Source organism: Streptomyces chiangmaiensis (genome assembly GCF_036281785.1).
GTDB classification, from domain to species: Bacteria; Actinomycetota; Actinomycetes; order Streptomycetales; family Streptomycetaceae; genus Streptomyces; species Streptomyces chiangmaiensis.
This window is the reverse complement of sequence record NZ_JAYWVC010000042.1, coordinates 1-47,224: the sequence shown is the minus strand read 5'-3', so window position 1 is coordinate 47,224 and position 47,224 is coordinate 1. Positions and strand designations below refer to the sequence as shown.

Genomic DNA, 47,224 nt, shown 5'->3' with positions numbered 1-47,224 from the left:
GGTGGCGATCCGGCTGGTCAAGGCCGGGCGCTGGCCGGTCACGGTCGTACCCTAGAGCCGCCACCCGCATCCGCCGTGCCCAGCGATCGCGCCCGTCGGACGGTCCGAGGACGGCCGTGCCGACCGGAGGCGCCCTGCACGCGGTCTTCCGTCCCCGTCGCCCCTGCGCCATCATGATCCGCCGTCAGCCCATTGCCGTCTGCGAAGGGGTGAGGCTCATGGCCAGGCTCAGGATGGGTGAGGGGATTCTCCGCCGCAAACCCATCGAGCACATCGAAGAGACGGAAGCCCACGAGGGCACGCAACTCGACCGCTCGCTCGGCCTGTGGCAGCTGACCGCGATCGGTGTGGGCGGGATCATCGGCGCGGGCATCTTCACTCTGGCCGGAACCGTGGCCAACGGCACGGCGGGCCCCGCGGTCCTCGTCTCGTTCCTCGTCGCGGGGGTGGCGAGCGCGTGCGCCGCGCTGTCGTACGCGGAGTTCGCGGGGCTCATCCCGAAGGCGGGCTCGGCGTACACATACGGGTATGCGGTGCTCGGCGAGTACGCCGGCTGGTTCATCGGCTGGGATCTGCTGCTGGAGTACACGGCGATCGTCGCCGTCGTCGCGATCGGCATCTCCGGCTACTTCGGCTTCCTCGTCGGGGAGACGGGCGCGCATCTACCGGCGTGGATGCTGGGCGCGCCGGGCACAGGCGCGGGCCACCGGGTCGATCTGTTCGCGGTCGTCCTGTGCCTGCTGATCGCCTGGCTGCTGAACCTCGGCATCCGCAACGCGGCCCGTTTCGAGACGACCGTGGTGGCCCTGAAGATCCTCGTCGTCCTGCTCGTGATCGGCGTGGGCGTCTTCCACATCGACACCGCCCACTACCACCCCTTCTTCCCCTACGGCATCGGCGGCGCGTTCACCGGGGCGGCGACGGTCTTCTTCGCCGTCTTCGGGTACGACGCCATGTCGACCGCCGCCGAGGAGTCCAAGGACGCGCAGCGCCACATGCCGAAGGCGATCCTGTACTCGCTGGGGATCTCCATGGTCCTTTACGTGGCGGCGTGTCTGGTGTTGACGGGCATGCAGGACTACAAGGACATCGACAAGGAGAGCGGGTTCTCCAGCGCGTTCAAGGCCGTGGGGCTCAGCGGGCTGGCGGACGTGATCGCGGTCGGGGCCGTCATCGGCATCCTCACGGTGATGTTCACGTTCATGCTGGGCGTCACCCGGGTGTGGTTCTCGATGTCCCGGGACGGACTGCTGCCGGGATGGTTCGCGAAGACGCATCCAACGCGTCATGTCCCCACGCGCGTCACTTGGATCGTCGGGGTCGCCTCCGCCGTCATCGCCGGGTTCCTGCCCATCGCCGAGGCGGCCGAACTGACCAACATCGGCATTCTGTTGGCGTTCGTGGTGGTGTGCGCCGCGGTGATCGTCCTGCGCCACCGTCAGCCGGACCTGCCGCGCTCCTTCCGCACGCCGTGGATGCCGTTCGTACCGGCGCTCGGCGTGGTCTTCTCGATCTGGCTGATCACGTTTCTGCAGTGGCAGACGTGGGTGCGGTTCGCGGTGTGGTTCGCGATCGGCCAGATCGTCTACTTCGGGTACTCGTACAGGCGCTCCGAGCTGGCCAGGACCGTCGGCTCGCCCTGACGGCCACCGGGGCCCGCCGACCGTCGGCCCAGTTGCGGGAAGACCGGGCCGCAGTCGGCGCGCGGGGCGGTCGACCGCTCGCCGAACCGTTCACCGACGAACAGCGACCGCCCACCGCACGGCCCGGTCCCGGCTCTGTCCGGGCGGCGCCACCCGCGTTGCCATACGCCCATGACGGCCGGAACCACCACCCCATCCGGGACGACCGCCGAGCACGAGCTGACCGAGCTGCAGCGCGAGCACGGCCGCCCCCTGTTCGCCCTGCTGCTCAGGCTCTCGGACGGCGACCGCCAGCGCGCCGAGGATCTGCTGCAGGAGACGTTCGTACGCGCCTGGCAACACCCCGAAGCGCTCCGCGCGCATGATTTCGACTCCGTGCGCCCCTGGCTGCTGACGGTCGGACGGCGGCTCGCGATCGACGCGCGGCGGGCCCGCCAGGCACGACCCGCCGAGGTCGGGGACGCCGTGCTGGAGAACGCGAGAGTGATCGCCGACCACGCGGAACGGTCCGCCGCGATGCTCGATGTACGCGAGGCTGTGAAGACACTCACTCCCGAGCACCGGGAAGTTCTGGTGCAGGTGTATTTCCGAGGTGCCAGTGTGGCGGAGGCCGCCGAGGCCCTGGGAATTCCACCCGGTACGGTGAAGTCTCGCGCGTACTACGCACTGCGCGCCCTGCGCCGAGTCCTGCCGGGATACGCGGCCGAGCTGCGGTGAAACCGAAGGCCGAGTCAAACCTCCGTAAAGCGCCTTGCTGCCGACCATGGTTGAGCAATCAGCTTGCCTCATCCGTGTTCCGGACTGGGGGCCCGGGTTCGGGCGACGCGCACGCACCGGAGGAAGGCAGGAAGGGATGCTGCACAGAGGCCAAGAGAGCACGGACGGCACCGGCGGCGGTGAACTGGCCGTCCCGATGGCGTGGCTGTACGCCGAGTACATCGCGGACGAACTGCTCCGCACGGGCGATCTCATGCCGCCGACGTCCTTCGAGTTCCGCGCCGGGCGCGACGCCCTGGCACTGACCATCTTCTTGTCCGACACCGGCGGCGAACTGTCCGGAATCCGGGTGGTCTCGCAGCTGGAGACCTGGCTCTCGCTGACGGCGTACGACCAGCCATGGCAGGACTGGGTGCGCGAGCGCATGGCCCAGCTGGCCACCGAGGCGATCGAGTGCGACGGACCGGCGCCGGACCTGGAGCTCGCCTCGGCGGCCTGGCGCTGGCTGGAGGAGACCGAGCTGCTCGCCCCCGACCTGGACGCGGTGCCCGGCGGGGCCCCCGTGGGCGAGGAGGACGGACCCCAGGTATGGACTCCGGCCTGGCAGCTGGGGCTCCCCCTCGGACATCTCGCCATCCATCTTTTTTGAAGAAGGACCAATCCGGCGGCCCGACGGCTCCGAATGTCTCGGCCGCGATTCGGTAACGGCCTTGAGTGATTCGGCCGTCTGGTCCGTACCGGTGGGCAACAGCAGCACCACCCCCACCCCGCTCACCGGCATGAGGATTTGGTATGAGGTCCCTGGAACGCCATCGCGACGTCGGCGCCTACGCGCTCGGCGTGCTGGATGAGGCGGAAGCCTTCCGCTTCGAGGACCACCTCATGGAATGCGCGAGTTGTAAGACGCACGTGAACGAGTTCCGCCCCGCCGCACGGCAGCTGATGCTCTACCGCAACGCGACCCCGCGGCCCGTGCATCCCTTCGCGGCCCCCGGGCCCCACCTGCTGGAGCGCCTGCTCGACGACGTGACGGCCAAACGGCGCAGCGGGCGAAGCCGCCTGCTGTACGCGGTGGCGGCCGCCGTCGTGTTCGCGGTGGGCGGGCCGGCGCTGGCGATCGCCTCCGGGCACGGCGGGTCCTCGGTCGCGACGGCCATGAGCGCGACCGACCCGGACACGGGAGTCTGGGCGGAGATCAGCACGCAGGACCGGATCTGGGGCAGCCAGATCGATGTGACGGTCAAGGACACGTCAGGGCCCCACCCTTGTCGGCTTGTCGCGGTCGGCAAGGACGGCTCGGAGCAGACGGTGACGAGCTGGATGGTGCCCGCGGACGGCGGGGAGGCGACCACCGTGAGCGGGGGCGCCGCGCTCCAGGCCCGGCAGATCGACCACTTCGAGGTACGCACCAGGGACGGACAGCACCTGGTCACGCTGAAGTCCCGCTGAGGCCCGGGGAGGCCGGGCGGATTCGCCACGTGGTCCGCCGCTGCGGCCGGCCTACTTGAGCAACCGTGACAACCTGCGGTCCGCCAGTGGTTTGCCGCCCGTCTGACACGTCGGGCAGTACTGCAGCGAGGAGTCGCTGAAGGACACCTCGCGGATCGTGTCCCCGCACACCGGGCAGGGTTCGCCGGTACGGCCGTGGACCCTGAGGCCGCTCTTCTTCTCGGCCTTCAGGCGCCCGGCCGCCTGACCCCGCGAGCGCTCGACCGCCTCCGTGAGCGTCGTCCGCAGCGCCTCGTACAGACGTTCCATCTCCTCCGGGGAGAGTGACGAGGCCAGCTTGAACGGGGACATCTTCGCCGCGTGCAGGATCTCGTCGCTGTACGCGTTGCCGACGCCGGCGATCAGGCTCTGGTCGCGCAGCGCGCCCTTGATCTGGCGGCGCTCACCCGCGAGGAGCTTCGAGAGCCGCCGCTCGTCGAAGTCGGCGGCCAGCGGGTCGGGGCCCAGACGGGCGACGCCGGGCACTTCCTGGGGATCGCGTACGACGTAGACGGCGAGCCGCTTCTGGGTGCCCGCTTCCGTCAGGTCGAAGCCCTCGCCCGTCTCCAGCGCGACCCGCAGGGCGAGCGGGCCCTTGCCCGGGCGGGGCACACCGTCGGGCAGGCGGTCCTTCCACTGGAGCCAGCCCGCACGGGCCAGATGGGTGACGAAGTGCAGTCCGTCGGCGTCCACGTCGAGGAACTTGCCGTACCGGTGCACCGCGGTGACCACCCGGCCCTCGAAGGCGGTGACCGGTGGGTCGTACGTCTTCAGGACACTGATCGCGACGGGCAGTACCCGCACCAGCTCGTGGCCGACGAGATGGTCGGCCAGGAAATCCTTGAGCGCTTCGACCTCGGGCAGTTCCGGCATGTGTACCAGAGTGCCACCCGCGACCGGCTTCGCGAGGGTCGCCCGTATCAGCCACGTCGCGGAACCATGAATTCGCACCACACGACCTTGCCGCCGCCCCGCGCCTCCACCCCCCACACGTCCGTGAGCCGGTCGACGAGCAGCAGTCCGCGGCCCGAGACACCGAACTCGCCCGCCTCGCGGCGGCGGGGCAGCGCGCTGGAGGAATCCTCGACCTCCACCCGCAGCCTGCGGTCGTGGCCGGCGATGACCCGAAGGGTGACGATCGCGGAGCCCTCGGTGTGCAGGAGCACGTTGGTGATCAGCTCGCCGGCGACCAGTTCGATGTCGTAGGAGCGCTCGCCCACGCCCCAGGCGCGTACGGCGGCGCGGATCATGCGGCGGGCCTCGCCGAGCGCCCGCGGGTCAGCGGGCCCGACGTGCTGCTGGAGGCGGCCGCCGGACCGCTGGGCAAGGCCCCGGCGTCGGAGGAGCAGCAGCGCCACGTCGTCGTGACCACCCCGCTCCTCGGCCGCCTCGATGAGCCCATCGGCGAGGTCGCTCACGTCGCCCGGGCCCCTGCAGACAAGGTCCCGCAAGGTCTGCATGCCGTCGTCGAGATCGATGCCGGGTTGTTCGATCAGCCCGTCGGTGCACAGCAGAAGGGTCTGGCCGGGGTCCAGCTCCACGGTGGTCACCGGGTACTCGAGGCGGCCGAACTCTGCGGACAGCCCGAGCGGCAGCCCGCCCTCGACGGGAAGCCGCCGGCAGCAGTCGTCGGTCAGCCGCAGCAGTGGGTCCACGTGGCCGGCACGGACCAGCTGCACCACTCCGGTGGACAGGTCGGCCTCGGCGTACAGGCAGGTCGCGAAGCGCTCGGTGTCGAGCTCTCTGAGGAAGTCCGAGGCGCGGGCCATCACGGTGGCAGGCGTGTGACCCTCGGCGGCGTAGGCGCGCAGGACATCCGCAGCTGGCCCATGACGGCGGCGGCGTGCGTGTCGTGTCCCTGTACGTCACCGATGACGGCGCCGCCCCGGCCGCCGGGCAGCGGGATCAGGTCGTACCAGTCGCCGCCGATGTCCCGCCCGAGCGCGGCCGAGCGGTAGCGGACGGCGATGTCGGCGCCGGGCACGCTGGGGATGGAACGCGGCAGCATCGCCTGCTGCAGGCCTTGGGCAAGGTCCTTCTCCTGCTCGTAGAACATGGCGCGCTGCAGGGTCTCGGGGCGGCCGTCGTATTCGTCGGGACACAGGTCGAGGATGTCGTGGGCCTGGGCGTCCAGGTGGAACAGCCCGGTGTCCAGGTCCCAGTCGAAGCTGCCCATGCGGTTGAGCGCCAGGATCGGATCCGGGTGGGCGGGCCAGTCCTTCGGGAGTGACAGGGCGTTCGCTCCCCGATCAACCATGGGGCCACGATGCCAGGGTTTGCCGGAATCTTCGACTTCTGTCCCGAAGGTCCCCGGGGCCGCGGTCACCCGCCGGACGGCTCAGTGGCCGAGGGCGTCGGCCGGACTGTCGAACAGCGGACTCTCCATGCTCGTGTCGCCCGAGATCGGACGACCGCCGTCGGGTGCGACGGGCGCCGACGGGCCCGAGGACACGGTCGGCCGCGCGAACGGCGTGGCCGCCCCGGACAAGGCCGGCGGGGATGTGACGGCGGCGGCGATGGAAGCGGTGGGACAGTCGGCGCGTCGGTCCCCACCCTCGGCCGGGGCGTCCCCGGGCGCTGGTGTCTCGTCCCTCGCCATCGGCGCGGCGGTGACGGTCACGCTGGGCATCGCGCAGTCGACCGGGGGCCGCTCCACCGAAAGATTCTGCTCGTGGGCTCGGGCGCCGCTCTCGCTCGGGTCCGCTCTCTCGAGGGGAGGGAGACTGCTCGCCACCGGCCCGGGCTCCTGCGAGGAGGTCCCGAACCGCTCCGGTGCGCCGCTCTCCGCATCGGCCCCCGGCGGCCGTACGTCGACCTGCGGAGGCTGCACACGGGCCTGCGGCGGCCGGACGTCGATGTCCTGACGCCCGTCGTCCCCGATCCTGCGTTCGATCCACATGTTCTTGTTCTCGATGTCGATGAGCGTGCGGTCGGCCATGATCAACCGCCAGGTCGTGTCGGATTCGTACGCCGTCGGCTGCGCCGGTCGGGTGACGGGCGCGGACTGCGCGGTGGACCAGACCGTCGAGTCGGTGAACGGGTCGGCACCTCGGACCTCGGCCGGCTGGATGAACACCTCACCCCGGGCAGCGGCGCCGGGTATGAGGCTCTTCCCGACGCAACCGGCACACAGGACGGTCGCCGCCGACAGCGTGCAGACCGCTGCCAGCGCTCTGGCGGGCGCCTTCATCGTTCCGGTTGACGTGTTGGGTGTCCTGGTGGATGTGTTGGGTGTCCTGAGGGGCGCCTTCGGCGACCTGGTGGGCGTCTTCACCGCGTTCTCCCCGCTTCGTCCGGGACGAGTCGTCACTTCATGTCTGCGTCACCCGCCCGAGTTACGCAAGCGGAGCAGAGTTGCACGGACAGTCACGAACCCTCGGTCCGAACCGGGGTACCGGGTCACACTGGAGGGAGAGGAGCGGTCACCGTGGACTGGTTCGTGGCACCCGAGTACTGGCTCAGCCGGCTGATCTTCCAGCGGGCCCTGGCCGCCGTGTATCTCTTCGCCTTTCTCACCGCGGCGCTGCAGTTCCGCGCGCTGATCGGGGAGCGCGGAATCCTGCCCGTGCCACGCCATCTCGCCCGGATGCCCTTCAAGCACGCGCCCAGCGTCTTCCACCTCCACTACTCGGACCGCTTCTTCGCCGCCTGGTCGTGGGCGGGGTGCGCGGTGTCGGTGGCGCTGCTGGCCGGGCTCGACTCCGAACTGCCGCTGTGGGCAGGGATGGTGCTCTGGCTGGTTCCGTGGGCGATGTATCTGTCGATCGTCAATGTCGGCCAGACCTGGTACTCGTTCGGCTGGGAGTCACTGCTCCTCGAGGTGGGCTTCCTGGCCGTGTTCCTGGGCACCGACGAGGTGGCCCCGCCGGTCGTCGTGCTGTTCCTGCTCCGCTGGATCCTCTTCCGCGTCGAGTTCGGCGCCGGGCTGATCAAGATCCGCGGGGACGCCTGCTGGCGGAAGCTGACCTGCCTGGACTACCACCACGAGACGCAGCCGATGCCGGGCCCGCTGAGCTGGTTCTTCCACCATCTGCCGAGGCCGCTGCACCGAGCCGAGGTGGCGGCCAACCACGTCACTCAGCTGGTCGTCCCCCTCCTGTTGTTCACCCCGCAGCCGATCGCGACGGTGGCCGCGTCCGTGATGATCGTGACCCAGCTGTGGCTGGTCCTGTCGGGCAACTTCGCCTGGCTGAACTGGATCACCATCGTGCTGGCCCTGTCGGCGGTCCGGTTCCCCACCACCGCCCACCCGGTGGCCGGGCCGCCCCTGTGGTACGAGATCGTCGTGCTGGCGATCGCGGCGGGCCTGGTCGCCCTCAGCTACCACCCCGTGCGCAACATGATCTCCCGCGGCCAGGTCATGAACCGCTCCTTCGACCCGCTGCACCTCGTCAACACCTACGGCGCGTTCGGCAGCGTCAGCCGGATCCGGTACGAGGTGGTGATCGAGGGCACGGCGGACGATCTGCCGCGTGAGGACTCCGACTGGCGGGAGTACGAGTTCAAGGGCAAACCGGGCGATCCACGGCGCTGGCCGCGCCAGTTCGCGCCGTACCATCTGCGGCTGGACTGGCTGATGTGGTTCGCGGCACTCTCCCCCGCCTACGCGGGCTCCTGGTTCGGTGGCCTGGTCGAACGCCTGCTGGAGAACGACCACGACACGCTACGGCTCCTGCATCGCTCCCCGTTCCCGCCGGACGCACCACCGCGTTTCGTTCGGGCCCGGCTCTTCCGCTATCGCTACACGACCTGGCAGGAGTTGCGGAAGACGGGGGCATGCTGGGAGCGCACCTATGTGCGCGAGTTCATGCCGCCCACGCGGCTGGCCGTCCCCGTGGCTCAGAGCCGGTAGACGCGTGCGGCGGTTGCCTCGAAGATCAGCGCCCGCTCGTCGTCGCCGAGATCCACGGTCAGCGCGCCCGCCGCGCGCGACACCTCGCCATACGTGGCGGCCAGCGTGCACACCGGCCAGTCCGAGCCGTACATCAGCCGCTCGGGGCCGAAGGCCTCCAGCACGGTGTCGGCGTACGGTCGCAGGTCCGCCTGGCTCCAGTCCCTCCAGCCGGCCTCGGTCACCATTCCCGACAGCTTGCACACCGTGTTCGGCAGGGCGCCGAGCGACCGTACGTGCGAGGCCCAGGGTTCGAGGACCCCGGAGGCGATGGGCGGCTTGCCCAAGTGGTCCAGGACGAAGGTCAGATGCGGAAGAGCGGCTGCCGTCCGGACACACGCCGGGAGCTGGTGGGGCAGGACCACCAGGTCGTACACCAGACCTGCCTCAGCGACCGCGGCCAGGCCGCGCCGTACATCGGCGCGCAGCAGCCACTCGGGGTCCGGCTCCCCCTGGACCTGGTGACGGATCCCGCGCAGGTACGGACCGCCGGGCAGCTCGCGCAGCCGGGCCAGTGCGTCCGCCACGCCGGGTGCGGTCAGGTCGGTCCAGCCGACGACCCCGGCGACGAGGTCCGTCTCGTCCGCCAGGGCCAGGAACTCCGGTGTCTCCTCCGCCACCGTGACCGTCTGCACCAGCACGGTGCGGTCGACGCCGACCTCGCGTGCCTCCGGTTCGAGGTCCGCCATGGTGAAGTTCCGCCGCAGCGGCTGAAGTTCGGGCCCCGTGATCCAGTCCTGGTCGCGGACGGACAGGTCCCAGACGTGGTGGTGGGCGTCGACGGTCACGGCAGCTCCCATACGACGGGCAGGCCGGCATCCGCGCCCTCGCTCGAGTAGTCGTGCACGATGTCGAGCAAATCCGCCATCCGCGCCTGCCAGGCGACGTTGACCGGGAGTTTCTCCAGCTCGGCCAGCAGCCGCGGGTAGTTCTCGCACTCCAGGACGTGAAAGAGGTCCGTTCCGCTGCGCCAGATGGTCCACGAGGTGACTCCGGCCGCCCTGATCGCCTGAGAGAGCTCCGTCGGCACCTTTCGGTGGGCGGCCTCGTACTCCTCGATGCGATCGGCGCGGACCCTGGTGTGCAGGGCGACTCTCATGACGCCTCCTCGGCGGGGACGGGGGCCTGGGCCGGGAGCAGGTCCGCGTCCCTCAGCTGCTGCCAGAACGCGGCCGGAACGGTCGCCGCGAACTGCTCGGCGCAGTCGCGGACCTCGGCCGCCGAGCGCGCGCCGACGAGCACGCTCGCCACGGCCGGGTGGGCGGAGCAGAACGCCAGCGCCGCGGCGCGCAGGGTGGTGCCGTGCCGTTCCGCGAGCGCCTTCATCCGGAGCGCGCGGTCGAGCAGCTCGCTCGGTGCCGCCGCGTAGTCGTAGCTGGCGCCGGGCCTCGGATCGGCCAGCAGACCGGAGTTGAACGCGCCGCCGACGACCACGGACACGCCGCGGTCGACGGCCACGGGGAGCAGTTCGTCCAGCGCCCGCTGGTCGAGCAGGGTGTACCGGCCCGCGCACAGCACCACGTCCACGTCCGTCTCGCGGATGAACCGGGTCAGCATCTCGGCCTGGTTCATGCCCGCGCCGATCGCGCCCACCACGCCCGCCGAGCGCAGTTTCTCCAGCGCCGGGTAGCCCTCCCGGAGTGCCTGCTCGGCGTGGTCGTCCGGGTCGTGCAGATAGACCACGTCGACGTGGTCCAGGCCGAGCCGCTCGAGGCTGTCCTCCAGGCTGCGCCGTACGCCCTCCGCGCTGAAGTCCCAGACGCGACGGTGGGTGGCCCGTACCGCGAATCCGTTCGCGAGGTCGTCGCCGCCCGCGTCGGCGGGCTCCAGCAGGCGGCCCACCTTGGTCGAGACCGTGTACCCGGTGCGGGGGTGCTCGCGCAGGGCCGCGCCGAGGCGGCGTTCGGACAGGCCGAGTCCGTAGTGCGGGGCCGTGTCGAAGTAGCGGATCCCGCTGTCCCAGGCGGCCCGGACCGCCTCGTACGCCCCCTCCTCACTCACCTCGGTGTAGAGGTTGCCGATGCCGGCGGCGCCGAAGGCCAGTGGGCCGACCTCGACCCGGCTGCCGCCGAGGGTGCTCACTGGCCCACCGGCCGCAGCCGGAGGCCCTGCATGCCGCCGTCGACAGCGAGGGCGGTGCCGGTGGTCGCGCCGGACTGGGGGCTCGCCAAGTAGGCGATGGCACCGGCCACCTCGGCTGCGGTGACCAGGCGGCCGGTGGGCTGGCGGGCCTGGAGCGCGGCGCGTTCGGCGGCCGGGTCGGGGGCCGCGTCGAGGAGGCGGCCGACCCAAGGGGTGTCGACCGTACCGGGGTTGACGCAGTTCACGCGGATGCCCTCGCGGACGTGATCGGCCGCCATCGCGAGGGTCAGCGAGAGGACGGCACCCTTGCTCGCGCTGTACAGCGCCCGCTGCGGCAGCCCTGCCGTCGCGGCGATCGAGCACGTGTTCACGATCGCCGCGTGCGCGGACTCCCGCAGGTGGGGCAGTGCGGCGCGGGCCGTGCGCACCATTCCCAGGACGTTGACGTCGAGCACCCGCCGCCACTGCTCGTCGTCGTTGTCCTCGACGGTGCCCTGAGCACCGATGCCCGCGTTGTTGATCAGTACGTCCAGACCGCCGAGCTCCGTCGCGGCGGCGGCCACGGCCGCGCGGACGGACGCGTCGTCGGTCACGTCGGCCTGGTACGCGAGCAGCGGCTTGTCCACCGACGAGGGGTCGAGGTCGAGTACGGCCACCTGGGCGCCGCGCGCCGCCAGCAGGTCCGCGGTGGCCCGGCCGATACCGGAGGCCCCGCCGGTCACCAGGGCCTTGAGGCCCTCGAAGTCGCTCATGCCGCATGCCCCTTCTTGCGTGCGAGGTCGGCGGCCCAGAAGGTACCGCCGGGGAAGGTGTACTGCGCGACGGACTCGGGGCGCATCGCGGCCGAGAAGCCCGGCGCGGTGGGCGCCGTGTAGCGGCCCTCCCTGACCACCACCGGTTCGAGGAAGTGCTCGTGCAGATGATCCACGTACTCGATGACCCGGTCGTCGGTCGTGCCCGAGAGCGCGACCAGGTCGAACATCGACAAGTGCTGGACCAGCTCGCACAGCCCGACTCCGCCCGCGTGCGGGCAGACCGGCACTCCGAACTTCGCGGCCAGCAGCAGGATCGCCAGGTTCTCGTTGACGCCGCCGACGCGGGCCGCATCGATCTGCAGGACGTCGATGGCGCCGGCCTGAAGAAGCTGTTTGAAGACGATGCGGTTCTGCACGTGTTCGCCGGTCGCGACCTTCACGGGGGTCACGGCCTTGCGGATCGCCGCGTGCCCGAGGACGTCGTCGGGGCTCGTCGGCTCCTCGATCCAGTACGGGTCGAACTCGGCGAGGGCCCGGGTCCAGGCGATCGCCTCGTCCACGTTCCAGCGCTGGTTGGCGTCGATGGCGATGCGGATGTCCGGTCCGACGACGGAACGGGCCACCCGGCACCGGCGCACGTCGTCGGCGAGGTCCGCGCCCACCTTCAGTTTGATCTGCCGGAAGCCATCGGTGACCGCCTGCGCGGCCAGCAGGGTGAGCTTCTCGTCGCTGTAGCCCAGCCAGCCTGCGGAGGTCGTGTAGGCCGGGTAACCCTGCTCCAGTAGCCGGGCGGAGCGCTCCCCCGCGCCCTGCCTGCCGCGCCGCAGCAGGTCCAGGGCTTCCTCGGGGGTGAGCGCGTCGGTGATGTAGCGGAAGTCGATCTGGCGGACCAGCCACTCCGGTTCGGCCTCGGCGAGCAGCCGCCACAGGGGCTTGCCGGCACGGGTGGCGGCCATGTCCCAGACGGCGTTCACGACCGCGCCGATCGCCATGTGCATCACGCCCTTCTCGGGCCCCAGCCAGCGCAGCTGACTGTCGGCGATCAGGTCGTGGAAGAGCGATCCCGGGTCCTCGCACAACTCGTCCACGTCCCGTCCGACGACGTGTCCGCGCAGCGCCTCGATCGCGGCGACCTGTACCTCGTTGCCCCGCCCGATGGTGAAGGTGAATCCGTGCCCCTCGAGACCGTCGGCGGCGTCCGTGCGCAGCACGAGATAGGCGGCCGAGTAGTCGGGGTCCGGGTTCATCGCGTCGGAGCCGTCGAGCTCCCGGGAGGTGGGGAAACGGATGTCGAAGGTGTCGACCGCGGTGATTCGGGCGGCAGTTGGGGACACGGAAGGCCTTTCGGTACGGGGCACGGGGTCGTACGAGGTCGTACGTCGTACGACGATGTACGACAACGAGGAAGGTCAGTCCTGGGCATGGCCCGTCGTCACACGTGCGATCATCAGGGCGACCAGGATGATTCCGCCGTAGATGGCCTGGATCCAGAACGACGGCACCTGGGCGAGGGTGAGCAGGTTCTGCACGACGCCCAGGAGGAGCACACCGGTCAGCGCGCCGAGCATGGTTCCCTTGCCGCCGTCGAGACTGATCCCGCCGATGACCGCCGCCGCGAACACCGTGAAGATCATGTTGTTGCCCTGGTTGGCGCTGATCGCGCCCACGTACCCGGTCTGCATGATCCCGCCGACGGAGGCGAGGCAGCCGGCGACGACGAACACGCCGAGCATCACGCGCTCGACCCGGATGCCGGCCGCGCGGGCCGCGTCCGCGTTGCCGCCGATCGCGTACAGGGCGCGGCCGACCCGGTGGTAGCGCAGGACGAGACCGGCGACCGCGAAGGCGACAGCGGCCAGCCACACGGATATCGGGACGCGCAGGAAGGTCGTGGTGGCCAGGGTGAAGAACGCGTCGGGCATCCCGAACAGCGTCTTGCCCTTGGTCGCGCCGACCAGCAGACCACGCAGCACGATCAGCATGGCGAGGGTGACGATGAACGCGTTGAGCTTGAACTTCACCACGAGGATGCCGTTGAAGGCGCCGATCGCCGCGCCGACGACGAGGACCGCGACCAGCGCGAGCCCGGCGGGCCACGCGGTGCCCCAGCCGGACTGGGCGGTCGGCAGGACGAGCAGGGCGCCCACCGCCGGAGCGATGCCGACCACCGACTCCAGGGACAGATCGAACTTGCCGGTGATCAGGACGAGCGACTCGGCCAGTACGACCATCGCGAGGGCCGCCGAGGCACCCAGGATCGAGATGATGTTGCGCTCGGTGAGGAACGAGTCGTTCACGAACGCGCCCAGCACCATCAGCAGCAACAGGGCGGGGAGCAGCGCGAGTTCGCGGGCCCGGCGAAGCAGCACGGCCCTGGCCGACCGTGCGTCGGGGACCGGGACGGGCGTGAGCGGCTGGGCCTTGGTGTCAGCCATGGTCCACTCCTTCGATGGAGGCGATCAGCTCGTGGTCGTGCCAGCCCGCCGGGTGCTCGGCGACGATCCGGCCGTGGAAGAGAACGAGGACGCGGTCGCAGCGCCGCAGGTCGTCGAGTTCGTCGGAGACGACGAGCACGGCGGTGCCGTCCTCGCGGGCGCTGTCCATCCGGGCCAGCAGCAACTCCTTGGACTTCACGTCGACACCCGCGGTGGGGTTGATCAGGACGAGCAGCCGCGGCTCGGAGGCCAGGGCACGGGCCATGACGACCTTCTGCGCGTTGCCGCCGGACAGGTCGGAGACCGGCTGGTCCGGGCCCTCGGCATGGATGTCGAGGCGCTCGATCAGATCGGTGGCGAAGGCACGCTTGCGCCGGGTGCCGACGAGTCCGTACCTGCCGAGACGGCCCAGCACGCTCATGGTGGCGTTGTCGCCGACGGTCATCCCGGCGACGAGCCCTTGTTCGTGCCGGTCCCGGGGCACGCAGCCGACGCCCGCCTCCAGAGCGGCCTGCACGTCGCCGAACGGGAGCGGGCTGCCGTCGAGCCGGGCCGTGCCGCCGGTCGGGGTGCGCAGTCCGGCGAATGTCTCGGCGAGTTCGATCTTCCCGCTGCCGCTGGAGCCGGCGAGTCCGACGACTTCTCCGTGACGCACGGCGAGGCCGATGTCCTGGTACGACTCCGAGGTGAGCCCCTGGGCCTCGAGGGCGACCGGCGCATCGTCCGCCACGGTGTCCCGCGCGGTCCTCGCGCGCTCGGCCACGGCCTCGCCCGCCATGGCCTCCACCAGGGCCGCGCGGGAGAGTTCCGCGACGGGGGCGGTGGTGATCCAGCGGGCGTCGCGCAGGACCGTGACGGTCTGGCAGACCTCGTACACCTCCTGGAGGTGGTGCGAGATGAACAGGAAGGTGACACCGGATTCCTGCAGCGCCCGCATGCGCGTGAAGAGGCGCTCGATCTCGCGGTTGTCGAGCTGGGCGGTCGGCTCGTCGAGGATGATGAACCGGGCGCCGAAGCTCAGCGCGCGGGCGATCTCCACCATCTGGCGGTCCTCGACCTTGAGATCGGCGGTACGGGCGTCCGGGTCGACATGCACGTCCCAGGTGGCGAGGACCTCGGCCGCCGCCTCCTTCAGCCTGCGCCAGCTGATGAGTCCGCCACGCCCGGTCGGCTGCCTGTTGATCAACAGGTTCTCGGCGACCGACAACTCCGGTACGACCGTGGGCTTCTGGTAGACACAGGCGACCTTGCGCCGCCATGCGTCGCGGTCGGCGAGCGAGGGCGCGGGCTCGCCGTCGAAGCGGATCGTGCCTTCGTCCGGGGCCTGCAGGCCGGTGAGGACGTTGACGAGGGTGGACTTGCCGGCGCCGTTGCGGCCGACGAGGGCGTGGGACTCACCCGGGAGCACGGTGAGTTGTCCGTCCCGCAGAGCGACGGTGGGACCGTACTGCTTGACGATCCCCCGTGCCTCCACCAGGGGGGTGATGACTGGCGTGCTCATTTGACCGTGTTGCCCCAGAGCTTGGGGTCGTCGACGTTTTCCTTGGTGACCAGCGGGGCCGGCAGCTGGTCCTCCAGGATGCCGCCGGGCAGCTTGACGATCTCGGAGTCGTGGTCGGTGGGCCCGGGCTTGAACGTCTTGCCCTGCATCGCGGCCTTGATGTAGTACATGCCGTACTTGGCGTAGGCGTCCGCGGGCTGCGAGACGGTGGCGTCGATCTCGCCCTTGCGGATCGCGTCGTACTCCTGGGGGATGCCGTCGTTGGAGACGATGACGATGTGGCCCTTCTGGCCCGCCGTCTTCAGCATGTTCTTGGACTTGAGGGTCTGCAGCGTGGGGGCGAGGTAGACACCGCCGGCCTGCATGTAGATGCCCTTGATGTCCGGATTGGCGTTCAGGAGCGTGTCGAGCTTGGAGGCCGCGGTGTCGGACTCCCACTTGGCGGGGATCTCCAGGACCTGCAGCTTCGGGTACTTCTGCTTGACGCACGAGCGGAACGCCTCGGAGCGGTCCCGGCCGTTGACCGAGGCCAGGTCGCCCATGATCTGCACGACCTTTCCGCTGGTGACATGCTGACCGAGGTAGTCGCAGGCCTTCTCGCCGTAGGCGACGTTGTTGGCGCGCACGACCATCGCCACCTTGCCCTTGTCGGGCGCGACGTCGACGGCGACCACCGGGACGCCCTTGCGTTCGGCCTGGTCGAGCCCGGCCTCGATGGCGGCGCTGTCCAGCGGGGCGACGACCAGGCCCTTCACGCCCTGGTTGAGCTCGTTGTTGATGTCGGTGATCTGCTGGGACGGGTCGCTGTTGGAGTTGACGGTCTTCAGGGCGTCGACGCCCTCGGACTTCGCCATCTTGGGCACGTAGTCGTTGTAGGACTGCCAGAACGGCGAGGTCAGCAGGGGCAGGATCACTCCGACCTTCCCGGTGCCGTCGCCTCCGGCGCCGGCCGGTCCGGCGTCCTTCGTGCTGCCGCATGCCGTGAGCGCCACGGTGCCGCAGGCGGCCGCGGCCGTCGCGCGCACCGCCCACGAGGAGATTCGCCTGCCTTGCCGTCCGTACCGCACTGTCCTGCGGGCCATCTGTCGGCTCCTCATCGAGCGTGATCGACCAGTTGCCCGCATACTTATCAGACCACTCGGCCCGCCCAACACCCTTGGGCGCCAAGTTTTCGACCTATCCGGCCGTAGTGGTCGGACCACATCGATGGTTAGACTGCGGCGCACGGCGACGGGAGGAAGTGGCGTGGACGAGACACCGACCGAGGAGACGGAGCCGGAGAACACCACGAACGCTCCGCAGAAGGGAACGGTGACGCAACGCGCCATCGAGCAGATCAAGGCGATGATCGCCGAAGGCCGGCTGGAACCGGGCCAGCGGCTGCCGACGGAACGCGACCTTGCGGCCCGGCTGGGCATCTCGCGCAGTTCGATGCGGGAGGCGATCCGTGCGCTCACGGTCCTCGGCGTGCTGGAGGCACGGCACGGCTCGGGCATCTATGTCACCCGTCTGGAGGCCGGCGACCTGCTGGAGACGTTCGGCGTGGTGGCGGATCTCTCGCGCGGACCGCGCCTGGTCGAGCTGCTCGAGGTCCGCCGCATCCTGGAGTCGACGGCCACCGCACTCGCCGCCGCCCGCATCACGGACGATCAACTCGCCGAGGTGGAGAAGCACGTGACGGCGATGAACGCGACGGAGGACCCGGAGGAGATCCTCGCGCACGACCTCGCCTTCCACCGCGAGATCGCCGCTGCCGCCGGTAACGAGACCATGGCGGCGATGCTGGAAGGCCTGTCCTCACGCACCTTCCGGGCCCGCGTCTGGCGCGGCTACCAGGAGGAGGGTGCCTTCGCCCGCACCCGCCGCGAACACGCCGCGATCCACCGGGCCCTGGTCGCCCACGATCCGGAGGCGGCCCGGGCGGCGGCGGCCGCACATGTGGGCGAAGTGGAGCAGTGGCTGCGGGCACATCTCGGCGCCTAGGGCTGTGTCCAGGTGCGATCAGGGGCGAGGTTCACGGCCCCGGCGCCGACGCCCCGGACAACAGAAATGGTGAGCTCGGGCGGGCTCCCGGAGGGGCACCGCGCGCGGAACGCGCGGTGCCCCTCGTCCGCCCTCAGGCCCGCGTCAGCCGCAGCGTCACCAGCTCGAACGGGCGCAGCCGCAGCGTGATCCGGCTGCCCTCGCGGCCCGGTACGGGCGCGTCGCCGAGCGGCCGCTCCAACAGGTCCGTCGCGACCACCGACGCCACGTCGAATCCCGCGGTGAGCGTGGCCTCGCTACGGCCGCCGCGGGACTCGTGGAAGCGCACGACGACGTCACCGCTGCCGTCGTCGGCCAGCTTGACGGCCGTCACGACCACCGCGTCCTCCGCCACGGTCACCAGCGGCTCCACCGCTCGCGCCCCGTCCAGCCGCCGTTGGGGCAGGTTGATCCGCCAGCCCTCGCGCACCGCGTCCCCGATCGTGGCGCCCGGTGCCAGCGCGTGCCGGAAGCGGTGCACGCCCTGGTCGGTCTCCGGGTCGGGGAAGCGCGGGGCGCGCAGGAGGGAGACCCGGACGGTCGTGGTCGTGCCGGCGTCCGTGTCCCGCACCGTGCGGGTCACATCGTGGCCGTACGTCGAGTCGTTCACCACCGCCACACCCCAGCCCGGCTCCTCCAGGTGCACGAACCGGTGGTTGCAGGCCTCGAACTTCGCCGCCTCCCAGGAGGTGTTGGTGTGAGTGGGCCGGTGGAAGTGCCCGAACTGGGTCTCGGACGCGTACCGTTCGGCGTGCACGTCCAGCGGGAACGCCAGCTTCAGGAACTTCTCCGTCTCGTGCCAGTCGACCTCGGTGTCGATCTCCAGCCGCCGCTCCCCCGGAGCCAGCGACAGCACCTGGGTGACGCGCGAGCTGCCGAAGGACCGCACGACGCGGACCGACATGCCGTCCCCGCCCGGCACGACCTCCTCCGCGTCGAGAAGGTCGGTGACCGTGTTGCGGTAGAACTCGTCCACGTCCCACGCGTCCCACATGTTGGGGAAGTCGGGATGGAGCTGAAGGAGGTTCGCGGCGCCCCCGGGTGCGACCGTCTCGCGGTCGGCCTCGACGTCGTACACGGAGACGACCAGCCCTCGCGCGTCGATCTCCGTCCGCAGCAGCCCGTTGTGCAGCACGAAGCCGCCGTCGGGCCGTGCCGTCAGCGACACCTCGCCCGCGACGACCTGCTCGCCCGCCCCGCCCGCGGGGATCCCGGCACGGGTGTGCGGGGCCGCGTTGAACACCAGCGGCACCAGCCCCTCACCGGCCAGCGACCGCTGCGCCGCCTCGATGATCCCGTTCAGCTCCCCGGCGATCCGCTCGTAGGTGGCCCGCGCCTCCCGGTGCACCCAGGCGATCGAGGAGCCGGGCAGGATGTCGTGGAACTGGTGGAGCAGGACCGTCTTCCAGATACGGTCCAGCTCCTCGTACGGGTAGCGGAATCCGGACCGTACGGCCGCCGTGGCCGCCCACAGCTCGGCCTCCCGCAGCAGGTGTTCGCTGCGCCGGTTGCCCTGCTTGGTCTTGGCCTGGCTGGTCAGCGTGGCGCGGTGCAGTTCCAGGTACAGCTCGCCCACCCAGACGGGCGGGTGGGCGTACTCCTGCTCCGCCTTTTCGAAGAACTCCCCCGGTGTCTCCCACACCACCGTGGCCGAGCCCTCGAGATTGCGCAGGCGTGCCGCCTTCGCGACCATCTCCCGCGTCGTGCCGCCTCCGCCGTCACCCCAGCCGGTCGGCGCGAGGGAGTGCCTGGCCACCCCCTTGTCCTTGAAGTTGCGCGCCGCGTGGGCGATCTCGCTGCCCTTCATCGAGCAGTTGTAGGTGTCGACGGGCGGGAAGTGGGTGAAGATCCGGGTGCCGTCGATGCCCTCCCACAGGAAGGTGTGGTGGGGGAACTTGTTGGTCTGCGACCACGAGATCTTCTGAGTGAGCAGCCATTTGGAGCCGGCCGCCTTGATGATCTGCGGCAGTCCTGCCGCGAAGCCGAAGGTGTCGGGCAGCCACGCCTCGTCGTTCTCGATGCCGAACTCGTCGAGAAAGAACCGCTTGCCGTGCACGAACTGGCGCGCCATCGCCTCCGAGCCCGGCATGTTGGTGTCCGACTCCACCCACATGCCGCCCGCCGGCACGAACCGGCCGTCCGCCACGGCCTTCTTCACCCGCGCCCACACCTCGGGGCGGTGCTCTTTGACCCACGCCCACTGCTGAGCCTGTGACATGGCGAAGACGAACTCCGGCTCGTCCTCGATGAGCGCGGTCATGTTGGACGTGGTACGGGCCACCTTGCGCACCGTTTCGCGCAGCGGCCACAGCCACGCCGAGTCGATGTGCGCGTGCCCGACGGCGCTGATGCGGTGGGCGGAGGGTGCGGCGGGAGCCGCCAGGACGTCGGTCAGCTGCGCACGGGCCCGTTCCGCCGACCCGTTGACATCCTGCAGGTCGACGGCGTCCAGCGCCCGCTCCACCGCGCGCAGGATCTCCGAGCGCCGCCCCGAGTCCACCGGCAGCTCGGCCATCAGCTCGCCGAGCACCTCCAGGTCGAGGACCAGCTGCCACACGGTCTCGTCGAACACCGCGAGATCCATGCGTTCCAGCCGGTACTGGGGCTCGCTGCCCGCCGTCTCCTTGTCGCCGAGCTGCGTGGGACGGAAGGGGTGGTGGTCGAGGATGACGGGATTCGAGGCGGCCTCGATGCACAGCTCGACCTGCTCGCCACCCTCGGCCGGGGAGCCGATCCGCACCCACTGGTTGCGAGGGTTGAGCCCCTTCACCGGGGTGCCGTCGGGACGGTAGACGAGGCCTTCGCACTGAAAACCGGGCATGTTCTCGTCGAAGCCGAGGTCGAGCAGCGCCTCGACGGTCCTGCCCGCCCAGGCCTCGGGCACGGTCCCGGTCACCCGGAACCAGCTGGTGCCCCACGGGGCGCCCCAGCGCGCGCCCACCGCGATCGGTTCGCCCGGGGCGGCCAGGCCCTCGGCGACCGGTACCGGCTCCCCGGGTGCGTGCCACACAGCCACCTGGAGCGGCACGGACTCGGGGTACACGGCGGGGCGGATACGCTCGTCGAGGACGCGGCGCAGGCGGGCTTCGACCAGAGTGCGGTCGTCATGCATGGGGTGCTCCGTGGGGTGAGGGTGGGCGGTGTTACCAGCGGTAGGTTGTCGTGGCCGGAGTGGAGACGTTGTAGAGCGCCCCGACCGCGCGCAGTTCGAACCGTGCGACGCTCTCGCCCTGCTCCGCGGTGAGCCCGCCCGCATAGTACGCCGACTGGCAGGTGCCGCCGACGAAGCGGCGCGTCCCGTCGGGCAGGACCCGGTGCAGCTCGTAGTGGCGTACAACGGGCGCCGCGGCTCTGCGGGCGCCAAGGACAGTCTGCCAGGCGAAGCGCAGGTTGCCGCGGTCGGCGTCGATCACGCGCAGACCGACCGGGGCGGCCGGGGCGGTCACCGTGTCGCGGACAGCGAGTCGGCCGAGGCGCCAGCGCACCTCGCCGCCGCTGCCGGTGAGGCGCACGGCCAGCCTGCGCACCGTGCCGGACAGGCCGGTCAACGGCACCGTCGTGGTCTGCCAGCCGTCTGCGCCCGCGAGGGGGAAGTAGGTGTACGGGGGTTCCTGCCCGGGGGCGCTCGGCTCCTCGGTGGCGACCGCCAGCTCGGCCCGCACGTCGCCCGCGTCGACCCGATGGGTCAGCTCGACGACCGTCGCGGGGCCGATCGGCAGCCGGGTCGCGTAGAGGTCCAGCGTGGCCGGGGCGTCGAGGGCACCGGAGACCAGCAGACTGCTGCCGCCGCGCCAGGCGTCGGCGAAGTCGAAGGCGACGGACGGGCGGGTGCCGCTCGTGTGGACGACCCATCGGCGGGACGGCAGCCGGTCCTGGAGGCCGAGGTGGTTCCACGGGGTGGCCGAGGTGACCTCGCCGTCGTCGTACCACTTCAGTCCGTGGCCGGTGTTGAAGACGGTCGCGAACGGAAGCGCGGTGACGGTAGAGCGATCTGCGACCGACACGGCCGGGGCGCGCCAGCTCGCCGAGGTATCGGGCCGGGACGGGTCGAGGCTCGCACCCGTCCAGAAGAGGTCGTCGGCCGTGTGGAAGTCGCCCGGCGTACGGTTGGCGGGGAGGTGGTTACGGGTCCACTCCGGCCGGTAGAAACCGATAGAGGTGACGTGCGCCGCTGTGGTCGGCACGATCGCGTCCCAGTTCACGAACGTGTTCGTGCCGCCCGACTCCACGTCGACGCCCGCCCACAGCTCATAGCGGCTGCGTTCCAGCTGCCCGGCCAGCGTGCCGGAGGAGGCCAGCGAGCTCTTCGACCAGCGGAAGTCGACGAACATGGAGTCGGCGGCCTGGAAGAACGCCTGGTTCTGGCTGTCGAGGGCGCCCTGCCAGGACACCGTGCCGTTCACCGTCATCGCGTCGTACCAGGTGACGCGCAGCCCCTTCGCCGCGCTCAACGCCTTCAGCTCCTTGACGAAGCCGAGCATGTCGGCGCCGAGCGCACTGTTCCCGCCGCCGGTCTCCGCGTTGACGAACCAGCCGTCGAAGCCGTACGCCTGAGCCACCGCGACGAGCTGTGCGGCGAGCGGATAGTGCCCCGCGACGTCCTTCTGCACCAGGTCACGGGTCCACTGGAGCTGTCCGCCGTAGGCGACGGGCGGCAGGAAGATGTTGCCGAGGACGCGGACACCGTGCCGGTGGGCGGCGTCCACGATCGGGGCGTTCGGCGCGAGGATCAGCCCCTCCCCCGCCGAGCCGCCCCAGAAGACCAGTTCGTCGAGGTAGGCCCAGTGGGTCAGGGCGTAGTAGTCGGCAGTGGGCGCGCCCTGGGAGGGGTTGGAGGCGGTGGGTCCGAAGGAGACCAGGGACTGGATGCGGGCCTGGCCCGAGCGGGCGGTGGTGTTCGCGGGGGTGGGGGTGAAGCGGGCAGCGAGGGGCACGCAGGCGGCGTTGAAGGCCAGCTCCGTGTCGGTGGCGGCGCTCCAGGTCTTCAGGCTGCGCCAGGTGATGCCCGCGCCGGGGGTGCCGGAGGGCAGGGAGTCCGGGTACCAGTAGGAGGCGTACGGCTGGAGGTCGCGGGTCGCCGCGGAGGCGCCGGACACCGGCAGTACGGGGGTGAGCGCGGCCGCCGCGCCGGCGAGCAGCACCGTGCGTCTGCTGAGGTTCACTGTGTGCTCCGTTTCGTCGTGGGACGGGTTACTCGGTGACCTGATCGGGGGTGACGACGTCGGTGATGCCACGGGCCGCGAGATGGTCCTTGTCGTCTGCGCGGCTCGCGAGAACGGTGGTGGGGCGGACCCCGTCGGCGGTCAGCCGGGCGAAGGCCTCGAAGACCGGGCCGCCCGGGGCGCAGACGGAGCGGCCCGCCGTGGTGTCGACGACCAGCGCGGTGGTGCGGAGGCCGGGGTCGGGGACCGGCTGTTCCTTGATGATCCGGGACAGTGTTGCCGCGGCCGGCTTGGGCTGCCGGTCGTTGTTCAACAGCCCGAGTCCGTACTCGAGCTCGGGGAAGTCGGCGAGGCCGCGGCTGACGTCGTGCGAGCACCACCAGGTCACGCCCCAGACGTCCGGGCAGTCGAGCGCGTTGGTGACGGTGGCCTCGGTGAAGGCCGCCGCGTGCTCGGCGGGGATCAGCGGGGCGGGGGCGCCGACCTCCTGGAGCCAGACGGGGCGGTGCGGGTCGACCGCCCAGGCCTTGGACAGTTCGATGAGGTACGCCGCGTGGTGCTCGGTGGCGGTTCCCGTGCGGCCGTGGCGCTGGGCGGTGCCGTTGAACACCCAGGAGTGCACGGCGGTGAGGTCGCCGAGGCGCGCCGAGTGCTCGGGGGTGAAGGGCTGGTCGTCCTGGTACCAGGCGGCGTCGTAGGAGGCGTGCAGGTGCAGCTTGCCTGGTGCGCCCTCGGCGCAGGCGGCGAGCAGCCGGGTCAGCCACTGGCCGGCCTGCTCGGCGGTGATGCGGTTCGGGTCCGGATGCGGACCGGCGGCGAACTGGTTGACCTCGTTGCCGATCGTCATGCCGATGAAGTTCGGCCGGTCGGCCAGCGCTGCGGCGAGGGTCCGCAGGTATGCCGCCTCACCCTCGACGACCTCCGGGTCGGTGAAGATGTTGCGGCGGTGCCAGGTCTGCGTCCAGGCCGGCAGGAAGTCGAAGCTCGACAAGTGCCCTTGCAGGCCGTCCACGTTGACGTCGAGGCCGCGCTCGGCCGCCGCGTCGGCGAGCGCGACGAGCTGCTCCACCGCGCGCGGACGGATCAGGGTGCGGTTGGGCTGGAAGTAGGGCCACAGCGGGAAGACCCGGATGTGGTCGAGGCCCAGCGCGGCGATCGAGTCGAGGTCAGCGCGTACGGAGTCCAGGTCGAAGTCGAGCCAGTGGTGGAACCACCCTTCGCTCGGGGTGTAGTTGACGCCGAAGCGCCTGGCTGAGGGCATGCGGATTCCTTCAAACGGTAGTGCATGTAAGGGGGTTCAGCCCTTGACGGCGCCCTCGCCGACGCCGCGGAAGAAGTAGCGCTGCAGGCAGGCGAAGAGGATCATGAGCGGCGCCACCGCGATGACGGTGCCCGCGGCGACGAGGCGTTCGTCGTTGGCGAAGGTGCCGTGCAGATAGTTGAGTCCGATGGTGAGGGTGAACTTCGACGGGTCGCTCAGCACGATCAGCGGCCACAGGAAGTCGTCCCAGGAGAACATGAACGCGAAGATCGCGACGACAGCCAGGGTGCCCTTTACCGACGGCAGCGCGATCCTGAAGAACCGCTGCCAGATGTTGGCGCCGTCGACGAACGCGGCCTCCTCGATCTCGATCGGCAGGTTGAGGAAGGCGTTGCGCATCAGCAGCACGTTCAGGGCGCTGACGCTGCCCGGCAGGACCACGCCGATCAGCGTGTTGTTGAGGCCGAGCTCCCGCATGGCGGTGAACTGGGCGATGATGATGCTCTCGGCGGGCACGAGCATCGCCAGGATGAAGACGAGGGTGGCGACCCTCCGGCCCCGGTAGCGCAGCCGGGCCAGCGCGTAGCCCGCGAGGGCCGCGCCGACGCAGTTGGTCACGACGTTGGCGGCGGCGACCTTCAGTGAGTTCAGGGCGTAGTCCCACACCGGGATGGTGTCCGAGACGCGCGCGTAGTTGTGCAGCGTCGGATGGGCGGGCAGGAAGGAGGGCGGGGAGCTGTAGATGTCCTCGGTCGGGCCCTTGAGCGAGGTGGACAGCTGCCACAGGAACGGGCCGACCGTCAGTGCCAGCACGACCAGCAGCAGCACGTACCTGAGGACCAGTTCCCACCCCCGGACGCGGCGGCCGTGCTCGTCGGCGACCGGTCTCCGGCGTGCGGTGGCCGGGGCCGGGGCCGGCGGTGCCTTCTCCACGACGGTCATGCGTCCTCCTTCCGGTCCGCGCGCAGAACGAGCAGCATCAGCGCCACGGTGACGACGAACACGACCAGCGAGATCGCGGAGGCGTAGCCGACTCGGCCGGTCAGACCGGTGCCGGTGCGCTGGACGAGCATGACCAGGGTGGTGTCCTCGCCGGCCGGGCCGCCGCTGGGACCGGCCATCAGGTACACCTCGGAGAACACTTTGAAGGCGGCGACCGAGGAGAGCGCGGCGACCAGCACCATGGTGGAGCGGACCGCGGGCACCGTGACCGTCAGGAAGCGCCGCACGGCACCCGCGCCGTCCACGGCCGCGGCCTCGTGCAGTTCACGCGGCACGTTCGCGAGCGCGGCCAGGTAGATGATCATGTAGTAGCCGAGGCCCTTCCAGACCGTGACGGCCATGGCGCTCAGAAGGAGCAGCCACTGGTCGCTGAGGAAGCCGACCCGGCCCACGCCGATCGTCTCCAGCAATGAGTTCACCAGGCCGCGGTCGTCCAGCAGCCACACCCAGATCAAGCCCACCACGACGATGGAGGCGACGACCGGGGTGTAGAAGGCCGAGCGGAAGAACGCGATACCGGGGATGTTCTTCTGCACCAGGAGCGCCAGCAGCAGCGGCAGTACGACGAGCGCGGGGACGACCCCGAGGACGTAGAGCGCGCTGTTGCGCAGGCCGATCCAGAACATGTCGTCGTGCAGCAGTTCGCGGAAGTTCGCGAGTCCCACGAACCGGCCCTGGATCAGGGTGCGGCGGTCGGTGAAGGCGTTCACCACGGTGGAGACGAACGGGTAGAGGATGAAGGCGCCGGTCACCACCAGCCCCGGGGCTGCGAAGAGCCAGGGGCTGGTGGGCAGTTGGCGCCGCACCCGCGACACGGTGGAAGGGGCCATGACGGTTCAGCCCTGCTGCTGGAGGAGCTGGTTGCAGGCCTTGACAGCGTTGTCAAGAGCCGCCTTGGGGCTCTCCTTGCCCTGCAGCGCCTTGGCCACCTCGTTGCGCAGCGCGGTCTTCATCTGGTCGCTGAACAGCACGGGCGTGTAGTTGACCGCATTCTTCAGGGACTTGGCGGCGGCGATCCGCACCCGCGTCTCGTCCGTGCCGTCCTCCTTGGTGAAGTACGGGTCGTCGAGCGAGCCGGCGGTGCTCGGGAAGATGGCCACCTTCTTCGCGAACGACATCTGGTTCTGCGCGTCGGTCACGTAGTGTGCGAAGGCGACGGCGGCCGGGGTGCGCTTGGTGCGGGAGTTGACCATCACGCCCATCACGTACATGTTGACGTGGCCGGTGCTGCTGATCTGGTCGGTGATCCCGATGTTCTTGTACAGGTTGGGCGCCTGCTTCTTGAAGTTCTCCAGGTCCAGCGCGCTGCCCGGGTTCATGGCGACGGCCTCGGTGAGGAACTTCTTGCCGGAGGACTCGGGGGTGGCGGTCAGGGCCTGCGGGTCGAGCGCCTTGGCGCCGAACAGCTCCTTGTACTTGGTCAGGAGTTCGACGCCCTTCGCGTCGTTGAAGGCGAAGGCTGTGCCCTGCTGGTTCATCAGCTCGACGCCGTAGCGGCCGAAGTCCTCGATGGTGGGCACGTTGGCGAGGGTGGCGACCTTGCCGTCGGTCTTCTTCGCCATCTGCAGGGCGTCGGCGAAGAGTTCGGCGTACGTCGTCGGGGGCTTGTTCGGGTCGAGCCCGGCGTTCTTGAAAAGGCTCTTGTTGTAGAACATCGGGCCGGTGTTCAGGTACCAGGGGAAGGCGTAGGTACCGGTCACGCCCGGTATCTGCTGCCCCGTCCAGGCCCCGTCGAGGTACTCGGGCCGGTACTTGGCCGCCGCCTTGTCGAGGTCGAGGGCGAGTCCGGCCTTGACGAGAGGGGCGAGCAGGTCGGGCGAGACGTTGACGACGTCGGGCAGGGTCCCGCCCGCCGCGTCCGCGCTGAGCTTGTCGGCGTACCCCTCGGCGGGCTGGTCGATCCACTTCACGTGCGTGCCGGGGTACTTCTTCTCGAAGCCGGCGATCAGGCCGTCGAAGTAGGACTTGAAGTTGGCGCGCAGGTTCCAGGTCTGGAAGGTGATGTCGCCCTCGACCTTGCCCGATGCGTCGGTCGATCCGCTGCCGCCGTCCGAGGAGCCGCAGGCGCTCAGCGGCAGGACGAGGGCGGCCACGGCAGCGGCGGCGAATGTTCTGCGGGATGGAGTGGGCACGGTGACACGGCTCCCTTGCGGCGTCGGCGACTGGTGTCGCCGTCGACCATGCATGGCCCGTTCGAGAGAAGTCAATGGATTCCCCCGACTAAAGAATTCCTGCCTTCATTAGCCCAGGTCAGACCCACTACCAGACGTCACTTGCCCAAGTCGACTAATGCGCTTTAGAGTCTGATTGCTCAAGCGCTTTAGTCCACTCGCAGAAAGGGGCCGCCGTGCCCGCCAAGCGGTCCCCCGCACGCCGTCCGACGATGAAGGACATCGCACAGCGCGCGGGAGTCTCCGAGAGCGCCGTCTCCTTCGCACTCAACGGACGGCCCGGCGTCTCCGAGGTGACCCGCGACCGGGTGCGCCGGGTCGCGGAGCAGCTGGGCTGGCGGCCGAGCACGGCGGCACGCCAGCTCTCCGGCGAGGGCGCCGCCACGGTGGGCCTGGTGGTGGCGCGCCCGGCGGACACGCTGGGCGTGGACTCCTTCTTCCTCCAGCTGATCTCCGGCATCCAGGAAGTACTGGCGGAGCGTCACCTCGGCCTGCTCTTCCAGGTGGTGGAGGACATGGACGCGGAGTGCGGCGTCTACCGGCGCTGGTGGGCCGAGCACCGGGTGGACGGCGTGATGGTGGTGGATCCGCGTACGGAGGATCCGCGCCCCGATCTGCTCGACGAACTGGGCCTGCCCGCCGTGGTGATCGGCGGAGTACCGGACGCGCGCCATCCCGGGCCATCCACGGTCTGGGCCGACGACGCCGGCGCGATGGCCGCGGTGGTCGACCGGTTGTACGCGCTGGGCCACCGCAGGATCGCGCACATCGCGGGCCTGCCGGGCCTCGCGCACACCGAGTGCCGCATCCGCACGCTGCGCGCCGAGGCCGAACGGCGGGGCCTCTCCGAAGTACGGTCGGTGACCACCGACTACTCGGACGCGGAGGGCGCCGCCGTCACGCGCCGCGTGCTGGCCGAGGACTCTCCACCGACGGCGCTGGTCTACGACAACGACGTGATGGCCGTCGCCGGGCTCACGGCCGCCGCGGAACTGGGGTTCTCGGTGCCGGCCGACGTCTCGGTGATCTCGTGGGAGGACTCGGCGCTGTGCCGCATGGTCAGGCCGTGGCTGTCCGCGCTCTCCCGTGACACGACGGAGTTCGGCCGCAAGGCGGCAGGCGAACTGACCGCACTCCTGGACGGCGGCCCGGCCCGCACGGTGCAGGTGCCCGTGCCGCGTTTGATCGAGCGGGAGAGCACCGGGGCGGCGCTCCGCTCGGGGCCCCCTCCCCAGGAGAGCGAATCCCCCGGGTGAGGTCACTGGGATCCCAAGGGGTCCTATGGGCGGGAGCGGGGATCGCTCTGGCCGGACGCCCCGCCCCCGCCGGCGGCCGGGGCGGGGAGGGGAAGCATCGCCCCCGCGGTCACGACCGCGGCGACTCCGAGAACCTGACGTCTTGGAAACGCGCTCATGAGCATCTCCAATTCATCGGTGGTCTGATGATTGGGTCGCCCCCAGGAGACTGTCAATGGGGTGCGTGACGCTAGGGCTTGAGCCAGTGATCGGATGATCTCCGGGTCCCGGACGCGCGGACAGCGCCGCCGCACCGGATGTCCCGAGGGACATCCGCCGCAAGGGCGTGGTCAGACTCTCGACGCGGCGCCGCCGGCAGGGCACAGTGCTGCTCGTACTCGCCAGTACGAACGTGTACCCCTCGACCGTGTCGAGCACCGACAGGGAGCGCCCGTGACCAGTTGGGTCGGCCGTACCGCCGCAGAGATCGCCGCCGCCGTACGAGAGAAGCGGGCCACCCCGCACGAGGTGCTGGCCGAACACCTCGCACGGATCGAGCGGCTCGACGGCCGGATCGGCGCCTTCCGCCGGCTGCGCGCGGACTCCGCGCTCGCCGAGGCCGACGAGGTCGCCGACCGCACGGATCTGGCCGAACTCCCCCTCGCCGGCGTCCCCGTGGCCGTCAAGGACAATCTGGCCGTACGTGGTGAGTCCACTCGCAACGGCTCTGCCGCGACCCCGGACAAGCCCGCCGAACACGACCACATCACGGTGGCGCGGCTGCGCGCGGCGGGCGCGGTCGTCGTCGGACTGACGAACGTGCCCGAGCTGTGTGTCTTCGGGACCACGGAAGGGGTGTTCGGGGCCGCCCGTAATCCGTGGGACACCTCGCGCACGGCGGGCGGCTCCTCCGGCGGCAGCGCGGCGGCCGTGGCCGCCGGTCTGGTACCGATCGCACTCGGCAACGACGGGATGGGCTCGCTGCGCATCCCTGCCGCCAACTGCGGGCTCGTCACCATCAAGCCGGGCAACGGCACGGTCCCGGCAGGCATCGGCAACGGCGACTGGTTCGGCATGTCCGAGAACGGACCGCTCGCGACCACCGTCGAGGACGCCCGGCTGATGTTCGAAGTCCTCGCCGGCAGGCGCGAGACGACCGCGCCGCAGCCCGCCGCACACAGGATCGCGCTCTCCCTCCGCAGCCCCGTCCTCGGGGTGAGGGTGAGCCGTCCGTATGCGGACGCGGCCCGGTCGGCGGCATCCGCGCTCGCCGGGGCAGGTCATGACGTACGCCCGGCCGACCCGCCCTACCCGTGGTGGCTGGGCACGACCTCGCTGGCGCACTGGACGGCCGGTACAGCGGTCGACGCCGAGGGACTGGACGCGAGGCGACTGGCCCGGCGCACCCGGGTCCACGCCGCGGTGGGGCGTCGATTCGTCCAGAGCGTGCGCTCCGGTGCCCGCCGCGAGCAGTTGCGCCACATCCTGGAGCCGTTCTTCGCCGCACACGACGTACTGCTCACTCCGGCCCTCGCCCGCCGCAGTCCGGCCGCGAAACCCTGGCACGAGCGCGGCTGGCTGCACAACGTGCTGGTCAACACGAACTACTCCCCCATGACGCCGCCCTGGAACCTGACGGGCTGGCCCGCGATGTCGGTCCCGTGCGGAGCGCTCCCGGACGGCGCGCCGTGTGCCGTGCAACTGGTCGGGCGGCCAGGGTCGGAGCCGACGCTGCTGGACGTTGCGGGCCGGTTGGAGGCACTGCAGCCCTGGCGGCGTACGGCGCCTCTGAGTTAGTCCCGGCGCTCCGGCCGTACAGTCGCGCGGCGTGCGCCGGGTGGTCGGCATCGAGGTCGCGGTCGCACGCGAGAAAGCGCTGCGCACGTGCATTCAGGCCGTCGAGGACCGGACGGCTCCCAGGACATGCCGTGGCCCGGAGTCGCACATCGTCAAGGGGCGAGGACTGACGGCGCCGCGCTCCACCGGGCGGCGAGGTCGACGGCACGTACGGGCCCGGGAGCGTCCGGGGAGACGGGCGAGCCCGTCGTCGCTCGGCGCGGCTTCGCGACCGCGCGGTCCCCCGAGCACATCTCCCTGCCGCCGGCCCGGCCGCGACGTTCGTGCCACGAAGGAAGGCCGCGACCGCTCCGCCACGCTCCGTGACGGGCGTCGCGGGCCTTCGGCATCGGCGTGTCGAACCGAGCGCCCCAGGGGACTCGGAAGGCCGGTGCCGATCACTGCACGACAGACCCCAGGAGCGAAACGATGCGAGCACTGACCTGGCAGGGCCGGCGGGACGTCCGTGTCGAGACCGTCCCCGACCCCCGGATCGAGAAGCCCGACGACATCATCGTGCGGATCACGTCCACCGGGATCTGTGGTTCCGACCTTCATCTGTACGAACTCTTCGGCCCCTATCTCGACCCGGGCGACATCCTGGGCCATGAGCCGATGGGTGTCGTGGAGGAGGTCGGACCCCAGGTGCACGCCCTCGCGCCGGGTGACCGTGTGGTCATACCGTTCAACATTTCCTGCCGTGATTGTTTCATGTGCAATCAGGGCCTGCATTCGCAGTGCGAGACGACGCAGGTCGAGGAGCGGGAAACCGGTGCCGCGCAGTTCGGCTGCACGAAGCTGTACGGGCAGGTGCCGGGCGGACAGGCCGAGCTGCTGCGGGTGCCGTTCGGCAACAAGCTGCCCATCAAGGTGCCCGAGGGCCCGCCGGACGACCGTTACGTCTACCTGAGCGACGTCCTGCCCACCGCCTGGCAGGCGGTCGAGTACGCGGCGGTGCCTGAGGGCGGAAGCGTGGCCGTGCTGGGGCTCGGCCCCATCGGCGACATGTCCACCCGCATCGCCCTTCACCGCGGCGCCGGCCTGGTCATCGGCGTGGACCTGGTGGACGAGCGCCTGGAGCGGGCGGCAGGGAACGGCGTCACCTGCTTCGACCTCCGCCGGCACGGGAGCGACCTGACCGAAGCCGTGCGGGACCTCACCGACGGGCGAGGACCGGATGCCGTGATCGACGCCGTCGGCATGGAGGCGCACGGGGCGCCGTTCGCCAAGGCGGCGCAATGGGTCACCGGCCATCTGCCCGTCGCCGTGGCGCAGCCCTTGATGGAGCACGCCGGAATGGATCGGCTCGGGGCCCTGCACACGGCGGTCGACCTGGTGCGCCGTGGCGGCACGCTGTCCGTGTCCGGGATGTACGGCGGTGCGGCGAGCCCCATGCCGCTGCTGACGATGTTCGACAAACAGATCCAGGTACGGATGGGGCAGGCGAACGTGTGGCGGTGGGTGGAGGACATCCTGCCTCTGCTCACGGACGAGGACCCACTCGGTGTCGACGGTTTCAAAACCCACGCCGTGCCGCTGGAGGACGGCCCGAAGGCCTACGCGATGTTCCAGGCCAAGGAGGACGGGATGGTCAAGACCCTCCTCAAGCCCTGACCGTGCGCAATCCCTCCGATCGAGTTGGGAGTCCTCATGCCCACGACACTGTCGGCCGACGACCTGCAGGAGATCACGGATCGACTCACCGCCGAGGCGGACGCACTGCGCGAGGAACTCGCCGACGCCGAGTCGAAGATGCCTGCCCTCTACGCGGACGGCGACCTCGACGCCGCCGACGTCGGCGCACGGGTGACCGCGCTCGCGGCCCTGCGCGCCGATGCCGACCGCGCCCGGACTCTGCTGGACCGGATCGTCGCCACCCTCCCCCGCGTGGGGGCGCCCGGGTTCGGCCGGTGCACGGCGTGTGGCGACGTCATCGCCCGGGACCGACTTCTGGCGGTACCGCACACGGAGTTGTGCATCGCCTGCGCCCGGGCCGGGACCGGCGCACGGCCCTGAGGTCTCCACGGCCGTCGGCACCCCGGGCCGCTCCGGTGGCCGGATGACGGGGACACAGCGGAAAACCTCGTACCGGCCGGTGGGTGAACGGCACGTCCACGCCGTCACGGGCGGAGGCGAGCGTCACGGCACGTCCCTTCCCGATCACCGACCCCTCGGGACGCCTGGTACGGCACCCTCACAACGCCCGATACATGACATGCAGCCCCACCGCGCCGAACCGTGGATGTTCGTACGCGTCGGGGATCGTGCCCACGATCGTGAAACCGAGGGACATCCACAGCTGCACGGCGGGGTTTGTCTCGACGACCGCGTTGAAGACCATGCCCCGATAGCCCTCCGCCTTGGCCGTGGCCAGGATGTGCTCGGCGAGCGCAGACCCGATGCCGCGTCCGGCGTGGTCCGGGTCGACCATGAAGCCGGCGTTGGCGATGCCTGCGGCGGGTCCGCCGTAGTTCGGGGTCACGTAGGCGGAGCCGACGATCGCTCCGGAGTCGTCCTCGGCGACGGACACGCGCTTGGCCGGCGCCATCCACAGGGCGCGGGCGGCCTCCTCGCCGGTGTCCGGGTCCCAGGTGTAGGTCTCGCCGGCGGCGACGATCCGGTGCCAGAAGGGCCAGATGCGCGGCCAGTCGCCGGCCTCGGCTTCCCTGATCAGCATGGGCGCGAGTCCGACACGCCCATGCCGCAGGCGATCACGACGGGTCCTGCCAGGTCAGTCGACACTCGGCAGGATGTGGGGTTCGGCAAGGTCGTCCTCGTAGCCTGCCAGCCGGATGGGGGCCGAGCGGGCCCACACGTCCAGGCTGCCGAGCTTCTTCTCTGTCCGCAGGCCCCCGTGCTCCACGCGTTCCTTGGGGCGCTCATCGTGATGCGTCTTCTCCGGTGTCACCGCGCACTCCTTATGTGTCGGGTAACCCTCGGGACGTACCGGCCCGGTCTGCCGCCTTGGCCTCGCGCGTCCGCTCGGGTCTGGGTCCAAACTGTTCGGACGCGGTGGCGCCGGCAACTCGTTCGAGAGCAGGCCGTGGTAGGCGGCTTGTCCCGGGACGGACCGTGGGTGTGGGTGGGACCCCAATGGCTGTCCGCTTGCTCCAGGTTAACCAAATGAGCGGGCAGCCGCTCGATGGGGCTGAAACAACCAGGTAACTGTCTTGAGTCGTCGGGCACCCATGCGCCCTCATTATTAACCAATTTGTTGCTTCTTATCCCATTTCAAGGCACCCGTTCGGCGCAATCGTCGAACGGCTCATCGGTACCGCACATGTGCGGATCGGCCTCCATCGGCGTGGCTCGGCCCGGCTCGGCCCGCACCGTGCTCAGTTCAAGTCCCGTTGGCCGAGTCGCAAGCTCGCCATGATCTGCTGACATTCGGCAACGGCTTTTCTCGCGGGAGGACTGACGCATGGAGCTGCGCAGCGTCGAGGAGCTGATGGATCTGCTGCACGCCTGCCGGGGCGCTTGGGACGCCCCGGACCGCAGCGGCGACCCGGTCGATCTGCACGACCACGCGCTGCAGACCGCCGCCCTGCTGCGCCGAAGTCGCCCTGCGGACAAGGAACTGCAGGTGGCCGGCCTGGTCCACGACATAGGCCATCTGCTACGGCCGGGCGACGACGCAGGGCACGCGCACCACGCGGCCGACGCGGTACGGCCGTTGCTCGGTGAGCGAGTCTCCCGCCTCGTGCGCCTGCACGTGGCCGCCAAGCGCTATCTGGCCGCGGTCTCCCCGGAACACGGCCTGTCGCCGCAGAGCGCGCTCACCCTGAGGCGTCAGGGCGGGCCCATGACGCCGGCGGAGGTAGTCGCCTTCGAACGCGACCCGCTCGCCGAAGACGCGGTCACTCTGCGTCAGGCGGACGACGCGGCCAAGGTCATGGGCCTCAACGCCGGTGTGCTGGAGGACTGGCGGACGGTCCTCGAGCTGGTGGCGGCCCGACAGGCCCGGCTGGGGGCCATGGACTGAGACGGCCGGGAGCCGTCGCACGACGGGCCCAGCCGTGCCGTCAGGGACCTACGCGCCACATGGACGGGTGGCCCCGACCGCCGCTCCCGGGCGACGGCCGCCCCGTACGGCTGCTGCGCGTGGTGAACGCGACCGCCTCGCGATCGGCCCCGGGTCGTCCGGCCGGGTGCGACACGCTGCCGCCGGCGTAATGGGCGAGCGGGACGGTCCGGCTGCGCCACACTCTGCGGGGTGTGCCGCCGACACGGAGTCGCCCTGGCACGGCTCTGCGTGATCGGACAGTGGATGACCAGCCGTGCCGGCTGGTGCCTGGCCGCGTCCCTGGCCGTTCACCTTCTGGCGGTCGTCCACTTCTCTCCCGAGCCGTTGGATCTGCGTGTCTACCGCGACGGCTCTCCCCTGGTGCTCTCCAGCCGCCTCTACGACTACCGGCTGCGCACCCGCCCGCCGATCCCACTGCTGCCGTTCACCTACCCTCCATTCGCCGCGCTGGTCTTCCTCCCGCTGTCGCAGCTGCCCTGGACGGCCGTGGTCGTCCTGTGGCAGGCGGCCTCCGTGGCGGCCCTGGGTGTGATCGCCTACTGCACCGAGCGACTGCTGTCCGCCGGCCGGGACCGTCCCCGGATGTCCCGCGTCATGCTCTGGACGGCGGGGGGCCTGTGGCTGGAGCCGGTGCGCCACACCCTGGACCAGGGCCAGGTCAACCTGATCCTCGGAGCCCTGGTCCTGGCGGCGGTGGCGGTACCGCGCACGGCGGCGGCCCGGGGGACGGCCCTCGGTGCGGCGGCCGCGGTGAAGCTGACCCCGGCCTTCGGCGGCCTGTATCTGCTGGCGACACGGCAATGGCGGGCGGCCGCCTGGGCCCTCACGGCCGCGGGCGGCGCCACGGTCCTGGCCTGGGCGGTCGCCCCGCGGGAGTCGGCGCGCTACTGGTTCACCCTGGTGACGGAGACTCAGCGCATCGGCCCCTCGTGGTCCGTGCGCAACCAGTCCCTGCGCGGCGCACTCGGCAGACTCCTCGGCCCCGACGCCCCCGTCGCGGTGGCGTGGTGGACGGCCGTGGCACTGGCCACCGCACTGGCCGCGTACGCCCTGTGGAGCGCCGTGCGGCACCGGGACCCGCTCGGCATCCTGGTCACCGCCGAGCTCTACGGGCTGCTGGTGTCCCCCGTTTCGTGGAGCCACCACTGGATCTGGTGCCTGCCGTCCATGATGTGGCTGGCCCACGGGCCCGGTCGTCACCGGCCACTCGTCCGGGTGACGCTGGCGGCCTGGATCGTCGCCACGGCCACACGCCTCGTTCCGCTCCTGATCCGCAAGGAAGACGGGCTGCCGCACCCCACCCCGTACCCGGCACTGCTGGCATGGCCGGGAACGGCCTACGCCGCCTGCGCCGTGCTGTCCCTCCTCGCCATCGCCGCCTCGGGACGCGCGGCCCCCGTCCCGCCCCGGCTTCAGCGGGTACGGGCGGCTTCCGGGGCGTAGAAGTGGGCGCGGACACGGTGCAGCCAGGACTCGACAGCCGCCTCGTCGGGCTCCTGCGGCAGTACGCAGCGCGCCTCGTCGAAGGCGTTCTCGTAGTACCGGAGCAAGGACCGCGCGACCGTGGCGTCCTCGGCCACACGATCGCCGAATGCGTGGTACTCCTGCGCGTCCTCGAGCCGGACGGTCAGGTGGCCGGTGGCGTACAGTTCCAGCCCCTGGTGGCACAACCGCTTCAGGTGGCGGGCGTGCTTGGCGGTGCGCCTGCGGAGGTCCTCGGAGAGGGAGCCTGCACTGCGGGACTCGAGCCGCCTGACCGGCTGGGTGGCGTATCCCAGGTAGGCGTCCCGGACGCGCCGGGCAGACAGGAACGACCTGCGGATACCGATCAGCTCGTCACCGAGTGCTGTTCGGACCTCGTACAACTCCTCCGGCAGCCACACCAGTTCCGTCGCGCTCGGGTTGCCGCGGAGCGCGAGCCGGCACCACTTCGCGGCCTCGTGGAAGGTGCGGTCAGGGGCCGTGCCGACGTGGGACTCCTTCGGTCGGTGCAGTCCGTGCAGCGTCTGAGTCGGCGCGGCGAAGACGCCGAGCCGGTCCACGTCGGAACCGGCGTGCGCGAGCCCGTACGCGGTCGAGCCGACGATGCCGGACAGCAGGATGTGGGGGATGTTCATGGTCGGCCGCCTTCCTCGGGGTGGGACGATACGGGTGGCGGCTCCGGGCCGGCCGGTCGAGGGCGAGGAGAGCGAGCCACACCTTCCCGGAGGGGACGGCCCGCTCTGCGCGTGAGGCTAGGCGCCCGCCCACAGGCACGGCCAACGAATTTCGCCCTGACGTGCCTCGCCGGCCTGTCCTCTGACGGCGCGTCATGAGACGGTACGCGGATGACGTCGCCGTACGGGCTCCAGGGCAGGGTCGCCCTCGTCACCGGTGGGTCGCGCGGGATCGGAAGGGCCGTGGCGGGGCACTCGCGCGAGCCGGTGCGCGAGTGCGTCACCGCGCGGGATCCGCGGGCGGTACGACAGGCCGCGGAGGATCTCGGCGGTGTAGGGCTCGCGGGCAGCGTCGCCGATCCGGCCCACCTGCGGGAGCTCACCGAACTCGCCCTCCGCGCGTTCGGACGGATCGACGTCCTCGTCAACAACGCGGCGACCAACCAGCCCTACGGCCCCTCATGGACGCCGAACCGAAAAGCTGGCGGAATGCGTTCACCGTCAACGTGGAGGCGCCACTGCGGCTCGTCCAGTGCGCCTGGCGGGCCTGGATGGGCGAGCACGGCGGCACCGTGGTCAACATCTGTACCGAGGGTGCCGGGCATGCCGGCCCGAACGTGGGCGCCTACGGAACCAGCAAGGCGGCCCTGCTGCACCTCACGCGGCAGCTCGCGCCGAAGGTGCGGGTCAACTCGGTCTCCCCCGGGCTCGTCCGCACGGAGATGGCCCGCTTCGTCCGGGAGGACGGCGAGGACGCAATCGCCGCGGGGCTGCCGCTCGGCCGCATCGGCGCGCCCGAGGACATCGCGCGTGCCGTGGTCTGGCTCGCATCGGACGCGGCCGGCTGGATCACCGGCACGGACCTGCTGGTGGACGGCAGAACCCGGATCAGGGCCGGGTACGTCCCGGAGTCCTCGGCCTCCGGGACGTACGCCATCCAGCATCGGTTGCGCTCAAAGGCGCCGCATCAGAGGTGATGTCACAGGCGTCACCTCACTCGTGACGGTCGACTCGACCGGTGGCGATCGCTCACGGGAACAGCGCGATCCCGACGAGGATCAAGAGGATGATCCCTGCGACCATTGCGACGGTCGCCCAGGTGCCGCGGTGCCTCACCGGGGCACCTGGCCGGCCACCGCGCGGCCGGTCCTCGGGCAGGACGGGCATCGCCGGCCGATCCGACCTGTAGAACTGCTCGTCGCTCGTGTAGACGTTGCGGGGATCGCCGGTGGCGCGTGGATCGATCTCGTGTGGAATGGCCATGAGAACTCCTTGCGCGGTACTCACGACAGCCCGAGTTCCCGGTTGGCGCCAGGCCACACGTCAGGGGTGCCGCGTCGCCGCCCTCCGGACCGCTTCCCGGATCACCACTTCCCGGGCACGTAGTCCTTCAGGAAGACGCCGTACAGGTCCTCGCCCTGCTCGCCGCGCACAATCGGATCGTATACCCGGGCCGCTCCGTCGACGAGGTCCAGCGGAGCGTGGAAGCCCTCCTGCGCCAGGCGCACCTTGTCCGGATGCGGACGCTCGTCGGTGATCCAGCCGGTGTCGACGGCGGTCATCAGGATGCGGTCCTTCTCGAACATCTCCTGGGCGCTCGTGCGCGTGAGCATGTTCAGGGCGGCCTTGGCCATGTTGGTGTGCGGGTGACCGGCACCCTTGTAGCCGCGGCTGAAGACGCCCTCCATCGCCGAGACGTTCACGATGTAGGTGCGCCGGGCCGAGGAGGCGGCCAGCGCCGCCCGCAGACGGCTGATCAGGATGAACGGCGCCGTCGAGTTGCACAGTTGGACTTCGAGCAGCTCGACCGGCGTGACCTCCTCGACCGCCTGGATCCAGCTGTTGGTGTCGTGCAGGTCCGGGACGAGCCCGCCCGCGTCGATCGCCGTACCGGCCGCGATCCGCTCCAGGGAGGCCGAACCCGAGACCAGGGCGAGGCCGGTGACGTCCTGCGCGGTCAGCGCGCCGCCACCGGCCACCGGCAGCGCGGCCACGGCCCCGGAGCCGAACGCGCCGATGACCTCGGCGGACGGCAGCTCTCCCGCGGGCAACGGGGCGGACTCGGCGGCCACCAGCTCGCTGTAGGCCTGCGGGGAACGGCGTACGGTCTGCGCCGCATTGTTGATCAGGATGTCCAGCTGTCCCTCGGCGGCAACCGAGTCGGCCAGTGCCACCACCTGCGCCGGGTCGCGCAGGTCGATACCGACGATCTTCAGGCGGTGGATCCACGCGTCGCTGTCCGGCTGCGCTTTGAAGCGGCGGATCGCGTCGTTCGGAAAGCGTGTGGTGATGGTGGTGTGGGCGCCGTCCCGGAGCAGGCGCAGCGCGATGTACATGCCGATCTTGGCGCGGCCGCCGGTCAGCAGGGCGCGCTTGCCGGTGAGGTCGGCGCGGGCCTCGCGGCGGGACCGGTTCTCGTCGGCGCACCGCGGGCAGAGCTGGTGGTAGAAGTGGTCGACCTCGACGTAGCGGGTCTTGCAGACATAGCAGGAGCGCGGGCGCTGGAGTATGCCGGCGATCTGGCCGGAGTCGGTGGTCGACGACGGCAGGATGCCCTCGGTCTCGTCGTCGATGCGCTGCGCGGACCCGGTTGCCGTGGCCTCGGTGACCGCCTTGTCGTGGGCGGTCTTGGCGGCCCGGCGCTCCTGGCGGCGGCGCTGCTTGACCGTGCGGTAGATGTGCGAGGTGGCACGGCGCACCTTGATCGCGTCGGGGTGGTCGACGTCGAGGTCGTCGAGTTGCGCGAGCACGCTGAGGCAGACGGCCAGACGCTCCGGGTCGATGCCGGGCCCGTACGACCCCTCGTCCGTGGCCACCGAGCCGGCGACCGCCAGGCCGTCCTCTGTCACCGTCATCGCGCTGCCGTTCCTCACTCACCCGCGCAGCGCTCCGACCGCGCCCGCTTTCGAACAGCGAATTCTACGGAGCGCTCGGCCGGGTCTCCAAACCCGTGATGATCGGCGAACCGCGGCAGGGCCGGGCGGGGTGCAGCGGGGACCGCCGCGTCGGCGCACGCCCCCGGGGGGCGACGGCGCCGAGGGCGGCCGTGCATCGGCACGGCCGCCCTCGCCCGGTGTGACGAACCGCTCAGACGCGGCAGGCCGCCAGCAGCGTCTCCACCTCGTCCGGCACCGCGTGCGCCAGCCGCACCAGATCCGGCACCGCACGGGCGTCCGCGACGAACCCGTAGTGGACCCGGCCGCGGTAGGTCGAGATCGCGACCGCCAGGGACTGACCGCAGGCCAGCGGGGCCAGCGGATAGACCTCGGTGAGCGGGTTGCCGCCGAGCTTCAGACCGAGGCTGGGCAGCGGCACGCTGGTGACCAGGATGTCGAACCAGAGCCGGGCGGCCTGGCTGACCAGCGGTCCGCCCAGCCGGTGGCCCAGCGCGGGCACATGGTCGGCAAGCAGCGCGACGGCACCCGCACCTCGGTTGGGCCCGGCGTCCTTGTTGCGGTCCATCGCCGTGCGTACCGTCCGCAGCCGGTGCAACGGGTCCGGGTCGCCCACCGGGAGCCGTATCAGATAGCCGGAGAGCCGGTTGCCCTGTGGCTGCGCGGTGCTCGGGCGCCGGTTGGAGACCGGGATCAGGGCGCGGGGCTCGACGCCCGCGCTGCCGTCGCCACGCTCGTCGAGCCAGCGGCGCAGGGCGCCCGCGACGACGGCGATCAGGACGTCGTTGACGGTGCCGCCCGACGACTTGCGCACCCGGTGCACGTCGTCGAGGTCGACGGCGACGCCGGCGGTACGACGGGTGCCGCTGGGCTCGGAGGTGAGCGCGGACGACGAGCGCGCCCCGAGGGTCGACAGGGCGACGGAGGCACCGATGTCGAGGGCGCGTCCCACGTCGGCGAGCGTGCCGCGCAGCAGACCGGGGAGTCTGCGCATGTCCGGCAGGAGGCGGCGGGCGGGTTCCTGCGCGCGGGGCCGGGGCGTCGGCATGTCCATCGGGTCCATGACCGCGGCCGCCAGCGTGAGTGCGCGCAGTCCGTCGGCGAGCGCGTGGTGGAACTTGAACAGGACGGCGAAGGAGGTGCCGGACTCCCCCGGCAGCACATGCGCCTCCCACGGCGGCCGGCCGCGCTCCAACGGGCGCTCCATGAGCCGTCCGGCGACGGCATGGAAGTCGGCGGTGGGCGCCTGCAGCCGTACGTGGTCGAGCGGGTCGAAGTCGGGGGCGGGCTCGCGCGCCGCGCCGCCCAGGGCGAGCGGGAGACGCGCCGCGGGCAGGGCGCGCCTGAGGCGTCCGTCCGGCAGCCAGACGTCGCGGATCCGCATGCGCAGCCCCGGCACCGCGGCGGCGCGGCCCGCCAGCAGGTCGGCGGCGTGGGCGCCCGCGGTGGGTGAGTTGCACGCGAACACGCCGAGGGCGCCCAGGTGCATGGGATGCCGGGCGGACTCGATGTTCCAGAACGCCAGGTCGAGTGGTGCGAGCAGGTCGGAAGTCAATGGCTTGCCTCGCGTCGACGATGGGAGAACAAGAAGTCAACCTCCGACTGGCGATTACGGTCAAGTACGATCAGGCTACGCTCAGTTAACAGCAGATTAAGTCCCGCCTCTCCGAGAGAGGAGGGACTTATGAGGCATGCGAGGTCACTTCAGTGGGGGTGGCGCCGCCTGCGGCGCCGTACCCCACCCGGACGGCCGCACGCCGACCGTGAACGCCAACGTGCTCGGACGGCGCAACGTGTCGGTGGTGATGTACGTCCGTTCGTAGGCCGCTTTGTCGACGCGCACTCCTTGGATGTACCGCCGACTGTCCGACGTGCCGGGCGCGGTGACGGTCAGTCCGCCGCCGGGGTAGTACACCCGGTCCAGCACCAGGTCGACCCGGTCGAAGACGGGTGTGGTCAGCCCCCAGGTGCGATGACCGGGCTGCACCGGGAAGATCCCGATCGACGAGAGCACGTTCCAGGCGGACATGGTGCCGAGATCGTCGTTGCCGGTCATGCCGGTCGGACCGTCTGTGAACAGGGTCAGCGCCGCGTGCACCACGTCGGTCGTCTTCCAGGGCTGGCCGGTCGAGAGGTACGTGTACGGCGCGATGAGGTCGGGCTCGTTCTGAGGGTTGTACTTGTCCGCGTTGTAGTACGCGTACGGCCCGTTCACCCAGACCTCGCGCGCGGTCCTCGCAGGGTCCTTGAGCAGTTGGTCGTAGGCGAAGAAGGCATCGAGCCGGTCGTTGGCCGCACGGTCGCCCCCGATGAGGCCGACCATACCGCGCAGGTCCTGCGGCACGAGCCACTGGTACTGCCCGGCCGTGCCCTCGTGGAAACCCACGCTCTTGGCCGGGTCGGCCGGTCCCGCGAAAGCGCCGGAGGCGTCCCGGGCACGGAAGAAGCCGGTCGAGCGGTCGAAGATGTTTCGGTAGTTCCGCGACCGGGCGGCATAGCGCGCCGCGTCCGCGTCATGGCCCAGATCGCGTGCCATCTGGGCGAGCATCGCGTCGGACAGCGCGTACTCCAGGGTCACCGAGCCTCCGTGGTGGTAGTCGGAGTCGCCGGGCTTGGTGTAGGGGCGGTCCTTGATGTACGGCGCGAAGCCGTTCGCGATGTACTCGCGGTTCGCCTCCCGGCCCACGTACATGCTGTCGGCGGGCGGGACACCGTCGGCGTTCTTCTTCAGCGCGCGGTAGGCCCGCTCCTCGTGTCCCTTGAGCAGCCCCTGCTGGTAGGCGTTGGTGAGGTAGGGCGTGACCGGGTCGCCGCTCATGATGTTCGTCTCGACCGTGCCGTAACCCCACTTGGGCAGCCAGCCGCCGTCCGCGTCGATCCGGAGCACGGAGAGCGCCATGTCGCGCGCCTCTCGCGGGGCGAGCAGGGACAGCAGCTGGGACTGGGTGCGGTAGGTGTCCCACAAGGACCAGTTCTGGTAGTACGTGAATCCCCGGACGTGGTGGATCCGCTGGTCCCAGCCGGTGTAGCGGCCGTCGGCGTCGCTGCCGATGTTCGGCGCGAGGAACGACCGGTACAGGGACGAGTAGAACGTGGTGTGCAGAGTGCGGTCGCCCCCTTGCACCCGGACGTCGTCGAGGCGGTCCTCCCAGGCGCGGCGGGCGGCCTCACGGACCTCGTCGAACGAACCGGCACCCGTTGCCGCGAGATTGACCTCGGCGCCGCGCGCGTCGACGTACGACAGCGCGGTGGTCGCCTCCACCGTGCGGTTCTTGGTCGCGTCGAACGTGACGTAGGCCCCGTTGCGCCCGGGGCCCGACGACTTCGTCGCATCCGGGGTGATCGAGTCCTGGTACCAGGTTCCATGCGCGGTGAAGGGCCGGTTGAAACGGGTGACCGTGTAGACCGTGTACGGACGCGTGGAGCGGCAGAAGCCGCTGCCCGTGATCGCGGTACGCACGGTGCGGTCGTCGAGGATCTCCACCTTGGAGGAGACGTTCTTGTGCAGCGCCTGGCCCGCGTTGAGCAGCACGTTGGCCTTGCCGGTGGCCGGGAACGTGTAGCGCTGCACTCCGGTGCGCTCGGTCGCCGTCAGTTCGGCCTCGATGCCGTCGTCGAGACGCACCCGGTAGTAGCCGGGGCTCGCCTGCTCGTTGGCGTGACTGAACGTGGCCGCGTACTTGGCGTGGTCCGTCTCCGTGACATCCCCGGTCGTGGGCAGCACGGGCAGGTCTCCTCCGATGGCGCAGCCGACGCCGGAGAGGTGGACGAGGGAGAAGCCGCGGATCCGGTGCTGGGTGTAGTCGTAACCGGTTCTGTGCCCGGTGTCCGGGGAGAGCTGGACCATGCCGAAGGGGACGGCGGCACCGGGGAATGTATTGCCTTCGTTCTGCGTGCCGATGAACGGGTTGACCAGGTCGGTGAGCCTGTCGTCGGGCGGCTGGGCGGCTGGGGCGGCCGACGGGGAGAACAGGGCCGAGGCCGCGACCGCGACCGCGGCGGCGAGGCGCAGGCGCCGGGTCCATCTCATCTCGGAAGACCTCCGGAGGATCGACGTCGTTGTCCACATGGTGGTGGTGCCATGTCAGATTCCGGAGTATCCGAAGCGGTTGACCTGGGGCGCGTCGCAGAAGATCGGTGCCTGGTCCCTCACCCGCGAGGTTCGGGCGTCCGGTACTGGGAGCCGGCGGCGCGGCGGTGGGCACAGGCGAACGACCGTAAGGCAGCGGCGAGTTCGCGCCCTTTCCGGGTCCGGCCGTCACGCCCCGGGGACGCAGAACTGCTCGAGGCGGGCCCGGATCAGCGATGGCCCGGCCGTGAGGGCGTCATGACGGCCGGCGCCTTCCAGGAGGGAGAGACGGCGCCGCCGGCCACCATTGGTCGACGACGTCGCGCGGGGGCGGCGCGCGAGGGGCGCGTCCGGCGGCTCGGCCGCCCCCCGGGACGAGGAACCTGCATGCCTGCGCCGGTCATATCGGCGACCTCGCTTTCGTCGTTCCCCCGTCTTCTCGCCGGGACGCTGCGCCGAGGCATGCCCGCGCTTCCTGGCCGATCGGCCGGTGCTCATTGGCGACGATAGGCGGTCCGGAGTGGCCCCTGCCTGCCGAGGTGCCGCCCGGTGCGTCATTCGGGTGGTCGGGCCGACGGTGCGCGCCCGCCGTCACGGAGGGAGCACCCCGCCGGTCCGCCTACGACACGCGCTGCCCCTTCCCCAGCGCGATCACCCCACCCTTCGACACCGTGTACAGCTCCGTGTCCCGGTCCGGGTTGACGCCGACCGTCGCGCCCTGCGGCACCTCGACGTTCTTGTCGAGGATGGCTCCGCGCACGATCGCGCCGCGTCCGACGTGGACGTTGTCGTGCAGGATCGAACCCTGTACGACGGCACCCGGGTCCACGACGACGCCCGGCGACAGCACCGACCGTGTCACCTGCCCCCGGATCAGGCACCCGGCGCTGATGATCGACTCGCTGGCGATGCCGCCGGCGCTGAAGCGGGCGGGCGACAGCTGGCCGGAGTGCGTGTAGATCGGCCAGCTGCGGTTGAAGAGATCGAAGGCCGGCCGCTCGGCGATCAGGTCCATATGGGCCTCGTAGTACGCGTCCAGTGTGCCGACGTCCCGCCAGTAACCCTGGTCGCGGCTGGTCTCGCCGGGCACGTGGTTGGCTTGGAAGTCGTACAGCTGTGCCTCACCGCGGTCGGTGAGGGCGGGCAGGATCGAACCGCCCATGTCATGCACGGAGTTCGGGTCCTCGGCATCCCGCTGAAGCGCCTCGATCAGCGCCTTGGTGGTGAAGATGTAGTTGCCCATCGAGGCGAAGACGTGCTCGGGGTCGTCCGGCAGTCCGGGCGGATCGGCGGGCTTCTCCAGGAAGCGTTCCACGGTCTGGCCGTCCGAGCCGGGGCTGATCACGCCGAAGGACGGGGACTCGGCGCGCGGCACCCGTATGCCCGCGACGGTCACGCCCGCTCCGCTGTCGATGTGCTGGGCGAGCATCTGCCGCGGGTCCATGCGGTAGACGTGGTCGGCACCGAACACCGCCACGTACTCGGGCTGTTCGTCGTATATGAGGTTCAGGGACTGCAGGATCGCATCGGCACTGCCCAGGTACCAGCGCGGACCGAGCCGCTGCTGGGCCGGCACGGGGGTGACGTAGTTTCCGAGCAGACTCGACATCCGCCAGGTGGTGGTGACGTGCCGGTCCAGCGAGTGCGACTTGTACTGCGTCAGCACGCAGATGCGCAGGATGTCGCCGTTCACGAGGTTGGACAGGACGAAATCGACGAGGCGGTAGGTCCCGCCGAAGGTCACGGCCGGTTTCGCGCGGTCGGTGGTCAGCGGCATCAACCGCTTGCCCTCCCCGCCGGCCAGTACGATTCCCAGCACCGAAGGTCCACCGCGTCGCATGCCGCCGCCCCTCCAAGACCGGTTGTGCCGCTCTCTGCTCAATGACTACCCCTGTTCGAGGAGTTCCTCGTACAGGCGAACCGTGCGGCGGGCCACCGTGTCCCAGCCGAACTGCTCCACCGCGCGCTCCCGGCCGGCCTCGCCCATGCGTTTGGCCGCCACCGGGTCTGCGAGGACCGCGTCGAGGGCGCGTGCGAGGTGCTCCTCGAAGTCGTCGTCCACATCGACCAGCAGACCGGTGCGCCCGTCGTCCACGACCTCCGGGATGCCCCCGGTGCGCGAGGCCACGACCGCCGTGCCGCATGCCATGGCCTCGAGGTTGACGATGCCGAGCGGTTCGTACACCGACGGGCAGACGAACACGGCGGCGTGGGTGAGGAGCTGGATCACGTCCGGCCGCGGCAGCATCTTCGGGATCCAGTGGACGCCCGCGCGGCTTCCGCTCAGCTCCTCGAACAGGTCCCGGAACTCGCGGTCGATCTCCGGTGTGTCGGGGGCACCCGCACACAGCACGACCTGGGTCTCGGGATCGATGTACCGCACCGCACGCAGCAGATGCGGCACACCCTTCTGGCGGGTGATGCGACCGACGAACAGGACGTACGGGCGACCCGGGTCGAGGCCGAGGCGAGCGAGGACGTCCGTGCCGTGGTCCGGCTGGTAGAGCGAGGTGTCGATGCCGTTGTGGACGACGTGGACCCGCGCGGGATCGAGGGCCGGATAGCAGTCGAGGATGTCGTCGCGCATGGCACCGGAGACGGCGATCACGGCGTCCGCGGCCTCGACGGCGGTCCGCTCGGCCCAGCCGGAGAGGGCGTATCCGCCCCCGAGCTGTTCCGCCTTCCAGGGGCGCAGCGGCTCCAGCGAGTGGGCGGTCATCACGTGCGGAATGCCGTACAGGAGCTTGGCCAGATGACCCGCGAGGTTGGCGTACCAGGTGTGGGAGTGGACCAGATCACGGTCTTCAAGGCCGGCGGCCATGGAGAGGTCCACCGAGAAGGTGCGCAGCGCGTCGTTGGCGGTGTCGAGGGCCGGCCACGACCGATGGCGTACGACGCCGCCCGCGCCTCCCTCGCCCCAGCAGTGCACGTCGAGGTCCGTGAGGGAGCGCAACTCCCTGGCGAGGAACTCGACATGAACGCCCGCGCCGCCGTAGACGTCCGGCGGGTACTCCCGGGTCAGCAGGCCCACACGCACCCGGAACCCCCTGTCTCAGCGGCTGGTTCCCACATGGTCACCCAGATACCGCGGTTGCGGAAGACCACCGGTGTGTCAGTCCCGGCCCGGCGGACGGTCGAAGCAGCAGTCGCCGCACAGTCCACCGCCGGGCAGCCGGTAATACAGGCAGCAGCTGCGACGCCGGCCGGTGGCGGCGTCGAGGGTGCCGGACAGGTCGGGGTGAGCGAACAGCCCGGCGGCCAGCGCGCGGGCCCGCTCGGCGACGTCCACGCGGCCGCCCGTGCGCGCCCAGCGGTCGATCATGCGCACGGCGCCTGCGAGGGCGGAGCCCGCGTTGCCCCACAACAGCCGTGCGGAGACACCGTGGCGAAAGACCAGGGCGGCCGTGAGCGGAACGAGGTGGGCCTCGCGCACGACCACGTCGAGCGCGTCGACGGGCAGCGCGTGCACCTCGCCGAGCCACAGGTCGTCGGGCGTGCTGCCGTCCGGGTCCCAGTGCAGCCACCGGGGATCGAGGTCGGGAACCCGGTCGTACAGCGCGGCGCATCCGAGTGCGGCGCACCAGAGACGGGCCACCAGGCCCTGGTGGGCGATGGAGGCGGCGACCCGCGACTCGGGGGTGTGGAGACTCTGCGCGACCTTGTGGACGCGAAAAGTCAGCGGATCCCGGTAAACGTCGGCGGCGGCGTCGGATGCGGTGGTCGCGTACGCGTGCGCGAGGGTGGGCAGCGGGCCGCGCGGCGCCACTCCGGTGCGTAGTACGAAGAAGCCGCCCAGGGCGCCGAGTGCGGAGAGTTCGGGATCGAGGTCCACGAAGGTCAGTAGTACCAAGGCCGGCAATGCCTCTGTTCAGGGGGACGC

Annotated in this window: 38 protein-coding genes and 2 pseudogenes; 13 read left to right on the top strand and 27 right to left on the bottom strand. The window is 70.7% G+C overall.

The features are described from left to right. Positions 1-218 precede the first annotated feature (218 nt). From VXC91_RS15650 to VXC91_RS15635, 4 genes are all read left to right on the top strand, one after another. Entirely contained in the window at positions 219-1,643 is a 1,425-nt protein-coding gene (locus tag VXC91_RS15650) for an amino acid permease (RefSeq protein ID WP_329507869.1), read from the top strand. A gap of 171 nt (positions 1,644-1,814) precedes the next feature. Beyond that, entirely contained in the window at positions 1,815-2,360 is a 546-nt protein-coding gene (locus tag VXC91_RS15645; RefSeq protein ID WP_329507868.1) for a sigma-70 family RNA polymerase sigma factor, read from the top strand. 136 nt (positions 2,361-2,496) lie between these two features. After that, complete coding sequence (locus tag VXC91_RS15640; protein WP_329507867.1) at positions 2,497-3,009, top strand: hypothetical protein; 513 nt, start codon at positions 2,497-2,499, stop codon at positions 3,007-3,009. A 143-nt stretch (positions 3,010-3,152) separates the two neighbouring features. After that, a complete protein-coding gene (locus tag VXC91_RS15635; RefSeq protein WP_329507866.1) occupies positions 3,153-3,809 on the top strand; it encodes a zf-HC2 domain-containing protein in 657 nt (218 codons plus the stop codon). A gap of 51 nt (positions 3,810-3,860) precedes the next feature. On the opposite strand, the gene VXC91_RS15630 is transcribed toward VXC91_RS15635, so the two are convergent. From VXC91_RS15630 to VXC91_RS15620, 3 genes and pseudogenes are all read right to left on the bottom strand, one after another. Continuing rightward, entirely contained in the window at positions 3,861-4,721 is an 861-nt protein-coding gene (locus VXC91_RS15630) for an Fpg/Nei family DNA glycosylase (RefSeq protein ID WP_329507865.1), read from the bottom strand. 47 nt (positions 4,722-4,768) lie between these two features. Further along, positions 4,769-6,105 (bottom strand): annotated as a pseudogene (locus VXC91_RS15625) (ATP-binding SpoIIE family protein phosphatase). A gap of 81 nt (positions 6,106-6,186) precedes the next feature. Beyond that, a complete protein-coding gene (locus VXC91_RS15620; RefSeq protein ID WP_329507864.1) occupies positions 6,187-7,038 on the bottom strand; it encodes a hypothetical protein in 852 nt (283 codons plus the stop codon). A gap of 237 nt (positions 7,039-7,275) precedes the next feature. Here VXC91_RS15620 and VXC91_RS15615 point away from each other — a divergent pair, with 237 nt between their 5' ends. Continuing rightward, a complete protein-coding gene (locus tag VXC91_RS15615; RefSeq protein ID WP_329507863.1) occupies positions 7,276-8,700 on the top strand; it encodes a lipase maturation factor family protein in 1,425 nt (474 codons plus the stop codon). On the opposite strand, the gene VXC91_RS15610 is transcribed toward VXC91_RS15615, so the two are convergent. From VXC91_RS15610 to VXC91_RS15575, 8 genes are all read right to left on the bottom strand, one after another. Beyond that, positions 8,688-9,539 carry an amidohydrolase family protein gene (locus VXC91_RS15610; RefSeq protein WP_329507862.1) on the bottom strand — a complete coding sequence of 284 codons (852 nt, stop codon included), beginning with the start codon at positions 9,537-9,539 and terminating at the stop codon, positions 8,688-8,690. The two genes, VXC91_RS15615 and VXC91_RS15610, sit on opposite strands and share 13 nt — an antisense overlap. Continuing rightward, a complete protein-coding gene (locus tag VXC91_RS15605; RefSeq protein WP_329507861.1) occupies positions 9,524-9,838 on the bottom strand; it encodes an L-rhamnose mutarotase in 315 nt (104 codons plus the stop codon). The genes VXC91_RS15610 and VXC91_RS15605 overlap by 16 nt, the downstream gene beginning before the upstream one ends. Continuing rightward, a complete protein-coding gene (locus VXC91_RS15600) occupies positions 9,835-10,821 on the bottom strand; it encodes an aldo/keto reductase (protein ID WP_329507860.1) in 987 nt (328 codons plus the stop codon). The genes VXC91_RS15605 and VXC91_RS15600 overlap by 4 nt, the downstream gene beginning before the upstream one ends. Then, positions 10,818-11,573, bottom strand: a complete 756-nt coding sequence (locus VXC91_RS15595) for an SDR family NAD(P)-dependent oxidoreductase (RefSeq protein ID WP_329507859.1) — start codon at positions 11,571-11,573, stop codon at positions 10,818-10,820. Before VXC91_RS15595 ends, VXC91_RS15600 begins: the two co-directional genes overlap by 4 nt. Then, positions 11,570-12,910, bottom strand: a complete 1,341-nt coding sequence (locus VXC91_RS15590; protein WP_329507858.1) for an L-fuconate dehydratase — start codon at positions 12,908-12,910, stop codon at positions 11,570-11,572. The genes VXC91_RS15595 and VXC91_RS15590 overlap by 4 nt, the downstream gene beginning before the upstream one ends. 75 nt (positions 12,911-12,985) lie before the next feature. Further along, complete coding sequence (locus VXC91_RS15585; protein WP_329507857.1) at positions 12,986-14,011, bottom strand: ABC transporter permease; 1,026 nt, start codon at positions 14,009-14,011, stop codon at positions 12,986-12,988. Continuing rightward, a complete protein-coding gene (locus tag VXC91_RS15580; RefSeq protein WP_329507856.1) occupies positions 14,004-15,512 on the bottom strand; it encodes a sugar ABC transporter ATP-binding protein in 1,509 nt (502 codons plus the stop codon). Before VXC91_RS15580 ends, VXC91_RS15585 begins: the two co-directional genes overlap by 8 nt. After that, the gene (locus tag VXC91_RS15575) at positions 15,509-16,594 is read right to left on the bottom strand and encodes a sugar ABC transporter substrate-binding protein (protein ID WP_329507855.1); all 1,086 of its coding nucleotides are present in this window, start codon (positions 16,592-16,594) and stop codon (positions 15,509-15,511) included. The genes VXC91_RS15580 and VXC91_RS15575 overlap by 4 nt, the downstream gene beginning before the upstream one ends. 163 nt (positions 16,595-16,757) lie before the next feature. On the opposite strand from VXC91_RS15575, the gene VXC91_RS15570 reads away from it, so the two are divergent. After that, positions 16,758-17,495 carry a FadR/GntR family transcriptional regulator gene (locus VXC91_RS15570; RefSeq protein WP_329507854.1) on the top strand — a complete coding sequence of 246 codons (738 nt, stop codon included), beginning with the start codon at positions 16,758-16,760 and terminating at the stop codon, positions 17,493-17,495. A gap of 133 nt (positions 17,496-17,628) precedes the next feature. Here VXC91_RS15570 and VXC91_RS15565 read toward each other — a convergent pair whose 3' ends face one another. From VXC91_RS15565 to VXC91_RS15540, 6 genes are read right to left on the bottom strand one after another with little or no spacing between them, the layout of a single operon-like run. Next, positions 17,629-20,646, bottom strand: a complete 3,018-nt coding sequence (locus VXC91_RS15565) for an alpha-mannosidase (protein WP_329507853.1) — start codon at positions 20,644-20,646, stop codon at positions 17,629-17,631. Positions 20,647-20,677: 31 nt separating this feature from the next. Beyond that, the gene (locus VXC91_RS15560) at positions 20,678-22,696 is read right to left on the bottom strand and encodes an endo-beta-N-acetylglucosaminidase (RefSeq protein ID WP_329507852.1); all 2,019 of its coding nucleotides are present in this window, start codon (positions 22,694-22,696) and stop codon (positions 20,678-20,680) included. Between the two features lie 28 nt (positions 22,697-22,724). Next, the gene (locus VXC91_RS15555; RefSeq protein WP_329507851.1) at positions 22,725-23,957 is read right to left on the bottom strand and encodes a glycoside hydrolase 5 family protein; all 1,233 of its coding nucleotides are present in this window, start codon (positions 23,955-23,957) and stop codon (positions 22,725-22,727) included. A 36-nt stretch (positions 23,958-23,993) separates the two neighbouring features. Then, positions 23,994-24,899 carry a carbohydrate ABC transporter permease gene (locus VXC91_RS15550; RefSeq protein WP_329507850.1) on the bottom strand — a complete coding sequence of 302 codons (906 nt, stop codon included), beginning with the start codon at positions 24,897-24,899 and terminating at the stop codon, positions 23,994-23,996. Then, positions 24,896-25,789: a carbohydrate ABC transporter permease gene (locus VXC91_RS15545; RefSeq protein ID WP_329507849.1), complete on the bottom strand. Its 894-nt coding sequence runs from the start codon at positions 25,787-25,789 to the stop codon at positions 24,896-24,898. The genes VXC91_RS15550 and VXC91_RS15545 overlap by 4 nt, the downstream gene beginning before the upstream one ends. A 6-nt stretch (positions 25,790-25,795) precedes the next feature. Next, positions 25,796-27,091, bottom strand: coding sequence for an extracellular solute-binding protein (locus tag VXC91_RS15540; RefSeq protein WP_329507848.1), 1,296 nt, complete (start codon positions 27,089-27,091; stop codon positions 25,796-25,798). 215 nt (positions 27,092-27,306) lie between these two features. Between VXC91_RS15540 and VXC91_RS15535 the strand changes: the two genes are divergently transcribed. The 4 genes from VXC91_RS15535 to VXC91_RS15520 all read left to right on the top strand — a co-directional run bounded on the left by VXC91_RS15535 (position 27,307) and on the right by VXC91_RS15520 (position 32,217). Then, the gene (locus VXC91_RS15535; RefSeq protein WP_329507847.1) at positions 27,307-28,386 is read left to right on the top strand and encodes a LacI family DNA-binding transcriptional regulator; all 1,080 of its coding nucleotides are present in this window, start codon (positions 27,307-27,309) and stop codon (positions 28,384-28,386) included. A 432-nt stretch (positions 28,387-28,818) separates the two neighbouring features. After that, on the top strand, positions 28,819-30,162 hold the full coding sequence (locus VXC91_RS15530; RefSeq protein WP_329507846.1) for an amidase: 1,344 nt from the start codon (positions 28,819-28,821) through the stop codon (positions 30,160-30,162). 468 nt (positions 30,163-30,630) lie between these two features. Then, complete coding sequence (locus VXC91_RS15525; RefSeq protein ID WP_329507845.1) at positions 30,631-31,815, top strand: alcohol dehydrogenase catalytic domain-containing protein; 1,185 nt, start codon at positions 30,631-30,633, stop codon at positions 31,813-31,815. Between the two features lie 36 nt (positions 31,816-31,851). Next, positions 31,852-32,217, top strand: coding sequence for a TraR/DksA family transcriptional regulator (locus VXC91_RS15520; RefSeq protein WP_329507844.1), 366 nt, complete (start codon positions 31,852-31,854; stop codon positions 32,215-32,217). Positions 32,218-32,395: 178 nt separating this feature from the next. On the opposite strand, the gene VXC91_RS15515 is transcribed toward VXC91_RS15520, so the two are convergent. Together VXC91_RS15515 and VXC91_RS15510 are read right to left on the bottom strand one after the other, a co-directional pair. Beyond that, a complete protein-coding gene (locus VXC91_RS15515) occupies positions 32,396-32,878 on the bottom strand; it encodes a GNAT family N-acetyltransferase (RefSeq protein ID WP_329507843.1) in 483 nt (160 codons plus the stop codon). A 54-nt stretch (positions 32,879-32,932) separates the two neighbouring features. Further along, entirely contained in the window at positions 32,933-33,109 is a 177-nt protein-coding gene (locus VXC91_RS15510) for a hypothetical protein (protein WP_329507842.1), read from the bottom strand. A 513-nt stretch (positions 33,110-33,622) separates the two neighbouring features. Between VXC91_RS15510 and VXC91_RS15505 the strand changes: the two genes are divergently transcribed. Further along, a complete protein-coding gene (locus VXC91_RS15505) occupies positions 33,623-34,183 on the top strand; it encodes an HD domain-containing protein (RefSeq protein ID WP_329507841.1) in 561 nt (186 codons plus the stop codon). A 285-nt stretch (positions 34,184-34,468) separates the two neighbouring features. Further along, complete coding sequence (locus VXC91_RS15500; protein ID WP_329507840.1) at positions 34,469-35,668, top strand: glycosyltransferase 87 family protein; 1,200 nt, start codon at positions 34,469-34,471, stop codon at positions 35,666-35,668. On the opposite strand, the gene VXC91_RS15495 is transcribed toward VXC91_RS15500, so the two are convergent. After that, complete coding sequence (locus VXC91_RS15495; RefSeq protein ID WP_329507839.1) at positions 35,638-36,342, bottom strand: DNA polymerase beta superfamily protein; 705 nt, start codon at positions 36,340-36,342, stop codon at positions 35,638-35,640. The genes VXC91_RS15500 and VXC91_RS15495 overlap by 31 nt on opposite strands. A gap of 210 nt (positions 36,343-36,552) precedes the next feature. Between VXC91_RS15495 and VXC91_RS15490 the strand changes: the two are divergent. Continuing rightward, positions 36,553-37,358: pseudogene (locus VXC91_RS15490) on the top strand (SDR family oxidoreductase). A gap of 52 nt (positions 37,359-37,410) precedes the next feature. On the opposite strand, the gene VXC91_RS15485 reads toward VXC91_RS15490, so the two are convergent. From VXC91_RS15485 to VXC91_RS15455, 7 genes are all read right to left on the bottom strand, one after another. Further along, positions 37,411-37,644, bottom strand: coding sequence for a hypothetical protein (locus VXC91_RS15485; protein ID WP_329507838.1), 234 nt, complete (start codon positions 37,642-37,644; stop codon positions 37,411-37,413). 101 nt (positions 37,645-37,745) lie between these two features. Next, positions 37,746-39,236, bottom strand: a complete 1,491-nt coding sequence (locus VXC91_RS15480; protein ID WP_329507837.1) for an SDR family NAD(P)-dependent oxidoreductase — start codon at positions 39,234-39,236, stop codon at positions 37,746-37,748. Positions 39,237-39,468: 232 nt separating this feature from the next. After that, a complete protein-coding gene (locus VXC91_RS15475; RefSeq protein ID WP_329507836.1) occupies positions 39,469-40,830 on the bottom strand; it encodes a wax ester/triacylglycerol synthase family O-acyltransferase in 1,362 nt (453 codons plus the stop codon). A gap of 144 nt (positions 40,831-40,974) precedes the next feature. Next, entirely contained in the window at positions 40,975-43,305 is a 2,331-nt protein-coding gene (locus VXC91_RS15470; RefSeq protein WP_329507835.1) for a GH92 family glycosyl hydrolase, read from the bottom strand. A 658-nt stretch (positions 43,306-43,963) separates the two neighbouring features. Beyond that, positions 43,964-45,184: a glucose-1-phosphate adenylyltransferase gene (glgC, locus tag VXC91_RS15465; protein WP_329507834.1), complete on the bottom strand. Its 1,221-nt coding sequence runs from the start codon at positions 45,182-45,184 to the stop codon at positions 43,964-43,966. Between the two features lie 45 nt (positions 45,185-45,229). Then, positions 45,230-46,381, bottom strand: coding sequence for a glycogen synthase (gene glgA / locus VXC91_RS15460; protein WP_329507833.1), 1,152 nt, complete (start codon positions 46,379-46,381; stop codon positions 45,230-45,232). A 75-nt stretch (positions 46,382-46,456) separates the two neighbouring features. Beyond that, positions 46,457-47,194 (bottom strand): (2Fe-2S)-binding protein, encoded by a 738-nt coding sequence (locus VXC91_RS15455; protein ID WP_329507832.1) that lies wholly within the window; start codon positions 47,192-47,194, stop codon positions 46,457-46,459. Positions 47,195-47,224 lie beyond the last annotated feature (30 nt).

What these genes read in the sequence shown, in the direction of transcription:
- VXC91_RS15650 (WP_329507869.1), top strand. Translation starts at nt 219, where the DNA reads ATGGCCAGGCTCAGGATGGGTGAGGGGATTCTCCGCCGCAAACCCATC.
- VXC91_RS15645 (WP_329507868.1), top strand. Translation starts at nt 1,815, where the DNA reads ATGACGGCCGGAACCACCACCCCATCCGGGACGACCGCCGAGCACGAG.
- VXC91_RS15640 (WP_329507867.1), top strand. Translation starts at nt 2,497, where the DNA reads ATGCTGCACAGAGGCCAAGAGAGCACGGACGGCACCGGCGGCGGTGAA.
- VXC91_RS15635 (WP_329507866.1), top strand. Translation starts at nt 3,153, where the DNA reads ATGAGGTCCCTGGAACGCCATCGCGACGTCGGCGCCTACGCGCTCGGC.
- VXC91_RS15630 (WP_329507865.1), bottom strand. Translation starts at nt 4,721, where the DNA reads ATGCCGGAACTGCCCGAGGTCGAAGCGCTCAAGGATTTCCTGGCCGAC.
- VXC91_RS15620 (WP_329507864.1), bottom strand. Translation starts at nt 7,038, where the DNA reads ATGAAGGCGCCCGCCAGAGCGCTGGCAGCGGTCTGCACGCTGTCGGCG.
- VXC91_RS15610 (WP_329507862.1), bottom strand. Translation starts at nt 9,539, where the DNA reads ATGGGAGCTGCCGTGACCGTCGACGCCCACCACCACGTCTGGGACCTG.
- VXC91_RS15605 (WP_329507861.1), bottom strand. Translation starts at nt 9,838, where the DNA reads ATGAGAGTCGCCCTGCACACCAGGGTCCGCGCCGATCGCATCGAGGAG.
- VXC91_RS15595 (WP_329507859.1), bottom strand. Translation starts at nt 11,573, where the DNA reads ATGAGCGACTTCGAGGGCCTCAAGGCCCTGGTGACCGGCGGGGCCTCC.
- VXC91_RS15585 (WP_329507857.1), bottom strand. Translation starts at nt 14,011, where the DNA reads ATGGCTGACACCAAGGCCCAGCCGCTCACGCCCGTCCCGGTCCCCGAC.
- VXC91_RS15580 (WP_329507856.1), bottom strand. Translation starts at nt 15,512, where the DNA reads ATGAGCACGCCAGTCATCACCCCCCTGGTGGAGGCACGGGGGATCGTC.
- VXC91_RS15575 (WP_329507855.1), bottom strand. Translation starts at nt 16,594, where the DNA reads ATGGCCCGCAGGACAGTGCGGTACGGACGGCAAGGCAGGCGAATCTCC.
- VXC91_RS15565 (WP_329507853.1), bottom strand. Translation starts at nt 20,646, where the DNA reads ATGCATGACGACCGCACTCTGGTCGAAGCCCGCCTGCGCCGCGTCCTC.
- VXC91_RS15555 (WP_329507851.1), bottom strand. Translation starts at nt 23,957, where the DNA reads ATGCCCTCAGCCAGGCGCTTCGGCGTCAACTACACCCCGAGCGAAGGG.
- VXC91_RS15550 (WP_329507850.1), bottom strand. Translation starts at nt 24,899, where the DNA reads ATGACCGTCGTGGAGAAGGCACCGCCGGCCCCGGCCCCGGCCACCGCA.
- VXC91_RS15545 (WP_329507849.1), bottom strand. Translation starts at nt 25,789, where the DNA reads ATGGCCCCTTCCACCGTGTCGCGGGTGCGGCGCCAACTGCCCACCAGC.
- VXC91_RS15525 (WP_329507845.1), top strand. Translation starts at nt 30,631, where the DNA reads ATGCGAGCACTGACCTGGCAGGGCCGGCGGGACGTCCGTGTCGAGACC.
- VXC91_RS15520 (WP_329507844.1), top strand. Translation starts at nt 31,852, where the DNA reads ATGCCCACGACACTGTCGGCCGACGACCTGCAGGAGATCACGGATCGA.
- VXC91_RS15515 (WP_329507843.1), bottom strand. Translation starts at nt 32,878, where the DNA reads ATGCTGATCAGGGAAGCCGAGGCCGGCGACTGGCCGCGCATCTGGCCC.
- VXC91_RS15505 (WP_329507841.1), top strand. Translation starts at nt 33,623, where the DNA reads ATGGAGCTGCGCAGCGTCGAGGAGCTGATGGATCTGCTGCACGCCTGC.
- VXC91_RS15500 (WP_329507840.1), top strand. Translation starts at nt 34,469, where the DNA reads ATGACCAGCCGTGCCGGCTGGTGCCTGGCCGCGTCCCTGGCCGTTCAC.
- VXC91_RS15495 (WP_329507839.1), bottom strand. Translation starts at nt 36,342, where the DNA reads ATGAACATCCCCCACATCCTGCTGTCCGGCATCGTCGGCTCGACCGCG.
- VXC91_RS15485 (WP_329507838.1), bottom strand. Translation starts at nt 37,644, where the DNA reads ATGGCCATTCCACACGAGATCGATCCACGCGCCACCGGCGATCCCCGC.
- VXC91_RS15480 (WP_329507837.1), bottom strand. Translation starts at nt 39,236, where the DNA reads ATGACGGTGACAGAGGACGGCCTGGCGGTCGCCGGCTCGGTGGCCACG.
- VXC91_RS15470 (WP_329507835.1), bottom strand. Translation starts at nt 43,305, where the DNA reads ATGAGATGGACCCGGCGCCTGCGCCTCGCCGCCGCGGTCGCGGTCGCG.
- glgC (WP_329507834.1), bottom strand. Translation starts at nt 45,184, where the DNA reads ATGCGACGCGGTGGACCTTCGGTGCTGGGAATCGTACTGGCCGGCGGG.